The sequence below is a fragment of the Psychrobacillus sp. MER TA 171 genome (genome assembly GCF_023713305.1).
GTDB lineage: Bacteria > Bacillota > Bacilli > Bacillales_A > Planococcaceae > Psychrobacillus.
In genome coordinates this window covers 1-56,835 of sequence record NZ_JAMAWN010000008.1, presented here as the reverse complement: position 1 = coordinate 56,835, position 56,835 = coordinate 1, and the positions used below count along the sequence as shown (strand labels likewise).

The 56,835-nt window shown below is 37.5% G+C and carries 67 protein-coding genes and 3 riboswitches (1 of these 70 only partly in view); of the genes, 43 read left to right on the top strand and 24 right to left on the bottom strand.

Going from position 1 to position 56,835, the window contains the following annotated elements; translation table 11 throughout:
* On the bottom strand, positions 1–847 hold the beginning of the coding sequence (locus tag M3627_RS09480) for a M3 family oligoendopeptidase (protein ID WP_251555233.1). It extends 851 nt beyond the left edge of the window; the window shows 847 of its 1,698 coding nt (coding positions 1–847); the start codon lies at positions 845–847; its stop codon lies beyond the left edge, outside the window.
* 147 nt (positions 848–994) lie between these two features.
* On the opposite strand from M3627_RS09480, the gene M3627_RS09475 reads away from it, so the two are divergent.
* On the top strand, positions 995–1,750 hold the full coding sequence (locus M3627_RS09475; protein WP_251555231.1) for a DUF2087 domain-containing protein: 756 nt from the start codon (positions 995–997) through the stop codon (positions 1,748–1,750).
* Between the two features lie 123 nt (positions 1,751–1,873).
* Positions 1,874–2,275: a hypothetical protein gene (locus tag M3627_RS09470; protein WP_251555229.1), complete on the top strand. Its 402-nt coding sequence runs from the start codon at positions 1,874–1,876 to the stop codon at positions 2,273–2,275.
* A gap of 92 nt (positions 2,276–2,367) precedes the next feature.
* On the opposite strand, the gene M3627_RS09465 is transcribed toward M3627_RS09470, so the two are convergent.
* Positions 2,368–2,955 carry a YdcF family protein gene (locus tag M3627_RS09465; protein ID WP_251555227.1) on the bottom strand — a complete coding sequence of 196 codons (588 nt, stop codon included), beginning with the start codon at positions 2,953–2,955 and terminating at the stop codon, positions 2,368–2,370.
* A gap of 18 nt (positions 2,956–2,973) precedes the next feature.
* Complete coding sequence (locus M3627_RS09460) at positions 2,974–3,615, bottom strand: glycerol-3-phosphate acyltransferase (protein ID WP_169359242.1); 642 nt, start codon at positions 3,613–3,615, stop codon at positions 2,974–2,976.
* A 144-nt stretch (positions 3,616–3,759) separates the two neighbouring features.
* A riboswitch (SAM riboswitch) is annotated at positions 3,760–3,876 on the top strand.
* Positions 3,877–3,997: 121 nt separating this feature from the next.
* Here M3627_RS09460 and M3627_RS09455 point away from each other — a divergent pair.
* Positions 3,998–5,290, top strand: a complete 1,293-nt coding sequence (locus M3627_RS09455) for an O-acetylhomoserine aminocarboxypropyltransferase/cysteine synthase family protein (protein ID WP_251555225.1) — start codon at positions 3,998–4,000, stop codon at positions 5,288–5,290.
* 124 nt (positions 5,291–5,414) lie between these two features.
* The gene (locus tag M3627_RS09450; RefSeq protein ID WP_169359240.1) at positions 5,415–6,401 is read left to right on the top strand and encodes a homoserine dehydrogenase; all 987 of its coding nucleotides are present in this window, start codon (positions 5,415–5,417) and stop codon (positions 6,399–6,401) included.
* Positions 6,402–6,466: 65 nt separating this feature from the next.
* Here the strand turns inward: M3627_RS09450 and M3627_RS09445 are convergent, their stop codons facing one another.
* Positions 6,467–6,697 carry an excisionase family DNA-binding protein gene (locus tag M3627_RS09445; RefSeq protein ID WP_169359239.1) on the bottom strand — a complete coding sequence of 77 codons (231 nt, stop codon included), beginning with the start codon at positions 6,695–6,697 and terminating at the stop codon, positions 6,467–6,469.
* Between the two features lie 90 nt (positions 6,698–6,787).
* On the opposite strand from M3627_RS09445, the gene M3627_RS09440 reads away from it, so the two are divergent.
* The 3 genes from M3627_RS09440 (at position 6,788) to M3627_RS09430 (ending at position 8,604) form a co-directional block, all read left to right on the top strand.
* On the top strand, positions 6,788–7,675 hold the full coding sequence (locus tag M3627_RS09440) for a DMT family transporter (protein ID WP_251555216.1): 888 nt from the start codon (positions 6,788–6,790) through the stop codon (positions 7,673–7,675).
* Between the two features lie 20 nt (positions 7,676–7,695).
* Positions 7,696–8,262, top strand: a complete 567-nt coding sequence (locus tag M3627_RS09435) for a CPBP family intramembrane glutamic endopeptidase (RefSeq protein WP_251555208.1) — start codon at positions 7,696–7,698, stop codon at positions 8,260–8,262.
* Between the two features lie 114 nt (positions 8,263–8,376).
* Complete coding sequence (locus tag M3627_RS09430) at positions 8,377–8,604, top strand: DUF4652 domain-containing protein (RefSeq protein WP_251555206.1); 228 nt, start codon at positions 8,377–8,379, stop codon at positions 8,602–8,604.
* 14 nt (positions 8,605–8,618) lie between these two features.
* On the opposite strand, the gene M3627_RS09425 is transcribed toward M3627_RS09430, so the two are convergent.
* From M3627_RS09425 to M3627_RS09415, 3 genes are all read right to left on the bottom strand, one after another.
* Positions 8,619–8,789 (bottom strand): hypothetical protein, encoded by a 171-nt coding sequence (locus M3627_RS09425; protein ID WP_251555493.1) that lies wholly within the window; start codon positions 8,787–8,789, stop codon positions 8,619–8,621.
* A gap of 19 nt (positions 8,790–8,808) precedes the next feature.
* On the bottom strand, positions 8,809–9,165 hold the full coding sequence (locus M3627_RS09420) for a YybH family protein (RefSeq protein ID WP_251555204.1): 357 nt from the start codon (positions 9,163–9,165) through the stop codon (positions 8,809–8,811).
* Positions 9,166–9,309: 144 nt separating this feature from the next.
* A complete protein-coding gene (locus M3627_RS09415; RefSeq protein WP_251555201.1) occupies positions 9,310–9,966 on the bottom strand; it encodes a LytTR family DNA-binding domain-containing protein in 657 nt (218 codons plus the stop codon).
* A 198-nt stretch (positions 9,967–10,164) separates the two neighbouring features.
* On the opposite strand from M3627_RS09415, the gene aceA reads away from it, so the two are divergent.
* The 3 genes from aceA to M3627_RS09400 are packed head-to-tail and all read left to right on the top strand — an operon-like array spanning position 10,165 to position 13,206.
* Entirely contained in the window at positions 10,165–11,448 is a 1,284-nt protein-coding gene (gene aceA, locus M3627_RS09410; RefSeq protein ID WP_251555199.1) for an isocitrate lyase, read from the top strand.
* 27 nt (positions 11,449–11,475) lie between these two features.
* Complete coding sequence (gene aceB / locus M3627_RS09405; protein WP_251555190.1) at positions 11,476–13,071, top strand: malate synthase A; 1,596 nt, start codon at positions 11,476–11,478, stop codon at positions 13,069–13,071.
* 12 nt (positions 13,072–13,083) lie between these two features.
* Positions 13,084–13,206, top strand: coding sequence for a YhfH family protein (locus M3627_RS09400; RefSeq protein ID WP_205964027.1), 123 nt, complete (start codon positions 13,084–13,086; stop codon positions 13,204–13,206).
* A gap of 438 nt (positions 13,207–13,644) precedes the next feature.
* Here M3627_RS09400 and M3627_RS09395 read toward each other — a convergent pair whose 3' ends face one another.
* A complete protein-coding gene (locus M3627_RS09395) occupies positions 13,645–14,520 on the bottom strand; it encodes a BsuPI-related putative proteinase inhibitor (RefSeq protein WP_169359230.1) in 876 nt (291 codons plus the stop codon).
* A 562-nt stretch (positions 14,521–15,082) separates the two neighbouring features.
* Here M3627_RS09395 and M3627_RS09390 point away from each other — a divergent pair.
* The 6 genes from M3627_RS09390 (at position 15,083) to M3627_RS09365 (ending at position 20,057) form a co-directional block, all read left to right on the top strand.
* Positions 15,083–15,844, top strand: coding sequence for a S16 family serine protease (locus M3627_RS09390; RefSeq protein ID WP_251555182.1), 762 nt, complete (start codon positions 15,083–15,085; stop codon positions 15,842–15,844).
* Positions 15,845–15,990: 146 nt separating this feature from the next.
* Positions 15,991–16,212, top strand: coding sequence for a transcriptional regulator (locus M3627_RS09385; RefSeq protein ID WP_169359228.1), 222 nt, complete (start codon positions 15,991–15,993; stop codon positions 16,210–16,212).
* 83 nt (positions 16,213–16,295) lie between these two features.
* Complete coding sequence (locus tag M3627_RS09380; RefSeq protein WP_251555179.1) at positions 16,296–16,589, top strand: YolD-like family protein; 294 nt, start codon at positions 16,296–16,298, stop codon at positions 16,587–16,589.
* 13 nt (positions 16,590–16,602) lie between these two features.
* Entirely contained in the window at positions 16,603–16,782 is a 180-nt protein-coding gene (locus tag M3627_RS09375) for a hypothetical protein (RefSeq protein WP_169359226.1), read from the top strand.
* A 239-nt stretch (positions 16,783–17,021) separates the two neighbouring features.
* Positions 17,022–17,714: a response regulator transcription factor gene (locus tag M3627_RS09370; RefSeq protein WP_169359225.1), complete on the top strand. Its 693-nt coding sequence runs from the start codon at positions 17,022–17,024 to the stop codon at positions 17,712–17,714.
* 138 nt (positions 17,715–17,852) lie between these two features.
* Positions 17,853–20,057 carry an MFS domain-containing histidine kinase gene (locus tag M3627_RS09365; protein WP_251555177.1) on the top strand — a complete coding sequence of 735 codons (2,205 nt, stop codon included), beginning with the start codon at positions 17,853–17,855 and terminating at the stop codon, positions 20,055–20,057.
* A gap of 691 nt (positions 20,058–20,748) precedes the next feature.
* Here the strand turns inward: M3627_RS09365 and M3627_RS21055 are convergent.
* Positions 20,749–21,381, bottom strand: coding sequence for a nuclease-related domain-containing protein (locus tag M3627_RS21055; protein WP_353056460.1), 633 nt, complete (start codon positions 21,379–21,381; stop codon positions 20,749–20,751).
* Positions 21,382–21,583: 202 nt separating this feature from the next.
* Here M3627_RS21055 and M3627_RS09355 point away from each other — a divergent pair, with 202 nt between their 5' ends.
* Together M3627_RS09355 and M3627_RS09350 are read left to right on the top strand one after the other, a co-directional pair.
* Positions 21,584–22,069 carry a DinB family protein gene (locus tag M3627_RS09355; protein WP_353056459.1) on the top strand — a complete coding sequence of 162 codons (486 nt, stop codon included), beginning with the start codon at positions 21,584–21,586 and terminating at the stop codon, positions 22,067–22,069.
* 3 nt (positions 22,070–22,072) lie between these two features.
* Positions 22,073–22,570, top strand: coding sequence for an AAA family ATPase (locus M3627_RS09350; RefSeq protein ID WP_251555176.1), 498 nt, complete (start codon positions 22,073–22,075; stop codon positions 22,568–22,570).
* A gap of 44 nt (positions 22,571–22,614) precedes the next feature.
* Here M3627_RS09350 and M3627_RS09345 read toward each other — a convergent pair whose 3' ends face one another.
* The 6 genes from M3627_RS09345 to M3627_RS09320 all read right to left on the bottom strand — a co-directional run bounded on the left by M3627_RS09345 (position 22,615) and on the right by M3627_RS09320 (position 26,441).
* Positions 22,615–22,902 carry a hypothetical protein gene (locus M3627_RS09345; RefSeq protein ID WP_251555174.1) on the bottom strand — a complete coding sequence of 96 codons (288 nt, stop codon included), beginning with the start codon at positions 22,900–22,902 and terminating at the stop codon, positions 22,615–22,617.
* Positions 22,903–22,929: 27 nt separating this feature from the next.
* The gene (locus M3627_RS09340; RefSeq protein WP_251555171.1) at positions 22,930–23,571 is read right to left on the bottom strand and encodes a response regulator transcription factor; all 642 of its coding nucleotides are present in this window, start codon (positions 23,569–23,571) and stop codon (positions 22,930–22,932) included.
* 5 nt (positions 23,572–23,576) lie between these two features.
* A complete protein-coding gene (locus M3627_RS09335; protein WP_251555169.1) occupies positions 23,577–24,644 on the bottom strand; it encodes a sensor histidine kinase in 1,068 nt (355 codons plus the stop codon).
* On the bottom strand, positions 24,641–25,342 hold the full coding sequence (gene liaF, locus M3627_RS09330; RefSeq protein WP_251555167.1) for a cell wall-active antibiotics response protein LiaF: 702 nt from the start codon (positions 25,340–25,342) through the stop codon (positions 24,641–24,643). The genes M3627_RS09335 and liaF overlap by 4 nt, the downstream gene beginning before the upstream one ends.
* A gap of 99 nt (positions 25,343–25,441) precedes the next feature.
* Complete coding sequence (locus tag M3627_RS09325; protein WP_251555144.1) at positions 25,442–26,080, bottom strand: PspA/IM30 family protein; 639 nt, start codon at positions 26,078–26,080, stop codon at positions 25,442–25,444.
* Positions 26,081–26,093: 13 nt separating this feature from the next.
* Entirely contained in the window at positions 26,094–26,441 is a 348-nt protein-coding gene (locus tag M3627_RS09320; RefSeq protein WP_251555141.1) for a lmo0954 family membrane protein, read from the bottom strand.
* A 158-nt stretch (positions 26,442–26,599) separates the two neighbouring features.
* Here M3627_RS09320 and M3627_RS09315 point away from each other — a divergent pair, with 158 nt between their 5' ends.
* The 4 genes from M3627_RS09315 to nhaC all read left to right on the top strand — a co-directional run bounded on the left by M3627_RS09315 (position 26,600) and on the right by nhaC (position 30,951).
* Positions 26,600–27,682 (top strand): metallophosphoesterase, encoded by a 1,083-nt coding sequence (locus tag M3627_RS09315; RefSeq protein WP_251555139.1) that lies wholly within the window; start codon positions 26,600–26,602, stop codon positions 27,680–27,682.
* A 5-nt stretch (positions 27,683–27,687) separates the two neighbouring features.
* Positions 27,688–28,290: a DedA family protein gene (locus M3627_RS09310; RefSeq protein ID WP_169360883.1), complete on the top strand. Its 603-nt coding sequence runs from the start codon at positions 27,688–27,690 to the stop codon at positions 28,288–28,290.
* Between the two features lie 9 nt (positions 28,291–28,299).
* Positions 28,300–29,127, top strand: a complete 828-nt coding sequence (locus tag M3627_RS09305; RefSeq protein ID WP_169360884.1) for an undecaprenyl-diphosphate phosphatase — start codon at positions 28,300–28,302, stop codon at positions 29,125–29,127.
* A gap of 438 nt (positions 29,128–29,565) precedes the next feature.
* Positions 29,566–30,951 (top strand): Na+/H+ antiporter NhaC, encoded by a 1,386-nt coding sequence (gene nhaC / locus M3627_RS09300; RefSeq protein ID WP_251555137.1) that lies wholly within the window; start codon positions 29,566–29,568, stop codon positions 30,949–30,951.
* 52 nt (positions 30,952–31,003) lie between these two features.
* On the opposite strand, the gene M3627_RS09295 is transcribed toward nhaC, so the two are convergent.
* Both M3627_RS09295 and M3627_RS09290 read right to left on the bottom strand, forming a co-directional pair.
* Entirely contained in the window at positions 31,004–31,516 is a 513-nt protein-coding gene (locus M3627_RS09295; RefSeq protein ID WP_251555135.1) for a DUF2569 domain-containing protein, read from the bottom strand.
* 24 nt (positions 31,517–31,540) lie between these two features.
* Positions 31,541–32,065: a DUF2569 family protein gene (locus M3627_RS09290; protein WP_169360890.1), complete on the bottom strand. Its 525-nt coding sequence runs from the start codon at positions 32,063–32,065 to the stop codon at positions 31,541–31,543.
* A 202-nt stretch (positions 32,066–32,267) separates the two neighbouring features.
* A riboswitch (cobalamin riboswitch) is annotated at positions 32,268–32,446 on the top strand.
* A gap of 159 nt (positions 32,447–32,605) precedes the next feature.
* On the opposite strand from M3627_RS09290, the gene M3627_RS09285 reads away from it, so the two are divergent.
* The 7 genes from M3627_RS09285 to M3627_RS09255 all read left to right on the top strand — a co-directional run bounded on the left by M3627_RS09285 (position 32,606) and on the right by M3627_RS09255 (position 38,023).
* On the top strand, positions 32,606–34,831 hold the full coding sequence (locus M3627_RS09285; protein WP_285841683.1) for a ribonucleoside-diphosphate reductase subunit alpha: 2,226 nt from the start codon (positions 32,606–32,608) through the stop codon (positions 34,829–34,831).
* On the top strand, positions 34,831–35,304 hold the full coding sequence (locus M3627_RS09280) for a flavodoxin (protein WP_251555133.1): 474 nt from the start codon (positions 34,831–34,833) through the stop codon (positions 35,302–35,304). The genes M3627_RS09285 and M3627_RS09280 overlap by 1 nt, the downstream gene beginning before the upstream one ends.
* A complete protein-coding gene (locus tag M3627_RS09275) occupies positions 35,246–36,277 on the top strand; it encodes a ribonucleotide-diphosphate reductase subunit beta (protein WP_251555124.1) in 1,032 nt (343 codons plus the stop codon). Before M3627_RS09280 ends, M3627_RS09275 begins: the two co-directional genes overlap by 59 nt.
* Positions 36,278–36,474: 197 nt before the next feature.
* On the top strand, positions 36,475–37,008 hold the full coding sequence (locus tag M3627_RS09270; RefSeq protein WP_169360894.1) for a dihydrofolate reductase family protein: 534 nt from the start codon (positions 36,475–36,477) through the stop codon (positions 37,006–37,008).
* Positions 37,009–37,032: 24 nt separating this feature from the next.
* Positions 37,033–37,473 (top strand): hypothetical protein, encoded by a 441-nt coding sequence (locus M3627_RS09265; RefSeq protein ID WP_251555122.1) that lies wholly within the window; start codon positions 37,033–37,035, stop codon positions 37,471–37,473.
* Entirely contained in the window at positions 37,461–37,676 is a 216-nt protein-coding gene (locus tag M3627_RS09260) for a hypothetical protein (protein WP_251555119.1), read from the top strand. Before M3627_RS09265 ends, M3627_RS09260 begins: the two co-directional genes overlap by 13 nt.
* Entirely contained in the window at positions 37,673–38,023 is a 351-nt protein-coding gene (locus tag M3627_RS09255; RefSeq protein WP_169360897.1) for a DUF4260 domain-containing protein, read from the top strand. Before M3627_RS09260 ends, M3627_RS09255 begins: the two co-directional genes overlap by 4 nt.
* 71 nt (positions 38,024–38,094) lie before the next feature.
* Here the strand turns inward: M3627_RS09255 and M3627_RS09250 are convergent, their stop codons facing one another.
* Positions 38,095–38,928 (bottom strand): TetR/AcrR family transcriptional regulator, encoded by an 834-nt coding sequence (locus M3627_RS09250; RefSeq protein ID WP_169360898.1) that lies wholly within the window; start codon positions 38,926–38,928, stop codon positions 38,095–38,097.
* A 96-nt stretch (positions 38,929–39,024) separates the two neighbouring features.
* Between M3627_RS09250 and M3627_RS09245 the strand changes: the two genes are divergently transcribed.
* Positions 39,025–42,111, top strand: a complete 3,087-nt coding sequence (locus tag M3627_RS09245) for an efflux RND transporter permease subunit (protein ID WP_169360899.1) — start codon at positions 39,025–39,027, stop codon at positions 42,109–42,111.
* A 67-nt stretch (positions 42,112–42,178) separates the two neighbouring features.
* Here the strand turns inward: M3627_RS09245 and M3627_RS09240 are convergent, their stop codons facing one another.
* Entirely contained in the window at positions 42,179–42,547 is a 369-nt protein-coding gene (locus tag M3627_RS09240; RefSeq protein ID WP_251555114.1) for a VOC family protein, read from the bottom strand.
* Between the two features lie 105 nt (positions 42,548–42,652).
* On the bottom strand, positions 42,653–43,153 hold the full coding sequence (locus M3627_RS09235; RefSeq protein WP_251555112.1) for a DUF1697 domain-containing protein: 501 nt from the start codon (positions 43,151–43,153) through the stop codon (positions 42,653–42,655).
* A gap of 139 nt (positions 43,154–43,292) precedes the next feature.
* On the opposite strand from M3627_RS09235, the gene M3627_RS09230 reads away from it, so the two are divergent.
* Genes M3627_RS09230 through M3627_RS09220 form a run of 3 tightly spaced genes read left to right on the top strand, consistent with a single transcriptional unit; the run spans position 43,293 to position 45,130 of the window.
* Positions 43,293–43,514 (top strand): helix-turn-helix transcriptional regulator, encoded by a 222-nt coding sequence (locus M3627_RS09230; RefSeq protein ID WP_251555110.1) that lies wholly within the window; start codon positions 43,293–43,295, stop codon positions 43,512–43,514.
* A 2-nt stretch (positions 43,515–43,516) separates the two neighbouring features.
* Entirely contained in the window at positions 43,517–43,822 is a 306-nt protein-coding gene (locus tag M3627_RS09225) for a hypothetical protein (RefSeq protein ID WP_251555101.1), read from the top strand.
* Positions 43,823–43,831: 9 nt separating this feature from the next.
* Positions 43,832–45,130, top strand: coding sequence for a serine hydrolase (locus tag M3627_RS09220; protein WP_251555099.1), 1,299 nt, complete (start codon positions 43,832–43,834; stop codon positions 45,128–45,130).
* Positions 45,131–45,193: 63 nt separating this feature from the next.
* On the opposite strand, the gene M3627_RS09215 is transcribed toward M3627_RS09220, so the two are convergent.
* From M3627_RS09215 to M3627_RS09200, 4 genes are read right to left on the bottom strand one after another with little or no spacing between them, the layout of a single operon-like run.
* Positions 45,194–45,949, bottom strand: coding sequence for an energy-coupling factor transporter transmembrane component T family protein (locus M3627_RS09215; protein WP_251555097.1), 756 nt, complete (start codon positions 45,947–45,949; stop codon positions 45,194–45,196).
* Positions 45,939–47,309: an ABC transporter ATP-binding protein gene (locus M3627_RS09210; RefSeq protein ID WP_285841685.1), complete on the bottom strand. Its 1,371-nt coding sequence runs from the start codon at positions 47,307–47,309 to the stop codon at positions 45,939–45,941. Before M3627_RS09210 ends, M3627_RS09215 begins: the two co-directional genes overlap by 11 nt.
* A complete protein-coding gene (locus tag M3627_RS09205) occupies positions 47,296–47,877 on the bottom strand; it encodes an ECF transporter S component (RefSeq protein ID WP_251555092.1) in 582 nt (193 codons plus the stop codon). The genes M3627_RS09210 and M3627_RS09205 overlap by 14 nt, the downstream gene beginning before the upstream one ends.
* Positions 47,870–48,460, bottom strand: a complete 591-nt coding sequence (locus tag M3627_RS09200; protein ID WP_251555090.1) for a Ykof family thiamine-binding protein — start codon at positions 48,458–48,460, stop codon at positions 47,870–47,872. Before M3627_RS09200 ends, M3627_RS09205 begins: the two co-directional genes overlap by 8 nt.
* A 75-nt stretch (positions 48,461–48,535) precedes the next feature.
* Positions 48,536–48,644: riboswitch (TPP riboswitch) on the bottom strand.
* 154 nt (positions 48,645–48,798) lie between these two features.
* Here M3627_RS09200 and M3627_RS09195 point away from each other — a divergent pair.
* The 10 genes from M3627_RS09195 (at position 48,799) to M3627_RS09150 (ending at position 56,710) form a co-directional block, all read left to right on the top strand.
* A complete protein-coding gene (locus M3627_RS09195; protein ID WP_251555088.1) occupies positions 48,799–49,758 on the top strand; it encodes a 2-hydroxyacid dehydrogenase in 960 nt (319 codons plus the stop codon).
* 498 nt (positions 49,759–50,256) lie between these two features.
* Positions 50,257–51,252 (top strand): ABC transporter substrate-binding protein, encoded by a 996-nt coding sequence (locus tag M3627_RS09190; RefSeq protein WP_251555085.1) that lies wholly within the window; start codon positions 50,257–50,259, stop codon positions 51,250–51,252.
* 63 nt (positions 51,253–51,315) lie between these two features.
* Positions 51,316–52,176: an ABC transporter permease gene (locus tag M3627_RS09185; protein ID WP_169360910.1), complete on the top strand. Its 861-nt coding sequence runs from the start codon at positions 51,316–51,318 to the stop codon at positions 52,174–52,176.
* Positions 52,173–53,375: a quaternary amine ABC transporter ATP-binding protein gene (locus tag M3627_RS09180; protein ID WP_251555083.1), complete on the top strand. Its 1,203-nt coding sequence runs from the start codon at positions 52,173–52,175 to the stop codon at positions 53,373–53,375. Before M3627_RS09185 ends, M3627_RS09180 begins: the two co-directional genes overlap by 4 nt.
* 193 nt (positions 53,376–53,568) lie before the next feature.
* On the top strand, positions 53,569–53,766 hold the full coding sequence (locus M3627_RS09175; RefSeq protein ID WP_251555074.1) for a hypothetical protein: 198 nt from the start codon (positions 53,569–53,571) through the stop codon (positions 53,764–53,766).
* 69 nt (positions 53,767–53,835) lie between these two features.
* A complete protein-coding gene (locus M3627_RS09170; protein WP_251555065.1) occupies positions 53,836–54,315 on the top strand; it encodes a hypothetical protein in 480 nt (159 codons plus the stop codon).
* Positions 54,316–54,421: 106 nt separating this feature from the next.
* Complete coding sequence (locus M3627_RS09165; RefSeq protein WP_251555056.1) at positions 54,422–54,763, top strand: hypothetical protein; 342 nt, start codon at positions 54,422–54,424, stop codon at positions 54,761–54,763.
* Between the two features lie 23 nt (positions 54,764–54,786).
* A complete protein-coding gene (locus M3627_RS09160; protein WP_251555054.1) occupies positions 54,787–55,257 on the top strand; it encodes a GNAT family N-acetyltransferase in 471 nt (156 codons plus the stop codon).
* Positions 55,258–55,416: 159 nt separating this feature from the next.
* Positions 55,417–56,010, top strand: a complete 594-nt coding sequence (locus M3627_RS09155) for a TetR/AcrR family transcriptional regulator (RefSeq protein WP_251555052.1) — start codon at positions 55,417–55,419, stop codon at positions 56,008–56,010.
* Between the two features lies 1 nt (position 56,011).
* The gene (locus M3627_RS09150; RefSeq protein WP_251555048.1) at positions 56,012–56,710 is read left to right on the top strand and encodes an SGNH/GDSL hydrolase family protein; all 699 of its coding nucleotides are present in this window, start codon (positions 56,012–56,014) and stop codon (positions 56,708–56,710) included.
* The last annotated feature ends 125 nt before the right edge of the window (positions 56,711–56,835 follow it).

The following is a 56,835-nucleotide window of genomic DNA, read 5'->3' as shown; positions in this document are numbered from 1 at the left end:
CTTGTGGAGTTGCATTTCCAGTTAAAAAGTTAAGTGGTTCATCATAAAATTTAAGCTTCTCTACACCTATGCGTTTAGCCTGCCTTTCGTGTAGCTTATTGGCAAGAGGAACTATATAATCACGAACCTGGTCACGGAATTTTTTTACCATCTCCGCATTATAGTCGATTCTGTTCATCCGAATATAACCAAGCTCTACAAAGTTTTTGTAGCCAAGAGTAGTTGCCATCTCATGACGTAGCTTAACAAGTTGGTCATAGATGTCATCAAATTTGGCTTCATTTTCTTGGAAAAACCCAATAGAAGCTTCTCTAGCTTTCTTTCTTATTTCGCGTTCTGTAGATTCTGTAAACTTTCCAAGCTGTGCTAGTGTATATTTTTCTCCCTCGAACTCTACTTCTGCAGATGCAACAAGCTTAGAGTAGTCAGAGGTTAGTTTGTTTTCCTTTTGCATTAAGCCGATTAACTCTGAAGAGAATCCTTTAATCTGAAAGTCTGCCAAATCAAATAATTGGTTGCCCCACTTTTGTTCTAGCTCATTGCGGTATGGGGAAGCTACAAGAACCTTGTAGTATTCTGTGACAAGCTCATCTACCTCGGGACTGATTTCATCTAAAAAATCGCGTTCCTTTTGATAAAATTCATCGTTTGTATCGATAGAAGCTCGGATATAAACAAGGTTTGCTTGAGTAGAGAAGTTGTTGCGAATCGAGTTAACCTCTTCAATTATTGAATTTTGCTCCTCTACAGAAGAAGCTTCCTTCATTTTATCTAATAAACTATGAAAAGCTGTCTTCATTTCTTGTAAATCTGGTCTTTTGTATTCGTATTCTTTGAATGTTACCAATGTATTTCCCCCTATTTTCTTGTAATCCTTCCTTTTAATTGTTTATTATTTTCAGATAAATTGCAACAGTATTATTTAGTTTGATTTAAAATAGATATTATTATAAAATGTTTGTATATTTACAAACGAAAAGAGGTTATGTTTGTTATGGAAGTAAATGAAAATTTTTTAGACGCATCTATGGAAGAGATGAAAAAAGGGTATGTGGAGGAAAAGGAATGCTATCAATGTTTATTATGTGGGGAGAAAGTTGAAAAGGGCTTAATATATCCTGAAAATAATGTTTTGTATGAATCGGAGCGATTTATGAAGCTTCATATAGAGAAACAACATAACTCTGTATTTGATCATTTAATTGGCTTAAACAAAAAGCTAACTGGCTTAACGGACCATCAAAATAGCTTATTGCAACTGTTTTATGAAGGGAGAAGTGACTTAGAAATTCAAAAGGAGTTAGAGATAGGGAGTGCCTCGACTATTCGAAATCATCGATTTATCTTGAAGGAAAAGGAACGCCAAGCAAAGATATTTTTGACAATGATGGAGCTGTTGAAGGAAAAGGACAGACATGCCCCTAATTTCCTGCCAATTCATAAAAACGCTACGATGGTAGACGATCGTTATAATATAACAGCTGATGAACAAGCAGAAGTAGAGAAAAAATTCTTCCCAGAGGGAATAAGTGGTCGGATGATTAAGTTTCCGAAAAAGGAAAAACAAAAGCTTGCAACACTACGAGTAATTATTAAGCAATTTGACAAGGAAAAGCAGTATAGCGAGAAAGAAATAAATGAAATTCTAAAAAGCATATACGATGACCATGTAACTCTCAGACGTTATTTAGTGGAATACGGATTTTTAGATAGGAAAGATGATGGAAGTGCTTATTGGGTGAAGGGGTAAAGTTGATTCAACCCAATTAAATGGAAATTCACTTAGACAACTAAACAGCAATTGTAACAAATGAGAGTAGGTAAGGTAACTTATTCCACCCTTGTCCGTCTAACAATGTAAGGAGGGGATAACGTGAGACAACTTGCATTATTTTGGGGTTTGATCATTTTCGTTTTATTAACTGCTGTTGGATGTTCTAATTCATTGAACACAGAAAAAATAGAAGTTCATGAAACTAAAAATCCTGATGCGGAAGAGGTTTTAACATTAGACCCTGAAGCCGATATTTTTCAGCTCGATGGTGTGATTTATAAGACTAAAATTGACTGGGTTGAGGAACTAACTTTAACAAAAGGCGAGCAAGTAGGGGAAATAAAAATAAGAAATGATTCAGACACAGACTTTGAAGATGAAATGTCGAATAAGCTCCCTGTGGGTTCAAATATTTTTTCTACTATAGAAAAAGAAGGCCCTATTTTACTCGTTGAATTAGAAGGTGAACTTCTGAAATATTATGCACTGGTCGAGGGTTAATAACTTTCCTATAATTCGCAAATGAGCGAGAGCTGGGGGAGGGAGAAAGGAGGGGGTAGCATAGCTACTCTTCTTTTTTTATCCCTCCCTTGTTATTCTCCGGAAACAAAGGTTTTTAGCAAGGCCGCTCTTTCGCGCAAACGTAGTTTTGCCTCTGAAATTTGTGGTGTCCTAGCTGCTACCACGTCTGCGTCCCATCCTATTCCCTCAGCTATAATTTTTGCTCGCTGTAAATGGAAATCGCTCGTAATAATTGTGACAGAGGTAACGCTGTCAGGGAGAAGCTGTTGAGAGTATAAAAGGTTTTCATACGTAGAGGTAGATTGATCTTCTACTATGATTCGACTCTCCATAATTCCATTCTCTACGAGATAGTTCTTCATGACTATAGCTTCTTCTATATCCTCATCTTGTCCCTGTCCTCCAGTAACAACAAGTTTTACAGATGGGTATTTTTCAGCATAATCTAGTGCTGCTTCCAAACGATAAAGAAGTGCTAGAGAAGGGATGTGCCCTTTTTTGACCTTGGCCCCTAACACAATGGCATACTCATTGGAACCGTCGGCCTTAGGCTTTAACCCATCCTCGAGCCATTTACTTGTAAGCATCCACATACCTAATCCGCTCGATGCGATTATTATGAATGGAATGACCACAATCCACCTCTTTTTTTTGCTCATTTAACTCACTCTTTTCCTTTAAACCGAAGGCTTCTTTTTCTTTATAACAGAGGAAATTTTTGTTTCCTCGTTCCGTATTAATCGTTGGACATTCTCTATGTGTAAGAAGGAAGCCATTAAAAATAGGAAGCCTGCTATTAAGATTGGTCCTGTTCCATCTGCTGTCCAGACAGAGGCTCCTAAAAATATGAGGTAAAAAAACAAAACCCCAATCAACAAATAATCTGTTAAAAGTGTAACGCAGATTAATATAAGCAATCCAGCCAGTCCTACCGGCCAATGTAATGCAAGTAAAACCCCGATGATGGAGGCTGTGCCTTTCCCACCTTTAAATTTTGTGAAAACTGGAAAGTTGTGTCCTAAAATAACCGCGGCACCAGCTAGATAAAGAAGTAGATCCAGCTCTGATGAACTAAACAAGCTCCACTGCTCAGAAAGTACACGTACACCAATAATCATAATGGCACCCTTTAATATATCTATGACTCCCACTAAAACACCATACTTCCAGCCAAGTACGACAGTAGCATTGGATGCTCCGGAATTATTTAGGCCTTCTTTTTTTATATTAACTCCACTCATCCATTGAGCGAGTTTAGATCCATGTAGCGAACCAATAATGTAGCCTGTTAGGAGAATGCTAACAATCCAAACAACCATTCTATGACACCCCTTATAAAATTATTCTATCTATTATATTAAACGATTAAAAAAAGAAGAAGTTTCAGAATTTTTATAAAATGACTTGACATCTAAATATATGGAGACTTATACTGTGTAACAAGATGGAATACTAATCAAATACTCTTATCAAGAGTGACTGAGGGAATAGGCCCTAAGAAGTCCGGCAACCACCAAGTTCTATAACTTGGAAAGGTGCTAAATCCTACAAATTCTTTAATAGAATTTGGAAGATAAGAGGAGGAACATGTCATCAATTTGACCCCTCTTCTTAATTGAAGAGGGGTTTTTATAGTTGTCTGTTCTATAATCCTCTCTGGCCTCCAGCATCCATCTAATCTACTAAATCGGAGGAATTCAAATGACTAATCTTCAAAAAGAAACACTTCTATTACACGGTGGACAAACGCCTGATCCAGTGACAGGATCTAGAGCAGTACCTATTTACAAAACAACCTCATATGTATTTCAAAACACTGAGCATGCACAAAATCTATTTGCCTTGAAAGAGACTGGTAATATCTATTCCAGAATCACAAACCCAACAGTAGATGTTTTTGAACAAAGAATTGCATTACTGGAAGGAGGAACAGCAGCAGTAGCACTTTCCTCAGGAGCAGCAGCCATAGCATTTTCTATTTTGAACATTGCTGGAGCTGGAGATGAAATTATAGCTGCTGAAAATTTATACGGAGGAACTTTTAATCTATTTGCACATACACTCCCACGTTATGGGATTACAGTAAAATTCGTAGATTCCTCTGACCCAGAAAATTTCCGTAAAGCTGTTACAGAGAAAACGAAAGGCTTCTTTGCAGAAATCATTGGAAATCCAAGCTTAAATGTTCTAGACGTAGAAGCTGTTTCAAAAATTTCCAATGAAGTAGGAGTTCCATTATTAGTAGATAACACATTTGCTACACCTTTTGGTTCAAATCCTATAGAGTATGGAGCTAACATTGTTATACATTCTGCAACGAAGTGGATTGGAGGACATGGGACAACAATTGGTGGTGTAGTAGTAGATGGAGGGAATTTCAATTGGAACTCCGATAAATTTCCGGGATTTACAGAGCCTGATGTTACTTATCATGGGCTACGTTATGGAATCGACGTACCAAATGTGGCATTTGCAATTAAGCTAAGAGTTCAGTTGCTTCGGGATTTTGGTCCTACTCTTAGCCCAGAGGCAGCATTTTCCTTTCTTCAAGGACTAGAAACACTTCACTTAAGAGTGCCAAAACATAACGAAAATGCACAGAAGATTGCAGAGTACTTAAATGCAAATGAGGAAGTGTCATGGGTTAACTACTTAGGGCTTGAAAACCATCCAACGCACGAGCTGGCTAAAAAGTATTTAAAAAATGGCTTCGGTTCTATTCTGACATTTGGAGTGAAGGGAGGCAGAGAAGCAGGTAGACAAATTATTGATAATATTGAAATTTGGTCTCATGTTGCTAATGTAGGAGACGCAAAATCCTTAATTATCCACCCAGCTTCTACTACTCACCAACAGCTTACTCCCGAGGATTTAGTAAAATCAGGTGTTACAGAGGATCTAATCCGCTTGTCTGTTGGCTTGGAGGCAGTTGAAGACTTACAAAATGCACTCGAAAAAGTACTTTTGAGAAAAACAAATGTCCTCTCTAGATAGAATCCTATTGTATAATGAATAAAAATAGTCTACAATATGTAAAATAGTCAATAAATTTATTGAAATATTACACAAGTGCGATTATTTATATTCAATTGTACAGATTCATTTTGGAGGAGACAGCATGGCAAAAATAAAAGCAGCGATTTTAGGGTTTGGAACAGTCGGCCAAGGGATTTATCACATCGTAAATGAAAAAAGAGAAGACTTAAAAAAATCATTAGGGTTGGATATTGAGATTTGTGCAATCCTGATAAATAATTTAGCAAAAGAAAGACCTGAAACTCCAGGAGTTTTGGTAACAGACGACTTTGAGGATATTGAGAATATTCCTGGACTCCAGGTAGTTTTTGAGGCAATTGTCAACGAAGAGCCCGCATATAGCTATTTATGCAGAGCGATTGACAAAGGCTGTCACGTGATTACTGCAAATAAAGTCATGTTCTCTAAATATAGTATTCCCTTACAGGAGCGCGCAAAATCACGAGGTGTATTTGTAGGCTATGAGGCTACTACAGCTGGTGGGGTGCCAATTATCAAGACTCTAAAAAACCTGCTTCAAGTAAACTCTGTGAAGAAAATTCAAGGAATATTGAATGGAACATCCAACTATATTTTGACGCAAATGCGTATAGAGGATTCGCCATTTGAGAGTGCCTTAAAAGAAGCACAGCTGCTTGGATATGCAGAGGCTGATCCTTACAACGATATATCTGGTCAGGATGCATTTCGCAAGCTAATGATCTTAAGCGCATTGGCATTTGGAAAACAGCCAGATTGGGACGATGTACGTGTAGTAGGAATCGATGAAATTACATTAGAGGATGTACGTGAAGCTAAGGACAAAGGTCTTCGTTATCGTCATGTAGCAGAAATTGAACAGGATGAAAATGGAGAATTATATGCATCAGTAGGGCCTCAGCTGGTAGGAGCAGATCATCCGTTGTATGCAATAGAAGGAGTAAATAATGCTGTTTCTCTTGATACAAACTATATTGGGACACTTACACTAGTAGGTCCTGGAGCGGGGATGTATCCTACTGCTAGTGTGATGGTTGAGGACTACGCAGAGATTATCGGTAAGAGAGCAGGCTTTTTTATTACAATATAAAATCAAAAAGGACAATTTCCCTTCGGAAAAAGTCCTTTTTGTTTGATATGCATAAATTGGAATGGCTAGTCCTCGTCCTTTACATCAATGTCCTCTGGAATTGGAGTATTGCGCCACTCATCAATTTGACGTTTTAATTCTTCCACTTGCTCTAAATGGGTTTCGAACTGTGCACTATTGACAACATATTGCTCTCCGTCAAAGACAGCACGTATCTTTTTATCGGCGATATACCTTTTGACTTGTTCAAGTGGCATCGACAAGAAGTCAGCTGTTTCTTCTACTGTCATGTACATGGTACAAATCCCTCCTACGTATTTATTAGTATAATGGAGACAAGGAGGTAACTCAATGTCCTCACATAGAAAATAGTTGTAGTAGAAAGGATGAAAAGAGTGGCTGTTATACCATACATATTCGTATTACTGGGAGCAATGCTTTGGGGAACGACAGGAACGGCCCAAACATTTTTACCAGATAATGCCCATCCCTTTATTATTAGCGCTGGACGATCGGCAACCGGAGGCATTCCCCTATTAATCATTATGATTTTACTAAAAAAAATAAAGCTTCATACTTGGCCTTGGAAACAGACATTATATGCTGCTATTTGCATATCCTTGTTTCAGCTTTTGTTTTTTTCATCCGTTCGATTAACCGGTGTTGCCATTGCCAGTGTAGTTGCTATCGGAAGCGCGCCTGTTTTTTCTGGCGTGGTTGAATGGATTTTCTTAAAAATGAAACCTACAAAAGTGTGGGGGCTCTCTACTGGGCTAGCAATTGTTGGCTGTCTGTTTTTATTTTTGACGAAGGGTGAAGTAACAATCGATCCGGTAGGTATTTTATATTCACTAGTTGCCGGGCTTATATTTGCTTTTTATACGCTTACGAGCAAGTCCCTTTTACAAAAAGAAGAAGCCATCCCTGTAGTGGCAGTGACATTCTCACTAAGTGCGTTGCTGTTAACGCCATTTTTCTTTATCTATGACATAAGCTGGCTAGCTGATCCAGGTAACGTGGGAATCATCGTCTATTTAGGCTTGGCTACAACGAGTGTGGCATATGTTTTGTATGGGTGGGGTCTTCGGAAGATACCAGCATCCTCTGCATTGACACTATCGCTAGCAGAGCCAACTACAGCTGCACTGCTTGGTGTAGTGGTAGTAGGAGAAATTTTAGGGTTTACATCGTGGATAGGAATTGGTTTGTTGCTTGGGAGTATCGTCATTTTAACTTTGGGTAGTAAAGCAAGCAAACCAAACAAGCTCAAGTGAGGAAAGGACAAATAAATAAAATGAATTTAAAGAGTATGATTCCAGCTTATATCGGCTTAAATTTATTTTGTAGTGCTATTCTTTTATTTATGGTACTAGAAGGCTATTTGGCATATGGCGCTGTCTTAGCCTTTAATGAAGCTTCAAAAATAATATTGGTCATCATCTTGGCTTCGCTTAGTTTAACTCTATTCGGAGTCCTACTGACTTATCTAACCCCGGAAAAGTACATAGATGAAATGAATAAAAGTTATCAAGATAGTTCAGTTTTAGAAATTATCTCGTTTATGTTGCTAGCTGCTCTTTTTGAAGAATTACTTTTTCGAGGAATTATACAAAATGTTTTATTTTTAATCGTCGATCATCGATGGCTAGCCATTTTACTAACTTCTTTTTTATTTGTGGCATTTCACGTCCAGTACTATAAAAAACCGTTGATGCTCCTTAATATTACAGTTCCGAGTCTAGTTTTTGGCTGGTGTTATTTTTATACAGATAATTTATTGGTGCCTATTATTGTCCATTTTATAATGAATGTTAGTATAACCTTATTGTTTAAATTTAATAAGATTACGCTAAAGGCATAATTTAGAAGGTATAATTGTCCCTGTGTCACACACAATTTCCACACAATTCATATGGAGGGAGCAGCCATTTGAAATAAAGTCTCATTGATTACGACAATCGACTAGGGGTACGGGATGGTGACCGCTGGTGGAAAGTTGTACGTGTTAGACATAGGGAAGAATGAAGTGAAGTCAATTATTACAGATTTAACTAACAAAGAAGAAGTTATGTCTATAAAGGTGAACAACGATGATACTTTCACATATCAATTACATGTATATGATACAGATGCTATGGAAGGCTCAGAAAGCCATGTGGAAGAAAATACACTACCATTACCAAAGCCTGGAGAGAGGGAGTAATTACCCTCTCTTTTTTATTCTGCCTTGTTAGAATGGGGTAGGTTATCGAGCTTTCTAGAAATCTCTCTTAATAATTCATTACGCTCTTTATTCGAAAGAACTAATGTAATGATAAACCAAATAACAAAACACCAGAATGCAAAGAAAAGAATTAAAGGGATAATTGCAAGAAACGTGTTCATCAATCAAATTTCTCCTTTCTTTTTATAGTTTGTCACTTAAATGCTCATGAATGAGTTTCCAATCTCCTTCATTCTTTACGAATACATTTGTAGCTCTGCCTTCTCCATTAACATACTCACCATTCACGTACCCTTCATAAAAATAGGTATAGATACATGTCGCTGAGTCTTCACCTTGATGGAGCCAATGGACATTCCGAGCCTCATAGTTTTCATTTTTTACAACCGTCCAAGCATTTTCAAAGTAATTCTGTATCTCTTGATGAGTAGTACAGGTTTGATCGGAGAAAAAGTAAACGGCATTGTTGTGCAATACTTTACGGACCTGTTCAAAGTCATGCGTGTTCGTGGCTGCTATATACGTATTTAGAATTTCCATGATTATCCTCCGTCAGTTTACTTATTTTTATAATAAAGAAGTTGTTTGTAGAAAACAAATGGTATTTGGCAACCTAAAAAGAGCTTCCCTAAAATGGTAGCTCTTTTATTTATGTCTATTGATAGAGGCTTAAGACCTCTTCTTTTAAAATCCTAAAACAGCCCTCACCTCAGCCATATAAGATTGGCTAATCGGCAATTCTGTATCATCGGTCAATACAACTAATAAATTGGAGGAAAAGTCTCGAATGATTCGATCGATAAATGAGATATTAACGATATAAGAACGATGTATTCTTATGAAATCATCAGGCAATTTTCTTTGAAGATCCTTTAAAGGGATAGTCGTTTTATAAGCCTCACCCTCTGCATAAAACCAAATCTTTTTTTGCAAGCTTTCCAGGTATTCTATTTTTTCAATAGGTACAGGCTTCCATTCATCTTCTTTTTTTCCTGTAAGAAATCGAACCAGCGATTGCTTTGAAACAGCATGCTTGGGTGGGAGTATAACAACTAATACAGCATTTTCACCATTAATCTCGATAGGATAGCCTACTCCGTAGTAAGGAATTTGAAACAAATTGTCGTCTAATACAGCTTCTGTTCGACAGCCATTTTTAAAAACTAAATCAGCTATGCTTCCTGGCTGTACCTTCTGTCCTTCCTGCAATTCTAGGTCATGCTCGCCGGCATAATAATAGATGTACTGGTCTTTAACGGCAATGGCAATGGAAGCCTCTTTAGGAATCCATTCTTCTAAAAGATTGCTATATCTCTTTAATTGGTCTTTCGTTATTTCCATTCATACACCTCCAAGTTCTTTTTTACCATTCGTCTGCCTTATTTCTTTTTCGTCCTTGAAAAAAAGTATCTTATCCAAAAACCGATACAGAATAAACCATTCTGTTATATATTAGATTACAAGAAAAGGCGCTGTTATGATACAGTAAAAAAGACATATTTTTAATTATCAAAAAATTGTAGAGAGGTGTGTTCATTAATGACAAAAAGACAACAGCAAGTAGAAGAGCTTAGAAAGCAATGGGAAGAGGATAACCGTTGGAAGGGAATAGAACGTCCTTACACTCCAGAAGAGGTTATTAAGCTACGTGGATCACTACAAATCGAGCATACATTAGCGCGCAAGGGAGCAGAACGTCTATGGAATTCCCTTCATAAAGAAGATTTTATAAATGCTTTAGGAGCTTTAACTGGAAACCAGGCAGTACAGCAGGTAAAAGCAGGACTACAAGCGATTTACTTGAGTGGCTGGCAGGTAGCAGCTGATGCTAACCTTTCCGGTCAAATGTATCCAGACCAAAGTCTTTACCCGGCAAACAGCGTTCCAGCAGTAGTGAAGCGTATAAACCAAGCGCTTCAGCGAGCAGACCAAATTGACCAGGCTGAAGGTCGTGAGGATGAGTTTGACTGGTTCGCACCAATTATCGCAGATGCTGAAGCAGGTTTTGGTGGCCCACTGAACGTATTTGAGCTAATTAAAGGAATGATTGAAGCAGGAGCAGCTGGCGTTCACTTAGAAGACCAGCTGGCATCAGAAAAGAAGTGCGGACATCTTGGAGGTAAAGTACTTCTTCCAACACAAAATGCTATCCGTAACCTAGTGGCAGCTCGATTAGCAGCTGACGTATCTGGTGTTCCTACTGTTTTAATCGCACGTACAGATGCAGACGCTGCAGATATGGTGACAAGCGATATTGACCCTCGTGACCATGAATTTATCACAGGAGAAAGAACTCCAGAGGGCTTCTATCGTACGAAGGCTGGTATAGAACAAGCAATCGCTCGTGGATTGGCTTATGCTCCATATGCAGATCTAGTATGGTGCGAAACCTCCCACCCGAGCCTAGAGGAAGCAAAGCAATTTGCGGATGCAATTCATGCTCAATATCCAGATAAAATGCTTGCATACAACTGTTCTCCATCGTTTAACTGGAAGGCAAACTTAGATGAAGAGACGATTGCTAAGTACCAAGTAGAGCTAGGTAAGATGGGCTACAAGTTCCAATTCGTTACACTTGCTGGATTCCATTCATTGAACCACAGTATGTTTGAGCTTGCTCATGAGTACAAAACGAAAGGGATGGCTGCATACTCCAAATTGCAGCAGGCAGAGTTTGCAAACGAATCAAAGGGGTATACTGCTACCAAACATCAGCGTGAGGTTGGTACTGGATACTTTGATGAGGTTTCTCAAGTCGTTTCCGGTGGTACTTCCTCTACGACTGCCATGAAAGGTTCAACTGAAACAGCTCAGTTTGCTTGATCATTGAAGAAATGGGAGGGTAAAGGAATGGAACAAATAACTGAAAAAAAGATTGAAATTGTTGGTAAAGACGTGGAAGGAATGCATGAGATTCTAACACCGGAAGCTTTGGAATTCGTTGCTTCTCTTCATCAGACATTTGATGACCGACGAAAGGATTTACTCATTGCTCGGCGAGACCGCCAGGAAAGGCTAGACAATGGAGAAAAATTAGATTTTCTTACAGAAACAAAACATATTCGAGAAGGGGATTGGACAATAGCTCCGCTCCCTGAGGATCTACAGGATAGAAGAGTAGAGATTACTGGACCAGTCAATCGAAAGATGGTTATTAATGCCCTAAACTCTGGAGCAAAAGCATTCATGGCCTGCTTCGAGGATGCAACATCTCCTACATGGGAGAATATGATTGAAGGTCAGATCAATATGAGAGACGCAGTAAGAAAGACGATTTCTTATACGCAGCCTGAGACTGGTAAAAGCTATCACTTAAAGGATGAAACAGCAGTGTTATTAGTTCGTCCTCGTGGCCTCCATCTGATGGAGAAGAATATTCATATAGATGGTAAGCCGATTTCTGGTAGCTTCTTTGACTTTGGATTATATTTTTTCCATAACGCGAAAGAGGCGATCGAGCGCGGAACAGGCCCATATTTTTATCTGCCAAAGCTAGAAAGTCATCTAGAGGCAAGACTGTGGAATGATATCTTTATCTTTGCGCAAGAGAAGCTAGGGATTCCACAAGGAACGATCAAAGCCACGGTGCTTATAGAAACAATCATGGCTGCGTTTGAAATGGATGAGATTTTATACGAATTAAAAGATCATTCTGCAGGCTTAAATTGTGGACGCTGGGATTATATCTTTAGTTACATCAAACGTCTTCGCAACCAACCAGAGGTTATTTTACCTGACCGTCGCCAAGTAACTATGACATCACCATTTATGAGAGCATATACACAGCTTTGTATTCAAACCTGTCATAAACGCAATGCTTCAGCTATCGGGGGAATGGCAGCACAAATTCCTATTAAGAATGATGAGGAAGCAAACGAGGCAGCATTTGCAAAAGTTCGAGAAGACAAGAAAAGAGAAGCTTCGGATGGACACGATGGAACTTGGGTAGCACATCCTGGACTTGTACCAGTCGCTTGGGAGCAATTCGACGAATATATGCCAACCCCTAACCAAATCCACCGTAAACGAGAGGATGTTCAGGTAACTGCAGACAACCTACTCGAAGTACCAACTGGAACAATCACCGAAGAAGGACTCCGTCTAAACTGTAGCGTTGGAGTTCAATACATTGCTTCATGGCTACGAGGTAACGGGGCTGCACCTATTAACAACCTGATGGAGGATGCAGCGACTGCAGAAATTTCTCGTACACAAGTATGGCAATGGGTTCGACATCCAGAAGGAAAGCTTGAGGACGGGCGGAAAATTACAATGCCACTTGTAGAGCAGGTACTAACTGAGGAGCTTGGGAAGTTAAAAGCTGACTTCGGTAATGACATCTATTTGACCGGTAGATATATGGAAGCAGCAGAGCTATTTTTGACATTAGTGAAAGAGGATAACTTCATTGAATTTTTAACTATTCCAGGCTATGCAAAATTATAGGAGGTGATTGGAATGAATAAGCCAACGAGTGAAAAAAATCCAAAGATTTGTCGCGAATGTGGATGCGTCATCCAAGAGCAAGTCGAATCTCCATTATTTGAATGTGAACGTTGTCTGAATGATAGAAGTGAATAAACTAGAAAAAGAGCTTGGAGGTGATCCAAGCTCTTTTATTATTTGGCTATGTTAAAGGGTAGGGTTGATTTATGATGCATAGAAATCTTAAATCAGAGAGTAGAATTGATTTTTCGCCCCAGCCGGACGCTTTCCTCGGGGTGAGGGATAAGCCATCACAATCACTTACGCGCGTGGTTGTGATGGCTTATCTGTCTCACTCATCCCGTAGGAGTTGCCGTCTGGCGTTCCAATCAATAAATGGAACAGCTTTAGCATCGATAAAGCGCTAATCAATTTACACGCATAAACAAAGCTAAAAAACTGTCACCAAACCTAATTTTATCATCTATTTATGTTCTTAATAGCCATTTGAAAGTTCCTTTGTTTATGTTTACAGTCACTATAAAAAAAGAATGGTTAGTCATCAACCAATAACTTGAACAAAGCGTATTATTTTTAATTCGGTTTTGTATATTGCTCATCGCGTGTGAAGGTGGATACAGCTCCCATATGTGATAGTTCAACAGGTGTACCATCTTCTTTAACAAAATCAATTTCTTCTAATTTAGGGTAGTTTTCAAAGTAAGAATGGAGGACTTTGCCTAAAAATAGATATTCTCCAGCAGTCCCTTGAATATTTTCTGTTGCCTTATCCATTACTAGAACTAGTTTTTTCTCGTCATTCTCAAAACGATATTCTAGTAATCCTACATTTGTTGCGTCAATTTCTTCAAATATTTGCTTCACTTTATCTTCAGATGGATCAATTTCCACCTCGTAAGGCTCTACAAATTCTGCATTGGCATCTTCACGGTAAAGAGTAATTTTACTATTTCCTTCTGTAGGAGGTGCACTCTCTTCTGCTTGCTCAGTTCCAGCCCATTCATAATCAGATTCAACCTTTTGATCGCTCAATTCAGATGCCATAGACCAAACAACCAGTTTGTACTTTCCGGCAGGTACTTCTGCTAGTTCATTTTCCAAATCAAGCTTAACGGAAATCTCTTCATTAGGCTTTAGTTTCTTTTCCTGAATTGCTTGTGTAAAGTTTTTATTGGCAGAATACGTATACACGACATTTTTGTCTTGATCTAGTAGTTGATACTCTACCTCCTGTCCGCTTGGAAAGGTTAGTGTCATTTCATTATCCGCAGGGTTTTTAATAAGGAGCATTGCTTCTCCATTAGCATCAACATTTAATTGGGTAGAGACCTTTGCTTCTTTTTCTTGCTCTTCACTGCCTGTTGTTGGGTCATTATCATTATTAGTTCCGCAGCTAGCAAGGAATAAGATTGTAAAAATAGTTAACATACTCCAAAACATTTTTTTCATTTTGTTCACTCCTTTAGAATATTAGACCGTTTTTGTTCCAGAAAGTTTCAGATATACGAAAAAGTGATAGTTAAGTTGCTTTAATAGGATTATAATGGAATTTAAATGTGTTATAAATCCTTTATTTCTTACTGTATCCTGGACTTGTTGTTTAAAGTCTTTGAAAGTAAGTATTTACCTCTAATAATTAAATAAATGATTTCTACTCGGACGGATTTTCGTGGGTTGCCCAATATGATATTATCCGTCTTACAAATCAAATATAGATTCTAAATTTATCTGTGAAACGCTATTACGTAATTGAGCCCCTTATATAGCATTTGATGAAAAAGAATATCATTACTTACATAATCATATGCATAACTTAACAAAGGATCTTTCCCTTTACTAGTATAGACTTTTAAGAAGGAGCTGGACCGCTATATCGAAAAATTATACTCGATCACTAAATGTCATCCCCATCATTATAACAATCGTTTTTTATCTTCTAGTACTAGGTGTATTCCTTCGAGACGCTATAGATGGTATCTCGTATTTAGTTTTACTGCTCCTTAGTTTATTTATGCTAACTATCTCCATCTTCATATTTCGAAGAAAACAGAAGACCAAACAACAACTTACTATTTCTCTAGTTATCCTATTGCTTCTATTTTGTTATGAGCTTCCGCTTCTAGGGTTCGTTACAAAAACATACGTAGCAAAATTATATATAGAACCAAGACAGACAGTAGAAGGTTCAGGAATCTTTATAGTAGCTATTTCTTACAAAAATTTAGATAACATGGAAAGCAAACAGGAGGCTCAGGAGTATTTAAGGAAGTACCCTGATCAAGAGGTCATAACAATTACTAAAGTAAGGAACGAGATTCTTTACGAAAATAAGAACAGGACAATATTTGAATGGCTACAACTTAAAAAAACACCGAAGGAAGAGATGAGAGAGAACTTAAAACTGTACTTTGGTAAAGAAGAAGCAAGGCTTACAGAATATTTCAAGCATGATAAAGGGATAGGAGACAGTGCAGGGCTAAGCTTGCTGTTAACTGAACTCATTATAAAAGGTGAATTACAAAATGGGCTACGTTTGGCTATTACAGGTGCCATTGATGCAGAGGGAAATGTTTTAGCTGTTGGAGGTTTGAGAGAAAAACTACAAAATGTTAAAAAATATGATTTTCCTTTTATGATTATACCGAGCGAAAATGCAAAAGAAGCAGAGACCCTTCAAAGAGAGTTAAAGTTAAATATTGAAGTTATTGATGTCGAGCATGTTGAGGAAGCCATTGAAGTAATTAATGATTTGAACGAAAAATATAAAAAGTAGATGGATAACTAAACAGAGTGACTTGAAATATTTTCAACGCCCATAGTGGCGTTTTTTTTGTTTGCTAAAATTTCATTTTCCTGAAATTTCAAGTTGTAAAAACAAACAAATGTTCGTATACTAAAAAGTAATAGGAGGGAACAAATGTGCGCATAATAATTTTGAAGTCAATGAAAGCCAATCAGTTATCTGAAATGATTTACATGAAACACAATGGGGAAATCAGTAAGAGACGAGTTAAGGTGCTAAGTGTCTCTAAGGACTCCTTCCAGGCTTATTGCTTTTTAAGAGGTACGAAAAGGATCTTTAAAATAGAAAATGTGTTAGCATTTGTTCCCGTTCTCCAAAAGGAACGTGAGGTTATATGAATATTCATGATAAATTTTTTGAAGGGATTAAAAAATCTAAATATCCTTTAGATCCTCGTCGAAATATTAAATGGGGGACATCTATGATGCTTCCAGAACATGTCTCACTACTTCGTGAGTATTATGAAGAGGTAAAGAAAGAGCCTAAGCCAGTATTAACCGATTACGATTATGTCATAATCTCAGAGACGCTTGAGTTAGCCTATACGTCTAAAGGTGATACGAAGATCAAACGCTGGAAAAATGGTCACTATATTTATAACAGGGGTACTATTGAAGAAATAGATGTAAAGCATAGGACAATTCATCTTCACGATCCATTTTATTTAATACCTATTAAGCTAGAAGAAATTGTAGATATAACAATTATGGACTAAGGAGTTGCTAATCATGAGCAAAACGAAGGAACAATTAGAGCTAGATCAATTAGTAAATGAATTATTTGAAAAATATTCTGGTGAAGTAGTGAATTCTTATATAGAACGGATTAGCGATATAAGTTACCAGGACATTGACCTAGAGCTTTGCACTACTATAGAAGAAACATGTAATGAATCCACCAACCTGTAAAAAGGTAGGTGGATTTTTTGATTCATTAGAGGGAGTGAAAAGAAAATTTTCATTTTATTTTGAATGTACTTTATTATGCCGATAATTTAGTTAAGCTTACAAAAACCTTATAGTGCAACAATATATAAATAAACAAAATAATTTCTTAAGATTTTCTTCAGAATTATACTGCTGGAATGTTAAGAAATGAAGGTTACAATAAGAATCATAAGAAAGCAAACGTGAGGAGGTAGCAAGAGATGCCTGAGTTTACTGTACTAGTGACCGATGATGATCAAGACATTCGAGATGGAATAGAAATCTATTTAAAAAATGAAGGCTACCGTGTGTTGAAGGCAGGAAATGGGATAGAGGCACTGGAGTTGCTAGAGGAAAACGAGGTTCATGTCATTGTATTAGATATCATGATGCCTCAAATGGATGGAATTTCTGCTACTTTTAAAATTCGAGAGCAAAGAAATATACCAATTATTATGTTAAGTGCTAAAGCAGAGGATTCAGATAAAATTCACGGATTGTCTGTAGGTGCAGATGATTACGTAACGAAGCCATTTCATCCTATGGAACTTGTAGCCAGAGTTAAGTCACAGCTCAGAAGATACACAAAGCTAGGGACTTATCAGGGCAGGCAAGCGGTGATAGAAGTGGATGGTCTCATTTTAAATCAGGAGGCAAAGGAGCTTTCTGTAGAAGGAGAAGCGGTAAAGCTCACTCCAATCGAATATAAAATAACGGAACTATTAATGACCAATGCAGGTCGAGTTTTTTCTATTCATGATATTTATGAACGAGTATGGAATGAACCAGCCTACAACGCGGAGAATATAGTGGCTGTTCATATCCGTAAAATACGCGAAAAAATTGAGGCAGACCCTAAAAATCCGAGATACCTAAAGGTGGTGTGGGGAGTTGGCTATAAAATCGACAAGTAAATGGAGTTTTCTATTTTCAATAGGGGCTATTCTTTGCGGAGCAATATGTTTATTTTATTGTACATCACAGCTCATTCCAATCATGGAGATTAGCAGAACCTTTACAGACATTGTTGAATTAATGAAAGGAGGAGCGAGATGAAGCGCCCTCTAGGAAAAGTAATTTTATTGAGTGTGTTGGTAGTGATAGCCGTTGGTGCGTTCATTACTCTTACAAATTTAGGTAGAGAGTATATAGGGAAAAACTATTTCGATAGCTCTAGCTTTCAACAAGAATTAGACGAGTTCGAATCTGCACTTGTTCCGTTAGCGTTGGCTGTCCCAGATATAGAAGCAGTAAAGAAAAATATAGTAGTTACCTCTAGTGAAATTGAAGAGCATCGTAATCGTTATGGAAATTTGGAAGATCAAATCTATTCTATAGAGCGTAACTACGAGGATAGAATAAACTCTACAACTACAGAGGAGACATCTGCCGAGGGTGATGCGGCACAGGAGAAGGATGTAGAAAACACGGTTAGAGCTAGCCTCATAGCAGAACGGGATGCTAAGATAGCCGATATTAAGAAGAATTTTGAAAGCGACGAGTACGTAGAGGATAAAATCCGAAAAGAAAAAGAAGAAGAAGTGGATGCTTATTTCCAAAGTGTAGCTAAAGCAAAAAACCATTTATTAAATGAGAAAGATGATTTTAACTACGAATTAAAAAATGTAGAAACCGGAGAGGTATTTACAAACGGAACAATCGGAAAGAAAATGGCGTTTAAGAAGGTGTACTCTAGTGATAATGGCTATTTAAAGGAGCCTAACACGTATTCACCAGCAATTAATGAAGATTATTACGACGGCGCTTATAGGGATCTAAGTGACACTCTTGGAAGTCGATATACTCGCTTTGAAGGTACCATTGCCATATCAGAAGCAAGTATGCTTAGTGGAAATAGATCGTATGAGTACAATTACTTTAAAACACGACAGCTAATTTTTTATAGTGTCATTGTAGTAGGGATTCTTTCAGCAGTATTGTTTGTGTTTCAATGGAGAAAGAATCGTAAATCTTTCATTTTTGAAAAAGGAAGAGCAAAATATGAAAGCTTGCCAATTGATGTTCAGATAGTATTAATTTTTGTTAGTGGATTCCTAGCAATTTTATTTACTGAAGAAGCAATGCTCTCTGTTTTCCATTATGGAGGATATGATATACCAATCGGTGGATTTATTATTGCGGTTATCTTAACAGCAGCAACTCTCTATCAAATTCCATGGCTAAAAGAATCGTTAAGTACAGCAGACTGGAAAAACAGTCTCACAGTTCATGGGATTAAATCATTGGAAGGTTTTTTCCTAAGCCGATCGATTGGAGTACAAACGATTCTCATGCTAGTAGTAGTGTTTTTCTGGGGAATGGGTACGGTCTTAATGGCAAGTATTCCAGAACTAATCATATTATGGATTCCTTGTACTTTATTTATAGGTATCCCTGTTCTATTTATTTTATTATCTAGAATGGCTTATTTGAATCGTATTATTGGAAAAACCGAAGAGATGGTAAAGGGCAATGATGGATCTGAAATTAAGGTGAATGGAAGATCACCGATTGCAAAGCTTGCATCTAATGTGAATGACTTAAGGGGACGCGTACAAACTTCTCAAATAGAGCAAGTGAAAAGTGAGCGCCTTAAAACAGAGCTAATCACTAATGTAAGTCATGATTTAAGAACGCCACTAACCTCCATCATTACGTACACTGATCTTTTAAAAAATCCCGATATTACGGAGGAAGAGCGAGCTTCGTATATAGCGATTTTAGATAAGAAATCATTACGGTTAAAAACATTAATTGAAGATTTGTTTGAGGTATCTAAAATGGCCTCGGGAAATATTGAGTTAGACAAACGTAAAGTAGATTTAACTCAGCTGTTGCAGCAGGCAGTTGCAGAGCACCAGGAGGATATTGATAAATCAGGACTAGATTATCGAATGACTATAGGCTCCAAGCCAATCATGTCCTATGTAGATGGGCAAAAGTGGTGGAGAGTTCTAGATAATTTAATTATCAATACATTAAAGTATTCGCTTCCAAATACAAGAGTCTATGTAAATTTAGACCAATTAGATGACCATGCAGTATTTGTGTTTAAAAATATCGCGAAATATGAGCTGGGCGATGATGTGGCAGAGCTTACGGAGAGATTTAAGCGTGCAGACACATCCCGTCACACAGAAGGCTCTGGACTAGGCCTTGCCATTGCTCAATCTATTGTAGACTTACATGGGGGAAGCCTGGTAACCGAAGTAGACGGAGATCTGTTTAAAGTAACTGTCAAAATACCAGTAATCTAATAAAGAAAATCGAAACCCCCTTACCCCCCTTCCCTTGTGGAAGGGGGTTTTTGTTGTGTACGCATGGGATGGAAATAAATATTACTCGGGAGTAAGCTTGGAGCAGGGATTGTAGTAAAAAAGAGAGTGATTGTCGTAAAGTAGAGCTGGATTGTAGTAAACGAGCGGGTGATTGTTGTAATCCATAGTCGGGAATAGTGTTTGGCCATTGATTGTAGTAAAAAACTGGTTGATTGTCGTAAAGTAGAGCTGGATTGTCGTAAACGAGCAGGTGATTGTTGTAATCCATAGTCGGGAATAGTGTTTGATCATTGATTGTAGTAAAAAACTAGTTGATTGTCGTAAAGTAGAGCTGGATTGTAGTAAACGAGACGCGGATTGTCGTAATCCATCTCCAGGAGGAGACTCAGGCCGGGAATGGTTTGAAACTATGACTTGCTATGTCAAACCCTCTGAACAGCCTGCCTAATCTTCGCTCAAACTACTACCCGTTCGCGAATCTTTATTTCTTTTGGATGACGTAGTAGCGACTTTTCGTATTATTAATGGGATATAATCTAGAGTTCCTTAATAAATAGGAAGCAGCATGCTTGTCTTTTAGCTTTAAAAATTCCATGCACTCTTTGTTGGAGATTGTTTCCTTATATAAATAAAACCAGTCCTCTAATGCTTGCTGTTGCATTGTTTTTTTTTAGGTACCGCATGAGGAGCAGCTCCCTTCTACAAATTGAAAGCATTTTGCGCATAGCAGTCCTCTTTTTATCTCCTTCAAATTTAAAGGATAGATGTGAGATAGTGGTTTTGGTATAAACTCGGTGGCGTTCACTGTGAAATAATTTAGAAGATGTTTAAACTTGTTTACGGGTAGGACGTCCGGGAGAACGTTCAGTGAATTGATATGAGTTGCAATGTCGCAGCCCATGACTGCTCTTACTTGCTTGGGAGGTTGTGCAACAATAGTTTTAGTGGAAGCGAAGACGATAAAGTTTTTCACAGGAAGCTGAATTTTGAGGGAGTTTAATAGCAAAGTTAGCTTTTGAGCGTTGCGTATGATCTGCTGCTCAGGACATTTAAAGGCAGTGATTTCATCGTCGATTTCACGTATAAGTTGGTCCGGATTTCTTTGGAAAGAGATCTTTCCTCGAATATTTTTGATTTCGAGAATGGCAAGGTATTTCGGGGTAAGGATTATCGTATCTAATTGAAGATAACCAGAGTCGGAAATGGGAAGGTGAAGATCCTTTAAAATAGCGTAATGCTTAGAAAAGGCAATTTGCTTTAAAAAATTGTCGACAAAATTCTCACCAGCATAACCCGCTTCCAGATTGTATATGCGGTCTTCTAAATGAGGTATGAGCGGGTGTTGAGTAGGTAGTCGGTGAAGGAATCGTTTGTATACTTCAATCGGCTTGGGGATGACACGTGGATTGTCTATAGTAATCTCTCCTTTTTCTTAAAACATATCATCTACTAAAATAGAAAACAAGTATCAGGAGACAGAATTTTCCCATAAATGATATACTCAAATTAAAAAGGGGTGGAGAACAATAGAATCTTTATACCAACTTAACTTTGCTAGAATCTATACACTAGGTAGAATCAAACAGTGCCAAGAAGAAGCATGGGATGTAAAGCCTAAAGGATTCTCTAATACCGTTCGTTGGAATGTTGGGCACGTTTATGTACAAATGGAAATTTTGGTTCAAAAAGCTATTCCAACTTACAGTATTGTACATCCTGAATGGATACCTTTTTTTGCCCCAGGGACAGGCCCGGATGATTGGCAGGAGATACCCCCATCAAAAGAAGAACTAGTAGTTAGTTTAAAAGACCAGTTAGACCGTGTGTTAGCACTTTTAGCACCAAATCTTCAAGATTATTTAATAGATACGTTAGAAATAGGAAATCTACATAGCATGGAAACTGTAGAGGCAATTGTGCAATTTATTGTCTGGCATGAAGGGGTACATGCCGGGATTATTCACTCTATCAATCAAGCAAATATGGAGTAACAGATGAAAATTTATATTGTGGGATCTGTAGGAAGTGGGAAAACGACCCTTGCTCGTCAGCTAGCTAAACACTATAATATTCCTCATTTTGAAACGGATAACTTTGTTTGGACCAGACGCCCTGAGGGGGATATTAGAAATTCTGAAGAGAAACGAGACGATTTGCTAAAAGATGCAATTCGATTGGAACAGTGGATAATCGAAGGAGTCCATATTCAGTGGACGGATTCCGCATTAGAGGCAGCCGATCATATTTTATTTCTAGATGTACCAGTAGCTATAAGACATTGGCGAATTATAAAGAGGTTTACTCGTCAGGCACTTGGATTGGAAAAGGCTAACTACCAGCCAACCTTTTCTATATTTCTAAAAATGTTTCAATGGACGAGATACTTTGAAAAACAAATGAAACCTGAATTTCTTAAGAAGTTTAATACGTATGATAAGAAAGTAGCGCTACTATCAACGAGTGATTTCCGAAAAATAATAGCATTGTTTTAAGTATGCTAATACATCAAAAAGAGATGACCCTTAGATGGTTAGGATCATCTCCTTTTCTTTAATGCTTCTAGCTCTTTAATCACTTGGTCTAATTTTTTTTCTATTTGAGAGAGCTGCAGTTTCTGATTGTTCTTAGAGTTTTTTTCAGATTTCTTTTCTTCTAAGGATTCTTGGAGGGTGATACCTTCTCCAATAGTACCAATGAGGAAACCTAATGTGATGACGACAGAGCCCAAGAAGTCCACGGTAGCGCCAAGGTTAGGTTGCTCACTAGGTTTGTCGTTGTTATTGGGAGTCATATGTTGTCTATCATCCTTTGGCTGTCTTTTCATTAGCATATGATAGCCGAGGAGGTTTGGTTATTTTTTTGTAGAGACTATCTTATGTTCGTAGGCATAAATGACAGCTTGAGTACGATCATTTACCTCCAACTTGGACAAAATGTTGCTGACATGGGTTTTTGCTGTTTTGAGCGCAATAAATAAAGTATCGGCAATATCCTGATTTGTTTTGCCTTCGGCTATGAGAAGAAGTACCTCTAGTTCACGATCAGTCAAATCCTCATGTAAAGAATGTCCAGATCCTTGTCGCATGCGTAACATCATCTTGTTAGTGACCTCGGGCTCTAAAACGGCATTACCATTTAAAGTTTTACGAATTGAATCAGCAATATGTGAGGCTTTGGACGTTTTCAAGAGATAGCTGATCGCTCCTGCTTCCAAAGCAGGATACACCTTGTCGTCATCGATAAAGCTAGTGACTACCATCACTTTGGCTTCAGGCCATTTTTTAATAATTTCCCGAGTAGCCTCTGCCCCGTTCATAATAGGCATGACCATATCCATTAAAATAATGTCAGGTCGATGCTTGAGAGCCAAGTCGACCGCTTCTAGTCCATTTACTGCCTCTGCTACAACCTCCATATCTGGTTGAGCCTGTAAGTAAGCTGAAACGCCGATACGGACCATCTCATGGTCATCGGCTAGCAAAATGCGAATCATTCTATTCACTCCTCCGTGGCCTTTTTAATATCTATATTTACAGGCTGGACTACCGGTCTTTCAATAGGCAGCTTCACTTCTACAATTGTTCCTTGAGAGGGAACGGATACGACTTTGCATGTAGCACCAATCTCGACCGCTCGTTCTCGAACACTTTGAATTCCATAAGAGCCATTTTTACCTTCTCCTACTTCAAAACCAACACCATTATCCTGGACACGGAAAATAGCTAGATTGTCTCTTTCAACGAAGAGAATGTCTACTTCAGTTGCTTTAGCATGTCTTAGTGTATTTGATAAGGTTTCCTGTGCGATTCGGAATAAATGATCCTCGGCGCCCTTAGACAAGGAAACCTCCTCTAATCGGTAGTGTATGGTAAAAAACACTTTCTCTTGAAGCTCCTGAAGTAACTCCTCTAAGCCTTCCTTTAAGGTTTTATTGTGTAAAGCTGCTGGGCGTAGGTGGAGAAGTAGCGCGCGCATTTCTAATTGAGCCTGCTGTACGATTTTTTCTGTTTGCATCAAGGTTTTTGGGACTTCTCCATTTTTAGATTCTTCTATTTCTACCATGGTAGATAGAAGCATGGACGCTGCAAAAAGCTGCTGGGATACGGAATCATGGAGCTCTCTAGCCAATCTTTGTCTTTCTTGGACTAGTCTTTCCTGAATAATTCTGTCCTGTGTTTCAGCCTTTTCATTCGTTATACGCTGTAATGTTTTTCGTTGGGTCAGGATTAGCTGTTCTAGTTGAGTAACAGTTGCCTGCATTCTTTTGGTCTGTGTATATTTTTTCTTGCTCGTTTCAAACGTTTCTGCAAGTAATGGTCGTAAGCTCGTTTCTATTTTCTTTTCTTGACCGCGTACCTTTTGAAGTGTGTTCAATGAAAATCCGAAGCTTATAAAAGCTAGCACAATTATTATCCACACGCCTAGAGGTATTTGTGCATATGTCTGGTTTAACAATGACCACCAAGCTTCGTCATTTGGCCAGCCCCAGACAACATATAAAAGTAACACAATAATACTAACTAGATAGAAAAAGAGGGAGATTCCTTGCCCTAGAAGTATTTTCATTTTCGGATCACCTCAACATCACCAATCCACGTGGATACAGTTATGAGTAGCTCTGCTGGATGAGAAACCTCATCTAGGTAACCGTCCTTTACAAGGACAGTCTGGTTCCATAGACGCTGAACTCCGCGGGAAAGAATTCGTGCTTCACCAATTACGGTAGTGTAATGTATGCGGACTGGAATCTCGTATGGAACATGTATTGTAACCTTCCCTAAAGATTGTCGAATGGAAATAAGGGAAGTGCCTTTTGGTAGCACTGTCTCCGTGACATCAATTACATAGTCTCCGTAAAAGCTTTGCACGTGAACATCCTGCCACTCATAGGCTTGAAATGGCGTTGATTGTGATGAAAATAGCTTGTTTTGAATAATACTATTTGGTGTTTCTTCATATACCTTGCCAAACGGTTTAATCACTTGGCTAATAGGTTCGTTTTTCCAAAGCTTATAAAGGGAATAGACAAGGATAGCTACTAAAAACAATCGTAGGCTCCACATAGAAAAGATAGCTAAAATCAGAAATATAAAGCCTAGCCAGAACATATATTTCGATTGCTTCCGTAAGCTAAAGTACATCATTCCTATGCCAAGAAGGACTAATATAATATTGCCGTTCCCAAATATAGTAGCTTCTATAAAAATGAGAAAAACAAAACAAATAAGAAAAAAAGCTAGCTTGTTTGTTTGGTTTTCTTTCATGCTTGTATTCTCCCTTCTTCGCATAGTAATGCATGAGAAGGAGAAGGCGTTTGCCTTCCCCTCATTGGTCCTATAAAATGGACAACCTTTTACTATATATTACACAATTTCAGCCTTTGGTTGTTCATTTTTTTCTAATTGTTCTAAACGTTGCTCCATGGAAGTGATTTCATGCTCTTTTTCAATTTTTTGTCCAAGGCGTTCGATATATTGTTCCATGTCTTGAAAATTACCGAATCCTTTCTGCTTTTCTTCAGGCTTTAACAATTGATCCATTTGGTGGTGGGCACGTGTAACATTTTCTTTGCCCATGAGCTGCAGTTGGCGGACCTTCATATCCTTCACTTTGTGCTTCATCTCTTCATATTTGCGCTCTAACCCGAAAAGCTCCTCCATCGTTTGGTGAATGCTAGTCTGTAAAGTTGTTGCACGTTCGTTGTAGGCATCAACCTCTGCCTGTGCAAAGGAAATTAAATCTTCTTCGCCTGAAGCAGTAGCTAGTTCTACTTGGTTTTTGCGTTTTTCAGCCATCTGTAATGTCTCAGCCAATTCTTTTTCCAGCTCTTGCTTTAATTTCCCTTGGCGCTCTAACCATTTACCGGTTTGCTCTGTTTGCTTCTCGGCTTCTCGAATGTATTGATTGAGCATAGCGATTGGATTCTTTTCTTCTTTTTTATCAAATAGTTGATGTAGATCAGCCTTAACTGAATACTTTAGTCGTTGTAGTAATGATGTCATGTTTGTTTCCTCCTTATTTATTAAGTTCGTTCCACTGTGTTTCAAAATTAACGAATGGATCATCTTTTTTTTGTATTGATAGTGAAAGCTCTTCCTTATTCCAAGTTTTCCAGATGAAGTATAAAGCTACGATTGATAAGATACCAACGAATCCTGGTATATTAGAAATCGCTGTCAATAAACCGATAATACCGACTGTTGCCCAAAAGATTTTTAGTAGGCTTGAATCGCTTTTTAAGTAGAAATGTACACCTGCAATGACGAACAATGCGGATATTCCTAATCCTAATAACGGACCAAGATTCACCAATGCTACAATTCCTGCAATTATCCCAAGTGTAACTAAACCAAATTTTTTCATATATTTGTTCCTCCTCTCGTCTGTATCTATAGCTTACCAACTCCTTATGTTTTGCTAAACGGGCTTAAACATGATTTTCTCCTCGGTCTTAAGGCTGAGAAGGAGTAAATTACGCAAATCTGCTATACTAATGGGAAAAGACAAAATGGAGAACTCAAATGAAAAAAATTGGCTTTATAACGTTAGCGATCCTTATTTATTCCGCAATTGTTTTTTATTTTGGTTGGAGTGTGTGGACATGGTTAGAAGCTTTCTTCTCAATTAATCTTGGGATTTTCATGGGGATTTGGTTTTTAGTTGCTTATGCAATTATTATTGCAAGACTTGACCACAGACTAAGAACTTTTAGTATAATAGGTTCTTATTGGCTTATAATCATGCAGTATGGAATTCTTTTATTCCCGATTGCAAGTATACTCGTGTGGATTTTCCCAGAGTATTTAAAGCTGATTGGTGGAATCGTTTTGCTAATCTTTGTTTTGATCATGTTGCTCGGAACATATAATGCCTTCTCGCCAGTAGTCCGAAAACTTACTATTACCATACCTAAAAAAGGAGCGGCAGTGGACAAGTTGAAAGTGGTGGTTGCATCTGACTTTCACCTTGGTCTGTTATCCAATAAAGTGCATTTACAAAGATTTGTAAAAAAATCAAATGAACAAAATCCAGATTTGGTATTACTAGTTGGAGATTTAGTGGACGATGACCCAATATGGTTTGTAAAAAAGGGCATGTCCGAGGTGATGAAGCAGCTTCAATCTACGTATGGTAATTATGGGGTGCTAGGAAACCATGAATACTATGGAAAGAAAATTCCATTACTTGTGGAGGAAATGGAAGCTTCCAATGTAAAGATGCTATTAGATGAAACAATCATGGTGGCAGACACGTTCTATTTGACAGGACGTGAGGACTTAACGAATAGAAACAGAAAAGAACTATCCGAATTGGCACCAAAACAAAACAATTTGCCATGGTTTGTAATGGATCATACACCGTCTAATTTACTCATCCCTGAGAGGGCGAAGGTAGACTTTCACGTGTCGGGTCATACCCATCGTGGTCAAATGTGGCCAAATCATTTGTTTACCCAAAGAATTTTTGAGCTAGATTACGGGTATAGGAAAAAAGGAAATATGCATGCGATTGTATCTTCCGGATTTGGATTTTGGGGACCACCGATTCGACTAGGTAGTCAATCAGAGTTATGGTCGGTAGAGATTAAGTTAGAGGATGTGTAAGTATAATGGAAGCATGGGTTACAGACTGGATGAATCAGTTTGGATATTTTGGCGTATTTTTATTAATATTGTTAGAGAACGTATTCCCGCCGATACCTTCAGAGGTTATTTTAACGCTTGGAGGATTTATGACAACTACAACTTCGATGACCAAGGTAGGTGTTATTCTAGCAGCTACTGCGGGGTCGGTAATTGGCGCGGCAATTCTTTATGGGATTGGTCTATTACTAGATGTAGAGCGCTTAGAAAAGATTGTGAACAAGTACGGTAAATTCTTGAGACTTACTATAAAAGATATTCATAAGGCGGATGCCTGGTTTGACAAATATGGCGTTTGGGCTGTATTTTTTGGTCGACTAATTCCATTGGTGAGAAGCCTTATTTCTATTCCAGCAGGGATGTCAAATATGAAATTTTGGCTGTTCCTTCTATTTACTACACTAGGTACACTTATTTGGAACACGGTTTTAGTTTCAGTAGGTTCTGCAGTAGGTGAAAACTGGGAGGATATCGTAGGGTATATGGATATCTACTCGAACATAGTGTATGTTCTTATAGCAATAGTAGGGATTGCATTTTTAGTATGGTATTTTAAAAAACGTGACTAAGGAGATCTTATGGAAATTCTAGAATTATTTAAAGCATTAATATTAGGTTTTGTAGAAGGTATGACGGAGTTTGCTCCGGTTTCATCAACTGGTCATATGATTATCGTGGATGATATGTGGCTGCAAACAAAAGACTTTTTAGGAGAATACTCAGCTAATACATTCAAAATTGTTATTCAGCTTGGGTCAATCCTCGCTGTAGTCGTTGTCTTTTGGAAAAGATTATTGAGTTTAATAGGCTTATATAAAATAAAGGATGCGCCTAAAGGCGGACAGTTAAAGCTAACTCATGTAATTGTTGGGCTTATACCTGCTGGTGTGCTAGGTGTATTGTTTGAGGATTACATCGATGAGCATTTATTTACAACAGAGACTGTATTAATAGGATTAGTGCTAGGTGCGATCCTTATGATTGTTGCTGATAAACTTGGACCTAAACATCCAAAAACGAACACACTAGACAAGATTACATATAAGCAAGCGATTCTTGTAGGTCTTATACAATGTCTATCATTGTGGCCAGGATTTTCTCGTTCTGGTTCAACGATTTCCGGTGGCGTAATATTAGGGATGAATCATAAAACTGCAGCAGATTTTACGTTTATCATGGCTGTGCCGATTATGGCAGGGGCAAGCTTTCTATCCCTTTTGAAAAACTGGGAGTACGTGGAGATGAATCATTTTGGCTTTTATGCAGTAGGCTTTGTCAGCGCATTTGTATTTGCTTTAATATCAATTCGCTTCTTCTTGAAACTAATTGATAAAGTTAAACTAACACCGTTCGCTATTTATCGAATAGTTTTAGCAGCGGTACTAGCGGTTATTATATTTTTGTAAGTTAAAGGATGACTTCTTTCACAGGGGTCATCCTTTTGTTTTGGGCTACGTTAAAATTAATGGTTTTCTGTCTTTTTCATTAAAGATACCCGTTAATAATGCATTTAAAATAATACATCTTGACAGTACGGGTAAACATGTTAAAATTCTAGTAACTTTAGCGATTGAAAGCGTTGAATCGCGAAAGTAAAATTTATACGAGTGATTGTCCTAGTAATCTGCATGTACCCAGCAAAAAGAGACTGAACGGTTGGTGAAAGTTCAGGTAAACATGATAGATGAATTACAACAATCAAGTAAACTCGGTTTTAATGAAGTGGTTGAACATACACAATGTTCGACAAATAGGGTGGTACCGCGGAGATTTCCTTCGTCCCTAGCTATAGGGATTGGAAGGTTTTTTTTCATTCCTAAAAACTATTATTAGGAGGATTAACAATGTTTCGTATTCGTTCCACGATCTCCCCCTCATTTTCGGAGGCAGCACTACTTAGTACTATGATTATCGCTATAATGGCGCTTTGTATCATAAAATTTAATGCAGTTCCTCATATGCCTATCTTACTGGCAATTCTATTACTCATAACTTATGGTCTTATGAAGAAAGTACCTTACAAAAAACTAGAAGAAGGACTAACAGATGGTGCCAAAGCAGGTCTTGGCGCAATTTTCATCTTTTTCTTTATTGGTATATTAGTTAGTAGCTTAATGATGAGCGGGACGATTCCAACACTTATTCACTTAGGCTTTCAATTTATTACGCCACACTTTTTTTATGCTATTGTATTTCTAGTTACTTGTATCGTTGGTTTATCTATAGGAAGTTCCCTAACAACGATAGCTACAATTGGTGTTGCATTTATTGGAATGGCTAGCGCTATGGATATTTCTTTGGCTATTACAGCTGGTGCAATTGTTTCAGGAGCTTTTTTCGGAGATAAAATGTCTCCACTGTCAGATACTACAAATCTCGCATCTGCTATCGTTCAGGTAGATTTATTTGAACATATTCGAAATATGGGATGGACAACGATACCAGCATTCATTATTTCGCTAATTGGATATGGGATTTTATCGCCAAACAAAGAATTTCAACAGCTCGAGCAAGTAAATGAATTTCAAGCTGGACTACTCCAAACAGGGATGATTCATTGGTATACACTGATTCCTCTTGTTTTACTCGTTATACTTTCCATTAAGAAAGTGCCTGCTATATTATCTCTGGCTTTCACATCATTTGTTGCTATACTTATTTCCTATTTCCATCAATCTTTTAGTTTTGGGGAAGTATTGAATATACTATTTTACGGTTTTACATCTAGCACGGGTATGGAAGCAATCGACTCCTTACTTTCTAGGGGCGGCATTAATAGCATGATGTTTACGATTGGGCTTGTTCTTCTTGCCTTAAGTATGGGTGGACTTTTGTTTACGCTCGGGATCGTGCAAAGCTTACTCATGAAAGTGGAAAGCTCGCTAAGGAAGGTGAGTTCTGTTATTGCAGCCACTGCTTTTACCGCAATAGGGGTTAATACACTTATCGGAGAGCAGTACTTATCGATTTTATTGACTGGAGAAGCATTCCAAGCACAATTTAAAAAGGTTGGTTTGGCCAATAAAAACTTAGCACGCGTAATGGAAGATGCTGGTACGGTTGTAAACCCCCTTGTACCATGGAGTGTATGTGGGATTTTCATAACGAATGTATTAGCCGTGACAACACTCGAGTACCTACCATTTGCATTTTTCTGCTTGCTTAGCCCGATCTTAACTATATTATTTGGATTTACTGGGAGAACATTAACTTATATCGAGGAAAAATAGTTTTACTCTAAATCCTCATTACTAATTTTATTTCGTAATGAGGGCTTGTTTGTTAATGAATAAATGTATTATGAACTCTTTGAGATTCATTGAAATAATTCGCCCATATAAATGTCAAAATAAATGACATCATAGACACTGCAGCGAATTCAAACCGTTCCTCATGATTCACTCCATATAATAGATTTGATATGTAAACAAATGCAAAGCCGAAAACAAATTTACACGCAGCAGTGGCAATATAATAAAGGATCATATGCTTTGGTAATGACCTTTTTTTCTTGAAAAAGTGAAAAATAAGGATTGTTGAGATGACTATTGTTAAAAGTAAAATAAGGGAGTAGACTACTATGGTTACACTTATGAAGATTTGCTGTCCTTTAGATACATCTAATTCAATCATCGTCACCCAAATGTTATTCGTAAGGTAGGTTATTAAGTGGCTGAAAAATCTAAGCAAATAGTGAAACGGTGCAAATAGCAGACCAATCAAGGGAAGAATGAGCCAACCATTGATTCCTGAGGGTCCATTATGTGGTTGGACAGATACATTAGTAACAGTCATTGAGAACTACCTCCTATCGTATGTTTACTTTACAAATGTATTCTTTACTCTCTTGGATTTACTAAAATAAGTAATCCAAATCGAGGTACTTATCATAGCCCGTATTACATTAAACATATAGTATTGGGATGTTAAAGGATCAGATCCAAACACATTCTCTATGATTTGCAAATTTATATAGCCAATGAGAATATCTATTATTAGCATGATGGTAAGGCAGGTAATCATTACCTTAGGGAAAAACGTTTTCTTTTTAAAGAAAAGTATGAGTAATACTATTACTGTAGATATTTGAGCAATACAAATGATGAGGTCTGTTATTACAAATGGTCCAAATAAAGGATGATAATATTCTCCACTCTTACTAGCTATACTCTCCCAACCTTCAGCCGTCAAAAAAGGGAAAACATCTATCATGAGATAGGCAATAATAACAAACGGTGAGGTAATTAGCCCGATAAGTGGAAGTATTAGCCAGCCCCCTATACCAACAGGTCCGTGTGGTAATAAGTCCTTAGATGTCAACCTAGTGGAATTGCTTGTAATCATATTTATAACCTCCTAAATTTAAGATATTTTACCATTTTTATAGGTCGCTACAATTATAATATACAGAAAATATTGGATTCGCAATTTTGTAACTGAGTTATTCTGAAAATAAGATGTAAGACCTAACTCATAGTCTTTTTACCTATGTACAAGTTTTAACACAATATGTTAGGGTATACAAGTAAACAAAACACAATATATAGTATTTATACGATAAAAAGGTACCATTATGGTTTAAAAGGGAATTCGGTGAGAAACCGAAGCTGTCCCCGCAACTGTAAGTGCGGACAACTGTTGATTATGCCACTGCGAAGTTTCGTGGGAAGGCCAATGGGAGGAAGATGCACGAGCCAGTAGACCTGCCTTTTTGTCGATGAAGCAACACTTTCTTCGGGGGTTGAGAGGTGGGGGCGAGAGACTCTATCTTAAAACGAACGATATGTCTTGTTGTTTCCTACTTTAAAATCATGAGCGATGACTCAGCCGAAGAGGCTAGAGGCATCGCTTTTTTGTATATAAGAGAATAGGGAGGAATTTAAATTGGCAATTATTACGAATACAGAAAAACAGCAGGTATTACAGCAGTTAATAGTAGAATTTGGGGGAGAAAAGATAGCTCCTTTAGTTAAGTCGAATCACAAGTGGTTACAAAAACACCCAGAAGGTACGATTGCGGCATGGTCTAAGGCTATGTCTCTAGAGGCACTTAGCTTTTTAGATGAACAGGAGCCATTTTGGATATTTGTGGCTGCACGTATTTATTTAGCAGAAGTATATTCGCAACAAGCAGAACGGAGAGGTACCACTGCTGATGCCGTCTATACAAAATTTGCAGAGAACGTACGGATCCTTTCTAAAAAGGGAATATATAATCCCTCTATTATGGAAAGCTATTCGAATGAGGAGTTAGTGCAGCTAGGAAATCTCCTTGTCGCCAAAAGAGATTCCCTATTTACCTACATAGCCTTAAAAACTCTTTTAGATCGCTATGTAGCGAAGGATTTTAATAAGGATATTGTAGAGCTGCCACAAGAGCGCTGGCTTGTTATAGCTATGACACTTATGAAGGACGAAAAAGAAAACCGTCTTGAAAAAATAAAAGAAGCTTATTGGGCAATGAGCAATTTATATATGACGGTTGCAACTCCAACTTTATCTAATGCTGGAAAGCCACATGGACAGCTCTCTAGCTGCTTTATTGACACGGTAGATGATAGTCTGCAAGGTATTTACGACAGTAATACAGACGTAGCCACTCTATCTAAATTTGGAGGGGGTATCGGTGTATACATGGGGAAGGTGCGTAGCCGTGGCTCTTCTATACGAGGATTCGTGGGAGCATCTAGTGGAGTTCTCCCTTGGATTAAACAGTTGAATAATACGGCAGTCAGCGTCGATCAGCTTGGACAACGACAAGGGGCCGTAGCTGTTTATTTGGATGCTTGGCATAAGGACATTTTTACGTTTTTAGATCTACGCCTAAACAATGGAGATGATCGCCTTCGAGCGCATGATATTTTCACAGGTATATGCTTGCCGGATTTATTTATGGAGAAGGTAGATGCAAGGGAGGAATGGCATTTATTTGATCCGCATGAGGTCCGTCAGGTAATGGGTTATTCTTTGGAGGATTTCTATGATGAAAAAAGAGGAGAAGGATCCTTCCGGGAAAAATACGAGGAATGTGTGAATGACCAACGCCTATCGCGAGAAACTGTACAAGCAATCGACTTGATGAAAAGAATTATGCGTTCTCAGTTAGAGACAGGGGTACCATATATGTTTTACCGAGATGAAGTAAATCGTAGCAACCCAAATAAGCATGAGGGAATGGTCTATAGTAGTAACCTCTGTACAGAAATTTTTCAAAATCAGAGCGCAACAACGTTTGAATCGATCCAGTTAGAGGATGATGTTATTGTCACTCGTAGAAAACCTGGGGACTTTGTTGTTTGTAACTTATCCTCTATTAACTTGGGGAAGGCAGTACCAGCAAATGTATTAGAAAGACTGATAAATATTCAAGTACGCATGCTAGATAATGTCATCGATTTAAATATGATACCTGTACCACAGGCAGAGCGCACAAATGCAAGGTATCGAGGTATTGGCCTTGGAACATTCGGATGGCATCATTTACTCGCACTTAAGCAGATTCGTTGGGAGTCAGAGGAAGCGGTTAAACTTGCGGATAAACTATATGAAAAAATTGCCTTTTTAACTATTCAGGCATCCGCAAGTCTTGCTAAGGAAAAGGGTGCTTATCCTTTATTCGAAGGTTCGGAATGGCAAACGGGTGCTTATTTTGAAAAGCGTCAGTATGAAGGAGACGAATGGAATAAGCTTCGCAGGAAGGTCGCAGAAGTAGGCCTTCGAAATGGCTATTTAATGGCAGTTGCTCCTAATTCATCTACGTCAATTTTGGCGGGAAGTACCGCTAGTATTGACCCAATTTTTCAAAAGACTTACGCAGAGGAGAAGAAGGATTATAAAATTCCTGTTACAGTGCCAGATTTAAATTCAGAGACTACGTGGTTTTATAAGTCTGCTTATTTCATTGATCAGCATTGGACGGTGAAGCAAAACGCTGCACGCCAGCGACATATTGACCAGGGGGTCTCCTTAAATTTATATGTACAAAACACGATAAAGGCAAAGGAATTACTTTCGTTACATTTAGAAGCTTGGAAAAGTGGGCTAAAAACGACTTATTACGTACGTTCCACCTCGATAGAACTTATCGAATGTGAGTCCTGTTCGAGCTGATGAAGGCAATTATATGTTATTTGAGCTATAGCGGAAATACGGAAGAAATAGCAGAGCTTTTACAAAATCAGCTGGAGAATTCCGAGTATCAGGTAGAGATATATTGTATTGGTATCGGAGTCCTACCAGATTTACAACTATATGACCTAGTATTTCTAGGGACTTTTACTTGGGATCAGGGAAGTATTCCAGATGAAATGAAGGAATTTTTAAGAGAAATAGGATATCGACCAGAAAACAGTTATATATTCGGATCTGGGGATACCCAATTTGGAGGAGACGAGCTATTTTGCGGGGCGGTGGACAAATTAGTTTGCTATTGTAACAGTCCATTCCAAGGCTTAAAAATTGAACAGTCACCAAGAGGAAGTCAAGAGAAAATTGTCACTAAATGGCTAGAGGGAGTTTTAAATCATGCAAAAGGCAAAAACATTAGAACCAAGAAATCCAAACAAATCAACAGGAATATTTAATGGGCAATCAAGCGGTATACTAAATTGGAATGATATTGCGTATCCACATTGGCATAAGATGTACAAGCGTCTACTCGGGAATTACTGGCAAGCGGATGAAGTTAATATGTCTAATGACATAAAGCAATTTGGTAGCTTGAGTGATTCGGAGCAGGATGCGTACTTAAAAATCATTGGCCTGCTAGCGACATTAGATGCACCTCAAACGCGTACAGCTTTATTGCTTTCCCTATATGCAACAGACCCATCGGTACAATCCATTATGGCGGTCATTGCACAGCAAGAAGCCGTACATAATGAAAGCTATTCCTATGTTTTATCATCCATTGTATCGCTGGATAAGCAAAACAAGGCATTTGATTTTGGCAGAACGGATGAAGTGCTAATTAAGCGCAATCAAAACATTGCCAAGTACTACAATGAATTTGTAGAGAACCCAACGACGGAAAACATATTAAAGACGCTTACTTATACAACATTATTGGAAGGGCTATTTTTCTATTCTGGCTTTGCCTTCTTTTATAATCTTGCTCGTCATAACAAAATGGTAGGTACTTCTACGATGATTAGCTACATCAACCGAGATGAGCTAGAGCATGGCCGTTTTATATCAGAGTTATTCAGAGCAACGCTAGCTGAAAATCCAGAGCTAAATAACGATGAATTTATAGGGTGGGTCTATGAGCAATTTAAAGAATCTGTCCAACTAGAAATAGAATGGTCCAATTATGTACTACATGATATCGATGGAATCGATATAGAAGATATGCAAGGGTATATTAAATACCGCGCCAATAAAATGCTACGACTAATTGGGCTAAACGAGATTTATCCTGAGTATGTAGAAAATCCAATGAAATGGATTCGAGCATACGCAGACAACATAGACGGCACTAAAACAGATTTCTTCGAACAAAAGTCTCGCCAGTATGTAAAGGTGAATGCAATCGACAACGGTTTTGATGATCTATAATATAGAAGAAATACAAACCTGTTAGAGTAATGTATAGCTTAAAATCTTAGGTAAATACCATGGACCAAGTGTTCATGGTATTTTATTATATAAATTAAAATAGGAAGGATCCAATGCACCTAAGTCAGTTGAATATTAAAGGATTAATATTGTTATGATAGAAAGTAATGAAGTCAATTAATTTTAGGGGGGATAAGATGAACAATAAACGAGATTTAGTATTATATATTGCGGCTAGCTTAGACGGATATATAGCTACGGAAGATGATTCATTAGATTGGCTATTTAATGTAGAGGGCGAGGGTGATAATGGAATATCAGAGTTTTATGAGACGGTAGATACCGTTTTAATGGGTAAAAAAACATATGACTGGATAGTAAAACATGAATCAGGAGAATTCCCATATAAAAATAAAGAATGTTACGTATTTACAAGATCCACTATGGAAGATACCGAAGATGTTAAATTTACTAATAAAAACGTCGTGGGTTTAACCAACGAACTGAAGAGTCAAGAAGGAAGTAACATATGGCTTGTAGGCGGAGGCAAATTACTACAATCATTTTTAAAAGAAAAGCTAGTAGATGAAATTATTTTAACAGTAGCCCCAACTATCATCGGAAAAGGAATTCCATTATTCAATAAAGGAGATTATCAGTTAGACCTTATATTGAAAGGAACTAGAACCTTCAACCAGTTTGTAGAACTACATTATGAAGTTAAAAAGTAAATGCATGTATAAGGTGTGAATGAAATGCGACTCCCCATGAATATTACAGGCTTAGCAAATAGTATGATTGAAATGAATGAGATGGATGGAAACCTATTTAAAAAGTTAGGATACGAAATTGCTAGAAAGATTAATGGTAAAATAATTGGTTTTTTTTCACCTAGCTACCCATTGAATTATTTTCGTATGGACATTGAGGTAGATAAAAAAGTGGTGTCGATTCTACTGCATCAGTATTTTCCATATGCAGCCATTGTATTATATGAAAATGAACTCCAGCTACAATTTATAGAGTATGATAATTTGTTCACTGAGCTGAGTCCATATTATACAGTTTTAGAAGCAGGTTTTTTAAATGAGCAGTTTAATCCTAACGCCCATGATTTATCAGAGGTTGAATTAAAAAATGTAAAGCACTGGCGTCCGAATACTAATGGAGAGGTTATTTTTAATTGTTGGGATTAGTTATATTCTTGAGAAATGGAAGGAAACATGCTGAATATATTTTTGGAATATCAGAGGCAGCTAAAATTGAAAAACCAAGATTATCACCAGCTTCCTTCAATAAAGAACATTCTAATAAAAAGTATGTTTTGACCTCATTTAAAATAGCTGATCAGGAAAGAAAGATAAGAAGAATTCTAAGGATAGAAAGGGTGTTGAAGTGAAGGTCAATCATATAATTCGCCTCGAAAACGGATTAGCTTTCGGGATTTCCTTTTTTATTTATATGCAGCTGGACTTTCCAATCTGGTTGTTTTTTTTACTATTATTCGTTCCTGATATTACGATGATCGGTTATACAATTAATAATAAAATTGGTGCAACCATTTATAATGTTGGTCACAGTTTTATTTTTCCTATACTTTTAACATTAGGTTACTTCTACTTTTTAAAAGATTATTTGCTTATAATTTCTATTATTTGGGTAGCCCATATTTTTATGGATAGACTTTTTGGCTTTGGATTAAAGTACCAAGAATCTTTTAAAGAAACTCATATGCAAAGGCTTTAAAATTAAAGTGAGATTTTTTATAGTCATATAAAAAGCGTCTAATCAGTTACACAACTGGTCAGACGCTTTTTTTAAAGCTTATACTGTTCTCTAATCAAGTAGGAAACCCACTTGCATTGAGGGTGGTTTTTAATATTCTCTAAAAGACCTTTTATAAGTGCGAGACTCGGAGTTTCGGTTAGGAGGTGATTTTTTAAAATTTGAAGCGTTTCCTTTTCGATTGGCTCTTCTATTTCTAGTAGAATCTGATTGATTAACTCAAGTATTTGCATATCTTTATCGGTGTTTTCCTTTATAACCTTTTGCATAATTTGAGCACTATCTGTTGAGATTAAAGGAATCGTTGAATGTTTTGCTAATACTTTCGTCTTTTCTACAAGTGACTTAGTTAGCGTGTCTATATCAATTGGTAATTCAAAGAATAGATAGAGGTCGATATATATTTTCATAAAGCCTTTTATGCAAATAAGTAAGTCATATTTTGTTTCTTCATAAGTTAAATCTAACTTGTCTACCATATAAAGAATAATTTCATTTAATAGATTGTCATAATAAGTTAGTTTTTTTAATAAATCATCATTTACCGTATGTGTCTGTTCCTTGAAGAAGATTTTAGCAAAAGTAGAGTTTTCTTGAAATGCCTTGTTGGCAGTGTAGAAAAAGGTATATAGCATATCGTCAGAATGTGAACATTCTTTGACCGAGTAGTCAATTTCTGAAATAATCTGCTTCATAAAGCAATCTACCAAAGAAGTGATGAGCTCATCTTTGGATTTATAGGAAAGGTAGAAAGCACCTTTAGAAATGCCGCAATGGTCAGTGATTTGTTGGACTGATGTAGCCTCAAAACCTTGCTTTGCAAAAAGTTCTAATGCTTTATCCATTATTAATTGTTTCTTTACCATATCTTATCGCTCCCAATGGTTATTGTTGACAAATGACCAATTAGTCATTATTATAAATAAATGAGTTTGATAAGTCAAATGAGGGTAGGTGCAAGTGTGAAAGGTTTAGTGAATTTTGTACTAAAAAATAAGTTAGCGGTATGGTTATTGACTATTATCATTACTGTTTCCGGTATTTATTCAGGTACAAGAATGAAGATGGAGACCATTCCAGATATTTCGATCCCATTCTTAATGGTGATGGATGTTTATCCAGGTGCGACTCCTGAAAAAGTTATGGAAGATATCTCGATGCCTTTTGAGAAAGCGTTAGAAGGACTAGAGGATGTTAAATCGGTATATTCCAATTCCTATTCGAATATGTCTAATATTCAAGTAGAGTACGAATATGGCACAGACATGGATGAAGCAAAACGCGCATTGGAGTCTGCATTGGATACGATCTCCTTACCTGAAGGAGCAATGGAGCCAACTATTACGGCAATAAGCATGAATATGATGCCGGTAGCAGCCCTAAGCGTAAGTAGCACAGAAGAAGATATCGTAGAGCTAACATCGACAGTAGAAGAAATTTTACTACCGAAAATTGAAAAAATAGATGGTGTTGGGTCTGCTACTATAACAGGCCAGCATATTGAAGAAGTAGAGCTTACATATGACGAAGCAAAAATGGCCGAACTAGATGTAACTCAAGATACAGTAAAACAAATGATCCAAGCAAGTGATATGGCAGTATCCTTAGGATTATTTGAGTTTGAAGAAGGCGAGCAGGCAGTAGCGGTTGACGGTAAGTTCATGACAGCCGACGAACTGAAAGAAATGCTTATCCCTGTTACACCTTCTGCTACAAACCCATCTCCTTTTGTAAAACTTGGAGACATTGCTTCTATTGAAGTGGTTGGTAAAGTAGAATCGGTTTCCCGTACAAATGGGAAAGATGCAATTGCAATCCAAATTGTAAAAAATCCAGATGCTAACACTGTAACAGTAGTAAATGCAGTGAAAGATTTAATCGCAGAAGAAGAAAAGAACATTGATGGTTTAGTGATTGACGTTTCCTTAGACCAAGGTGCTCCTATTGAAGATTCAGTATTTACAATGGTTGAAAAAGCATTGTTTGGTGGATTAATCGCCGTGCTGATTATTCTATTGTTCTTACGTGATTTTAAATCTACAATTATTTCTATTGTGTCTATACCAGTTTCTATTTTTATGGCATTACTGCTATTAAATTGGTTAGATATTACGTTAAATATTATGACACTTGGAGCCGTTACCGTAGCAATTGGACGTGTAATCGATGACTCGATTGTTGTTGTAGAGAACATTTATAGACGCCTTCACTTAAAAGGCGAACCATTAACAGGCCGTGCCCTTGTTCGTGAAGCAACGATTGAGATGTTCAAACCAATCCTTTCTTCTACATTGGTAACGGTAGCGGTATTTGCTCCATTAATCTTTGTAGGTGGTATGGTTGGAGAATTGTTCATGCCATTCGCATTAACAATGACATTTGCTCTTGGTGCATCACTGTTAGTAGCAATTACAATTGTACCTGCAATGTCACACTTCTTATTTAAGAAGAAATTGTACGCTGAAAAAACAGAAAGTAATCATAAAGAGCAAGGTAAGTTAGCTGGTAGCTATAAAAAAGTTCTAGAGTGGACATTAAACCACAAAATTATTACTTCGCTTGTATCGGTTGCATTACTAGTAGGTAGCTTGATGCTTACGCCGTTAATCGGTTTCAGTTTCTTGGGTAGTGAAGAAGAAAAAGTAATGTATTTGACTTACACTCCAAAAGCTGGTGAGCTAAAAGAAGACACATTGGCAAACGTCACTAAAGTTGAAGAAGAGATGCTTAAACGTAAGGATATTGATATCACTCAAGTATCTATCAACGGTGACGGCGCAAATGACATGACTGCAATGATGGGCGGAGGTTCAGGCGGCGCATTAATGTACTTGATCTTTGATGAGGATATGGAAGACTTCCCAGGTGCTCGTGAGGAAATCGAGGAATATGTGTTCAACATTGGTCAAACTGGCGAATGGAAGAGCCAAAACTTCTCAAGTATGTCCATGTCGACAAATGAAATTAGCTATACATTCTATAGTGAAGATTTAGATAAGTTGAACGAAGCTGTTGCAATGGTTGAAGAAGTAATGGGAGAAACAAAAGGATTAGAAGATGTTTCTTCGAGTGCTGAAGACAGCTACGTAGAGTATACATTCCAAGTAGCTCAAGATGAATTATTGCAGTACGGTTTAACAACTGGTCAAATCGTTGGGATGTTGAGTCCTTCCACTACGGAGGAAGTATTAACGACAGTTGAAAAAGAAGGAAATGATTTAGAGGTTATCGTACAGCAAGAACAAACAGCAACACCTAAATCGATTGATGATATTTTAGCTAGAGAAGTACCGACAGCAATGGGAACTACAATGCCATTGTCTGAATTAGTAACAGTAGAAGAGGGTTACGCTCTAAATACGCTTGCTCGTAGTAAAGGTGAATACTATGCTTCTGTATCCGCTACAATTCAAGATGATGATATTTCAAAAGCATCTGCAGATGTAGATAAAGCGATTGAAAAATTAGACTTACCTAAAGGTGTAACGGTTGGGGTTGCCGGTGTAACTGCAGATATGAATGAAACATTCACTCAGCTTGGAGTAGCAATGCTTGCAGCAATTGCGATTGTTTACTTTATATTAGTAGTAACATTTGGTGAAGGTATTGCACCATTAGCTATCCTATTCTCATTACCATTCGCAGTAATTGGTTCATTTGCAGGTCTATGGATTGCAAACGAAACAATATCCGTATCTGTTATGATGGGTCTTCTCATGTTGATTGGTATCGTTGTCACGAATGCCATTGTATTAGTTGACCGAATCATTCATATGGAACGCGAAGGTATGAATATGCGTGAAGCGATCCTTGAAGCTGGTGCAACTCGCTTACGTCCAATTTTGATGACAGCTATTGCAACCATTGGGGCACTTGCACCATTAGCAGTAGGATCAGGCGGCGGTGGTTTAATCTCGAAAGGATTAGGTATCACGGTTATTGGTGGTCTAGCAAGTTCTACGCTACTAACATTAATCATCGTTCCAATCGTTTACGAGGTTCTATCGAAGCTATTTAAGAAAAAACGTAACGAAGTACAAGATAATTAAATAACAGAAACGCCTGTGGGATTAAATTCTCACAGGCGTTTTTTTTAAAACTTAGTTTATCCTTTTCTTACATCCATTCTAATATCTCGATACGATTACCAAATGGATCGTTAATATATATGCGATTAGCCCCTGGTAGTTCTGTATCTACTTTAAAGCTTACCTGTTGATCGGTTAAATGCATTTTTAACGCTTCAAGGTCTTCAACTTCAAAAGCCGGATGTGCCTTCTTTGCTGGAGAGAAAGGCTCTTCAACTCCGATATGAATTTGATAGCTTCCCAGCTCGAACCATACGCCCCCCTTCTTTTTTAGAAGTGGTGGTTTTTCTATTTCTTTTAATCCTAATATTCCCGTGAAGAAGCTGCGTGCCTCTTCCTCACAGCCCTTTGGAGCAGCTAATTGAATGTGATCAATTCGTTTAAATGTAAATGACATGGTCCATACCCCCTTATGAATTAACTTAATTATAATGTGAATTTTTTGATAATAAAAATTTATATAAATCATGATAAGGGATAAGTAATTCTTATGTTAAAAAGGTTACATTCGCTCCAATATTTTATTTACCGTATTTTTATTTCTAGCTGTAGATACCATTTGAAGCTTCTTTTCAAAAAAGTTGTTTGTATATTTAGTTTGATGATAATTTTTAGTATGGTGGATGATCAAGTTTCGATTATGTAGGACAGTAAAATCATCCTCTACAATTCCCTTTAAAATAGAAAACTCATCGTTTGTAATTTCTTTTCGCAGAAACATGACGAAGGTTTGGTCATTTAAGAAGAGTGGATTTTTACTTATTTCCTCCAGTTCTGCTTTGGGCCTCACTACAACAGGTATTTCGAAACCATAGGTATTCCTTAATGCTTCTTCCAGTTTTTCCTCGCTACAACCTCCACCATCAAAAATAACATTTCCCGTTTGAATATACGTACGCACATTTTGAAAGCCTAACTCTTCAAAAAGAAGCTTTAGCGATTTCATATCTACTTTGTTGAGCTTTCCTAAGTTGATCCCTCTTAATAGAGCTACTGACGACATGTTATGACCTCCACTATTTTTACATTAATCATACATTTCTTTTCTGAATAGTGGAATATGTAATATAATTCTAACAAAATGTAAAAAATAGTTTACTTTAAGTAAAAAATATATTACAATTTGTGTGAGGTGACAGAACATGGAAGGTAAGAGACATATAACCAATAGGATTTTAGTGTTAAGAGCAGAAAAGGGTCTTTCCCAAAAAGAAGTGGCGGATTTATTGGGAGTAAGTCGGCAAACAATCATTTCGCTTGAGAAGAACAAGTACAATCCATCGTTAAAGCTAGCCTTTGACATTGCATTGCTATTTGAAGTGGATTTAACGGATGTATTTCAATATAAGAAAGAGGGGGAGTAGAAGTGACGGAGGTTGTATTTGCTATATTAAGGCTTGTTTATGTAATTATCTTTTTTATTGCTTGCTATATAAGCTTCAAATTTGAATGGAGTAGTGAAGGAAAGGATGAAAGGGGCAACACAATCGCTCACAAATCCTACAGCATCATATTTCCGTTTGCCCCCTTTGGATGGTTCGTGATTGAGCTATATGACTCATATATAAGTGAAATAGGCTACGAATCATACAAGCTAGCAATATGGTTTCTATTGACGGGATTAATGATTTGGCACGCTATTAACATAATCGTTTTAAAAAGAAAGTATTAGGAGGATACGATGAGCATTTATACGTGGATTGGTATTGGGATATTTGCTTTTTTTACACTTCTTCCCTTGAAGAGCGCGAAAAATCTTAGTAAATGGGACATTATTGGAATTGTTATAACGATGGTCACCTTAGTGGTAATTATAATCGCACATATATTTTATAGCTTTAATCTTTGGATTGGAATTGCCGTGCTTTTTATACTTGCAATATTATTAGATAAAAAAACATATACGAAAAAAATGATCGTTATTTATGCTTGTATGTTTATTGTCATAGGCGGAGTGGTTTATTGGCTATTAGGAGATCTCTTTGGAAAGACGGATTCTGACATAGTCTTAGAGCATCTTATAGAAAATCCAGAAACAACATCCCTCTATTTTGCTAAGGAGGGTGAAGTACACATTAGTCACAACGATGAAGAAGTTAGGCCACTTGCAAGTGTTGTGAAAATAATGGTTGCTTTAGAATATGCCTTTCAGGTAGAAGAAGGAAAAGTAGATCCTGCTACTATTATTGATTTAGATGACCTAAATGTTTATTATATTCCCCAAACCGATGGGGGAGCCCATGAGGCTTGGATAGAGAGCTTGGAAACAGAACAACCAACGCTACAGGAAGTAGCAAAAGGAATGATCAAGTTTAGCTCAAACGCTAACACCGAATACCTTATGGATTTGCTGGGTCTAGATGCAATCAATAATAGGATGGAAGAGTTAAACATAGAAAACCATGAAGAGGTTTACCCTATTGTTGGAGGACTAGCTATCTCGAGCTACCTAAAGGAGCAGGAGAATTTAAGCAATAAAGATTTAATAAATAGACTTAACGAAATGTCTATGGAAGAATATCGTTCTTTAGCAATCGAAGTAAGTCAACAATTGAAATTCAAACAATTTGCAGTTACAGATGCATCTAAGATTTCCATGGATATTCAACGGATCTGGTCTGACCGACTAATCGGAGCTTCTGCAGCCACCTATGGGAATATCCTTTCAAGTGTGTCAAACAATGAATTTTCCCCAAGTGTCACTAATACTTTAAGGGATATATTGGAATGGCCACTTGTTCATGAAAGTAATCAACAAAAATTCCACCACATAGGTAAAAAAGGTGGTTCAACAGCTTTCATACTTAACCAGACGATTTATGTGGAAACAAAGAATGGAGAGAGAATGGAGATGGTCATTATGTTAGATGACTTATCGATGTTACAAAGCCTCACGTTGCAAAAAAATATAGACTTCTTTCTATTTAAATTGATAGAGGATGAGGAGTATTTAGAGACAGTGAATCAAAAATTATCTTAGAGAGTATGGATGGGGTTACGTCCATTCAAAAAGAAGTGTCATCCATATCGGATGACACCTCTTTTAAGGTAGCCACAAACTACTAATACAACTAATTAGTAAAACACAAATAAACAAGAACGCTAGTATAAAATCCTTCTTTTCAATAGGTACTTCATGATAAAAGACTTTTCTAGGTTCTCCCGTAAAGCCTCTTGCTTCCATTGCGAACGCCACTCTTTCAGCCTTACGAACAGCCCCAGAAAGCATAGGAATCAATACGCGACGTAAACCAATCAGTCTTTTAAAAACATTGGAGTCGTCGCTTAGTCCTCTCAGTTTCTGTACTTGTTGAACTTGTATAAACTCGTCCTTTAAAAGCGGTAAAAATTGATAACCAACCATAATACCATAAGCAATTTTAGGAGACAGCTTCAACTGCTGCATTAGACTCCGTATAAATATAATTGGGTCGGTTGTTAGAGCAAATAATAGGCTTAGACTAGAAAAGGCCAACACCCGAAAGCTTAAGGATAAGGCATGGTTCAATTGGCTTTCCGTTATATCGACAGAACCGATGGACCAAAGAACAGTTCCAGTCCCGCTCTCTGCAAATAGAAGAGTGGTCCAAAGGTAACCAAAAGCTGCGATTACGAAAGGAAGCATCAGCAAGGACCAGTTTTTCCAGGATATATTGCTTAAGAATATTTGCATCACCATAATGCTGAACCAAAAAACTAGTGGTGTCCATGGATCGAAAAAGAATGCTAGTGAAAGCATGCAAATCATTACGATCACAAACTTAACGGACGGATTCATCCTATGAAGGCTAGCACGCATAGACAGGACCTCGCTTAGGAGGAAGTAATTGATGTTCTAGCATTAAATCTTTCTTATCCCAGAAGCTGGTCGCACTATATTTCCCTGTCACTCCTCCGTTCCTCATCAATAAGATGGAATCAGCTACCTTATACGCAAATTCCATATCGTGGGTAACGATTAGAAAAGTAGTACCTGCCCTAGAACGCTCATCTACGACTTTTAAAAGTTCTGTCAGATTAGCAGAGTCCTGACCAGAAGTTGGTTCATCCATCAAAATCACTTCCCGGTTCTGGCAAAGCATAACGGCTATAGCTAGGCGACGTTTTTGTCCATGGCTGATAGAAAATGGATGGGCCTCAGAGATGCTAGATAAATCAAGTCGTTCCAGCAATTCTTCTGTGTTTGATCCTCCGCCAAAAGAGACCTCCTCTTTTACTCTTCCTGTAACAAACAAAAATTCTGGTGACTGTGGTACATAGCCTAACAAGCTTGGCAGGACGTTGCCTTCAGCTGGCAGAACTCCTGAAAGAGCCTTTAATAATGTGGATTTTCCACTGCCGTTTGGTCCCGCTAGTACTGCGACCTCTCCTTTGTGTAAAGAAAACGAGCTTGGTTGAAGAAAACCATGGGTGCTAACTCCTTTTACTTGTAGGGATAGTTCCTGTTGGACCCTGTTATCCCGTTTAACATCGTCTATAAGCGAATTTCTGTCTTCTTTTAATCTAATTCGACGATGAAAGAAATCTTCCCAAAGGTCTAGCTTGTGTTCAATTGCTAATATCGTTAATCCAGAGCTTTGCTGCAGTGTATCCAACCATTCAATATATTGTTTTGCAGTATAAGGATCTAAGTGCGTAATCGGCTCATCTAACAATAAAACCTCTGGCTTCATAATGAGCGCACAAGCCGTGGCGACTCTTTGTTTCATTCCTCCAGAAAGTGACTGAATGATGGAATGTCGATAAGCGGTTAACCTGGTTGCCTCCAATACTTCTGAAATTCTTGAATCCATGTCCTCTCGCGCTACTAGTAAATTCTCTAAAGTAAAGGCAAGCTCCTCCTCAACGGTTGGCATACAAAACTGCGCATCTGGATCCTGAAAGACGGTAGCGATACGATGATTGACCTCGCCTGGTCGATAAGAATCGCTGTCCTTCCCAAAAAGCTCTATTTTCCCGGAAACTATTCCATCGCAATTGTCAGGGTAGAGGCGGTTACACAAATATAGCAATGTACTTTTCCCACAGCCACTTGGACCGGTAATCACAACACGCTCACCTTGTTCAATAGACATCGAAAAATTTGATAATACAGGAACCTCTTCATCAGGAAATGAAAAAGAAATATTTTCGAGATGTATAACATTAGACACGTGCATCACCTTTTTTAGAGCGTGAGATAGAGTATCCTCTTAACGAGCCTGTTGCAAGTAATCCGTCGGCTATGGCTTTACCGCCTACACCAGCAATTAACGTCCCACTAAATATACGAACAGCGAGCATGAAAAGGACATATCCAGTAGTATAAACAGTAAATCCTCCTAAAAAATATCCATATACAAAACTAAACACTGCCGATCCTGCACCAGCAAGCATTAATACCCATAGGTCAAATCTTTTATAGCGAGTAGCTGCGAATACGGCCTCTGCACCCAAGCCTTGAATAACACCAGAGAGAATGAGACGTGGTCCAACAGCATTACCTAAAAGCACTTCTATCGCAGCTGCAATAGTTTCAGAGATTACAGCAGCACCTGGTTTGCGAATGATATACATACAGATAATAGAAACGATAAACCATACTCCAAAAATCCATTCATACGCGATTGGTCCAATAAATCCTGACCAAATATTCCCGACATGTAGGAATAGTAAATAAACAATTCCAAACACTACTGCAAAAATCGACATTAATATGATTTCTTTCAACTTCCATGATTTAAGCATGAAGATGATCTCCATGAGAAGGACTGTTAATACTCATGGATACAGTCATTACTAAATGCTTGTGCTCCTCTGATCTAGCTCTACTAAAGGTTGCTTCATAGAAGGCGAATACATCATGAATATCCCCATGGATGCCACTTGCATAATGCATGGACTCATTGAATACACCAGCGTCTTTCGCTTGCTGAATCTCTCTGTAGATAACATCCATGTAGTTTGGATTATTCATTGGATATAAGGCGAATTGGGAGGATACATATTGTTTAGTCCCATCATTATTTGCAACTTCATCTCCTCTTTCTAAATAAACGTCAGCTGAGGTGTCACCAGGACAGCCTGCTGAAAATGTTCCAGAGAGAGCCACATGTACCCCTGTTTTTGCTGCATTTAAAGTTATTGCTTTAGCCACATCGAAGACATGAACTTGTTTTCCTCTAATAACAGTTGAAACGTCATCTGTATGCATCCATACATTAGATGTGTCTGTATCCTGTACTGCCCCCTTAATAATACTTATAAACTCGTTGCTCATTGGATGTAGGGAAAAGCGAAACCCTACAATTGGACTTAAACCACATTCCATTCTAAAAACCTCCCTAAAATTTTTCATAAAAAAAAGCTACATCCGTGAAGATGCAGCCACTAACCTTATGAAAAAAGGAAAGTCACCGCACTTCCTCACGCAGGTATTATCCTGATCGAGTAATAAGGGATCGGAGCTTAAAAAGCTCTCATCACAGCCAAAGTGGGCACCCCTAGTGCAGAAACGGTATGTAGTTTTCCAATTATGTAAGATTTACACAATATGTTTTTTTATGTGACCACAGTATAGCTTATAAAAATATTATTGTAAATACAGTTGAATTCTTTTCTCAAATCAGCGATGCTTAAATTATCAGAAAATCATCAGGGGGATGCTAAATGAATAAAATTTTTATTACTCGAAAGTTACCGGAAGAGATCGTACAACCACTAAGAGAAAAATTTGAAGTCATTATGTGGCATAGCGAAGAAATTCCAATGAAGTACGAGGATATCAAAAAAGAGGCAAAGGATTGTAATGCTTTGTGGACCGTTCTCTCGGATAAAGTGGACCGGGAACTGATAGAAAGCCTACCAAATCTAAGAATTATATCTAATCTTGCGGTCGGCTATAATAATATTGATATCGAGGCTGCAAAAGAAAAAGAGATTATTGTAACCAATACGCCTGGCGTGTTAACGGAAACTACAGCAGATTTAACATTCGCCTTATTACTAGCAACTGCCCGTCGTATTACAGAAGCGGAGCAGGATATTCGAGCAGGGAAATGGAAGTCTTGGACGCCTATGCAACTGACCGGCATGGACGTTTTTGGATCAACCTTAGGAATTATAGGTATGGGGCGTATCGGTGAAGCAGTCGCACGCCGTGCAAAAGGGTTTGATATGAAGGTCTTATACCATAATCGAACAAGAAAATTAGAATCTGAGCAACAGTATAACTTTACATATGTGGAGCTTGAGACACTACTTAAGGAGTCGGATTTTGTTGTTATATTGACTCCACTCACTCCAGAAACTAGAGGATTAATTGGTAAAAAAGAATTGGAAATGATGAAGGAAACCTCAGCTCTTATTAATGTGGCACGAGGAGGAATAGTTGATGAGCAGGCGCTTTATGATGCCCTCGTCAACAAAAGCATTTGGGCTGCAGGTCTAGACGTTTTTGAAACGGAGCCAGTCCCATTAGATAACCCACTTTTAACCTTACCTAACGTGACGGTCCTACCCCATATCGGTAGTGCCAGTATTTATACAAGACTTGCTATGATGCAAATAAATGCTAAGGCCATTGAAGATGCATTAGAGGAACGGGTACCAGAAAACAGAGTGGTTTAAAGTGCAAGAGATGCCATGAACATAGCGTTCATGGCTTTTTTATGTTTTGTGGGGTGAGAAAAATATAAAAATAAACCCTACCGGTGATAAACCTCCCCCGAGCGGTGATAAATTCAAAATCTCCTCTAAATATCTTCTTACTTTTTCCTAGACAAAGTCCCCCCTCGTACAATAAAAGAATTATCACAAATAATTAATAATTACGTCGTTATTTATATGAATAGATTGTCTAGGGTTTACTAATTACTTAATGATAAATAACTAGAAAAATGATACATAATATTCAGATAAAGATAGAATAATAACAATCATTTATTAATTAAATTTGCAATATACAAATTTTTTTAGTAGTATTAGTAGTTATAAATTAGACGCCCTTTAATTTCCAAATTCAGGGAAGTTTAATTGTATAGGATTTTAGCAATTATTTATAGATTTTGAAGGAGGAACGATCGAGCGTCTAATTTAAAAACTGAATGAAAAGAGGTAGTCAAACTAATGAAAAAGATTATGTTATTTTTTTCACTTTGCACGCTTTTAGTACTTGCAGCCTGTGGCAGTGAGACAAGCAAGGACAATATTGAGGTGATTAAGTTTGCTGATGCGGGGTGGGATAGTATTCGCCTACACAATAGCATAGCTCAAACAATCGTCGAAGAAGGTTATGGTTATGAAACCGAAGTAACAAGTGGAACAACGGCGGCAACCATGCAGTCACTTGAAAAGGGCGACATAAATGTCTATATGGAAGTATGGACCGATAACATTAAAGATGTCTACGAAAAAGCAATTGAAAGTGGAGATATCATAAAGGTAGCTACTAATTTCGCTGATAACGCGCAAGGATTATATGTTCCAACTTACGTGATAGAAGGAGATGCAGAACGAGGTATTGAACCAATCGCACCGGATTTAAAAACGGTTCAAGACTTAGAGAAGTATCCAGAAATTTTCCAAGATCCCGAAGATAGCAGTAAAGGCCGAGTGGTCGGTGCTCCATCCAGTTGGGTAGTAAGTGAGTATTTGGGGACGAAACTTGAAACATATGGCCTTGACGAACAATATAACTATCTAGCACCCGGCTCTGATTCTGCCATTGTTGCAGATCTAGCGGGCGCATATAAAAAAGGCGAGCCGTGGGTAGGTTATTATTGGTCACCAACGTGGGTAACAGCAAGCTACGATTTAACTCTATTAGAAGACGCACCATACGATGAAGCAACATGGAATGATTCGAAGGGAACTGAATTTCCTCCGAATGATGTAGTGGTTGCTGTTCATAAAGATTTACCAACACAAGCTAAGGAAGTAGTAGACTTTTTAAGTAACTATGAAACTAGCAATGATTTAACTGAAAGTGCTTTAGATTACATGCAAGAAAATGATGTGGAAGCAGATGAAGCCGCTATTTGGTGGATGAAAGAGTATGAAGATATTTGGACAGCTTGGGTGTCAGAAGAAGTGGCAGAAAAAGTTAAAGCTTCTTTAAAATAATTCATAACTCAATCTAACTAAAAGAGAGGTGACCTGCGACTGTATGTTTTGCAGTCCTACTATATGACAGAATTTCCAGATGTACGTTTTCCAATCGGGGATGTAGTAGAAAAATTCGTAGATTTTTTAGCCGCAAACTTTGATGCATTCTTTGATTTTATCTTTATTATTTCTTCCTCTATGATTAAAGGCTTAGAGGCAGGTCTATTAGCAATACCATGGTGGTTATTTATTGTTATCATCTTTTTAATAGGGTGGTATTTTAATAATATTTATGGAGGATTGCTTTATGGGGCATTTATCTTTTTAATAGGCTCCTTTGATTTGTGGCCGGAAACGATGACCACGATTTCCATCGTTCTAATCTCCGTAATTTTGTCTCTTGTAATAGGCATTCCGCTAGGCGTTGGAATGGCTTTTAGTAAGTCCATGTCCAGAATCATGCGCCCAATATTAGACGCAATGCAGACAATGCCAAGCTTTGTCTATTTAATACCAGTAATTTTCTTCTTTCCACTAGGAAATGTACCAGCAGTTATTGCGACAATCATTTATGCGTTACCACCAGTAATCCGTTTAACAGAATTAGGGATCCGAAGTGTAGATAAAGAAATTGTAGAGTCTGCACAATCATTTGGTTCCTCTTCCTCTCAAATGCTCATGAAAGTTCAACTACCACAAGCCTTACCTACAATTATGGCTGGTATCAATCAAACAACGATGATGGCTCTTGCAATGGCTGTTGTTGGTTCTATGGTTGGGGCACAGGGACTTGGAGAGCGAGTACTCTTTGCGATTAACCGAATTGACATATCCCTTGGTTTTGAAGCCGGAATTAGTATCGTCTTTCTAGCGATCATCATCGACCGAGTTACCGGAGGAATTGCAAATCGCCTTCAGAAACATAGGAGGGATGTAGCATGACAGTAAAATTAAGACTAGAAAATGTATCCAAAATATTTGGACCACGCCCTAAAAAAATTATCCCAATGGTAGAGAAGAGTGTACCAAAGGAAGAGATATTAGCTAAGACAGGGCATACAGTTGGAGTGTACAATGCTTCTATGGAAATCATGGAAGGAGAGACCTTCGTCATCATGGGGCTTTCTGGAAGTGGGAAATCTACCCTAATCCGTTGCTTGAATTTATTGAATAGACCTTCCTCAGGTGCTATTTATGTCGATGGGGAAAATGTGGTCGATTACAATAAGACACAGTTAAAATTCTATCGTCAAAAGAAAATAGCAATGGTATTCCAACACTTTGGACTGTTTAGTCATCGTACAGTATTAGAAAATATAGAGTATGGATTAGAAATTAGAGGTATGTCCAAGAAGGAGCGTCAGGAAATTGCTCAGAAGCATTTAGAGACGGTCGGTCTTAAAGGATATGAAAACCAATATCCAGATGAGCTTTCTGGCGGTATGCGTCAGCGAGTAGGCATCGCAAGAGCCCTTGCGAACGATCCAGACATCCTATTAATGGACGAGCCCTTCAGTGCACTTGACCCACTAATCCGTAGAGAAATGCAGCTAGAGCTTTTAGATATCCAAAATCGTCTGCAAAAAACAATTATTTTTATTACACATGACGTCAACGAAGCATTTAAAATTGGTGACCGTGTGGCTGTTATGAAAAACGGGAAAGTAGAGCAAATTGGTACGCCAGAAGAAATTCTAGAAAATCCGGCTAGCAGCTATATTTCCGAATTCATACGCGATATCGATCGTACTAAAATTCTTCAAGCTGAGCATATCATGTCTAAGCCAAATGGATTAGTATCCTTAAAGGATGGACTAAATGTTGCAATCCAGGTAATGAGAGAGAATGGTAACTCGAGTGCGTTTGTAGTTGACAGAAAGCGACAGCTACAAGGTATTATTACCATCGACCAGGCTATTGAAGGGATGAAACAAAAGAAAACCTTGCAAGAAGCAATGTCGAAGGAAGTAAAAACTGTACATCCAGAAGAATATGTACAAGATTTAATACAACAGGTACTTGATTCCAAGTATCCTCTCGTTGTTACAGACGAGGAAGGTACGATGAAAGGAATTATTTTACGAGTGCATGTATTGGCAAGTTTAATAAGTGATCCGATAGAGGAATCAGAAGAAATATAAATAACTAGGAAAGCTCAAAGGCGATTATGTCGTCTTTTGGGCTTTTACTTTTGATTATGTAAGATGAGAGATGTAAATAACAGTTTAATAATAGAATAGTATTTGGTTAATTATGTTAAAATTTAATTCATAAACTGCTTTTCAGCATGCAAACCAAGTGGTGAAGATGAATTGGACTTAAGGAGAGTTATCTATGAATAATAGCCTAATAAGAATAGTAAAGAACAACATCAGAGCAATATTTGCTTTTGTTGCATTCTACATTGGCATATTTACTTGGCTAGTATTTAGTAGTGAAAATGTAATTTCAATAGAGATTATTTTGTTATCGTTCTTCTTAAACGGGCTGTTTAGTGTTTGCTTATGGAGTATGGGATCGAATTCGAGATAATTAAAAAATTGTCTATCATATATTGGGGATGCACAATAGAATTCTTACTTATATTAAAGGAGAGATTAGGTGAAAAAGAAATTACTTATTTGGATTCCAGTTCTTTTATTAATAATAGTTTTAATAACAGTGAATTGGAATTATATTTCCCAATATACCGAATGGAAGTTGAATTGGGAGATAGGAATCCCAAGGCCAATCAAGATAGAAACAGTCTTTCATACAAGAAATGGATTTCCTAGCGAGGGAGAAGTATTTCATGTACTTCATTATAAATCTATTGAAAAGAAATTAGAGGACAAAGATGGTTGGATTTCAATTAATGAAGATTCCTTTGACACTGTATCTGGACACCTTAAAAAGTTTCAAAAAGATGTGGCTAATATTAATAAGGATACACAGCAGTTTAATATGTTATTTCAAGAGAATCCTGTGACTTTTGAAGAAGAGGATAAATATTTTTATAAATTGGAAGAGGATAATAGTTATATACTGGCTATTTCAAATGCGAAAGAACAAAAATTGTTTGTGATGGAATGGATCCAATAGTGGTACTAGAAACAGGGCACATTTCATGTTTAAGGTCTGAATTTGGGTGTTTATGGGACACTATAACTTATTTAGAAGTCATTTTAAGTCTTTAGGAGATGAAAAAATGAAGAGAATGTCACTCTATTGCCTATGTATCTTGTTCTTATGCTCCTGTAGTCAATTCAATGAACCATTATTAAATGGTGAGATGGTTAAACTTACAATTGAATGTAAAGAAGGTGAAATAATAGAAATTGAAAACGAAAAAACCATTAATAAAGTGGTTAGGGAAATCAACGAATCAAAAAGAGAAGGTACACAAGAGATGGAATTTGATCTGGAGCATCTCTCTACACTCGAAAATAATGAAGGTGAGACAAAATCTTTCAATTTATTTAGTAACGGAAAAGTCACCATGGCTGGATACTACATCCACTCAAATATAGATAATTTTTGTGAAGAATAGTTCTATGTTTAAGGAGGTATTATATGCTACACCATAAGCTCAAAACTATTCCGTATAACCCTAAGTACGCCGTACAAACAGTGGATATGTGGCGGAAAAGTAAGGAACAGGCTATTGGCCAAAAAGAAATTCACGACTTCGAAAGACACGTGTATTTTTTAAATCATATTTTAACGGAACAATTTCAAATAGAGTTAGCTTTAATGGATGAAGAAGTAGTTGGGATAATCGCCTATAATGACAGGGAAATAAGCCAACTATATATTCACATAGAGTATCAAGGAATCGGTATAGGTCGAGCATTACTAGATAAAGCAAAAGTGAAATCTAGTGGGAAATTAACATTGTACACATTTGAGGTAAATAAAAATGCACAGCAGTTTTATGAAAAACATGGCTTTGAAGTGATAAGTAGAGGACATGAAAACGAAGAAAATTTACCTGACATTCAATACGAATGGGTATCCAAAATAAATGGAGACATACAAACTTGAATTATTATTTCTATTAGAAGGGTAACTCTACATTGTTGCTCTTTTTTATTTTGTAAAATAAAGCTAAAAATTCAGAAAATAAACTTTTATTTTGGAGGAATTAATCATACAATAAAATTAGAACGGTCGTTCAAATTGACGAAAGGAGATTATTTTGTAGTGAGTAGGCGTTATGACAGCGAAGAGGCAAAACGTATCATTAAGGAAAAGGCTTTTGAATTGTTTTCATTACATGGCTACAATCAGACCTCAATCGCAGATGTTTCTAAAGCTTCTGGATTTAGTAAAGGTCACATTTACTATCATTTTGAAAACAAAGAGAAGTTGTTTGTCCTATTAGCACAGAATTCCATGCATGATTGGTATTCAAAATGGACGGATGTTGAACAAAATTATTCATCAGCCACTGAAAAATGGTACGGAATGGCCAAGCATGTTTTGTACAATTATCAAACTCCATTGCTTAAAGCTGGAGAGGAGTTAGCAGCTAATCCTAAATCATCATTGGAATCGGTCCAAAAGTTATATGAACTTGCGGTAGTGCCGATGAGCTCTTATCGTTCAATCTTTATAGAAGGAATTGAATGTGATGAGTTCGAAAACGGCAATGTTGATGAATGGACTGCTCTGTTAGGAACTTGGCTCGGGGGATTATGTCAATTGACCAATACACAGCCATTACAGTCACTTGAGCCTTTATTTGAACAAGCAATCACTATATTTTTAAGTTCAATAAAGAAAAGGGGAAACTGATATGAAAGTTGCATTAATTGGTGACAGCTTAACTGAGGGACGACCTGGCGTTTCGTTTGTAAATATTTTAAAAGAGAAGTTTCCGAGCGATTCGTTTGTGAATCTTGGAAAACCAGGGGAGACTGTAAAAAGTCTATATAGTCGTCTGATAAAAACTGGTTTAGATGCTGATTTTGATGTGTCATTTCTTTGGATTGGTACGAATGACGTGTATTCAAAGCTTTTGAAGGTTCAAGCACAGCCAGTAGCTGAAAATCATGATGAATTTATAAAGCTTTACCAACAAGTTTTAAAAATAGTGATGCCTTCTACCAAGAAGGTGGTGACGGTTTCACCCTCTATAGTAGGTGAACATATTGAAAATCAGACTAACAAGGAAATTAAAGAATTATCTGATCTTATCCAGTCTTTAAGTGAAAAAGAGCTAATAGATTATATGAATCTCCAAACGATTTTTGAGAAAGAATTGGCTAACAGGAACAGCTCCACTTATATTGCAACTAATCCACTTCGAGTTATGTTCGATGTATTTTTCTACAAAAGTGAAGCAAGGATTGATCGATTATCAAACGAGCGCGGTTTAAAACTTACCTTAGACGGAATACATCTAAACAGCACCGGAGCAAGAATTGTTGCAGATGAATATGCCACTGTGATCAGAAGTACACTTGTTGATAGTTCAATTATGGAAGTTTCTTAAGCCCAGTGGTAATATGTCAAGCGAAAAAAAGAAATGAATTGGAAATTACTTAAGTGATACTTTCCAAATGAACACTTTTTGCGCATACCAAATAAACCTCTCATTTTTCTGCTTTTAAAAAAGAA

Coding starts and splice junctions, on each gene's coding strand:
- M3627_RS09400 (WP_205964027.1), top strand. CDS start 13,084: ATGAATAAGCCAACGAGTGAAAAAAATCCAAAGATTTGTCGCGAATGT.
- M3627_RS09350 (WP_251555176.1), top strand. CDS start 22,073: ATGAAAATTTATATTGTGGGATCTGTAGGAAGTGGGAAAACGACCCTT.
- M3627_RS09210 (WP_285841685.1), bottom strand. CDS start 47,309: ATGCACGTGTCTAATGTTATACATCTCGAAAATATTTCTTTTTCATTT.
- M3627_RS09275 (WP_251555124.1), top strand. CDS start 35,246: ATGCAAAAGGCAAAAACATTAGAACCAAGAAATCCAAACAAATCAACA.
- M3627_RS09380 (WP_251555179.1), top strand. CDS start 16,296: ATGATGCTTCCAGAACATGTCTCACTACTTCGTGAGTATTATGAAGAG.
- M3627_RS09250 (WP_169360898.1), bottom strand. CDS start 38,928: ATGGTAAAGAAACAATTAATAATGGATAAAGCATTAGAACTTTTTGCA.
- M3627_RS09290 (WP_169360890.1), bottom strand. CDS start 32,065: ATGATTACAAGCAATTCCACTAGGTTGACATCTAAGGACTTATTACCA.
- M3627_RS09175 (WP_251555074.1), top strand. CDS start 53,569: ATGAATAATAGCCTAATAAGAATAGTAAAGAACAACATCAGAGCAATA.
- M3627_RS09200 (WP_251555090.1), bottom strand. CDS start 48,460: ATGGAATGTGGTTTAAGTCCAATTGTAGGGTTTCGCTTTTCCCTACAT.
- M3627_RS09310 (WP_169360883.1), top strand. CDS start 27,688: ATGGAAGCATGGGTTACAGACTGGATGAATCAGTTTGGATATTTTGGC.
- M3627_RS09270 (WP_169360894.1), top strand. CDS start 36,475: ATGAACAATAAACGAGATTTAGTATTATATATTGCGGCTAGCTTAGAC.
- M3627_RS09435 (WP_251555208.1), top strand. CDS start 7,696: ATGAATTTAAAGAGTATGATTCCAGCTTATATCGGCTTAAATTTATTT.
- M3627_RS09460 (WP_169359242.1), bottom strand. CDS start 3,615: ATGGTTGTTTGGATTGTTAGCATTCTCCTAACAGGCTACATTATTGGT.
- M3627_RS09335 (WP_251555169.1), bottom strand. CDS start 24,644: ATGAAAATACTTCTAGGGCAAGGAATCTCCCTCTTTTTCTATCTAGTT.
- M3627_RS09370 (WP_169359225.1), top strand. CDS start 17,022: ATGCCTGAGTTTACTGTACTAGTGACCGATGATGATCAAGACATTCGA.
- aceA (WP_251555199.1), top strand. CDS start 10,165: ATGACAAAAAGACAACAGCAAGTAGAAGAGCTTAGAAAGCAATGGGAA.
- M3627_RS09375 (WP_169359226.1), top strand. CDS start 16,603: ATGAGCAAAACGAAGGAACAATTAGAGCTAGATCAATTAGTAAATGAA.
- M3627_RS09265 (WP_251555122.1), top strand. CDS start 37,033: ATGCGACTCCCCATGAATATTACAGGCTTAGCAAATAGTATGATTGAA.
- M3627_RS09295 (WP_251555135.1), bottom strand. CDS start 31,516: ATGACTGTTACTAATGTATCTGTCCAACCACATAATGGACCCTCAGGA.
- M3627_RS09215 (WP_251555097.1), bottom strand. CDS start 45,949: ATGCGTGCTAGCCTTCATAGGATGAATCCGTCCGTTAAGTTTGTGATC.
- M3627_RS09440 (WP_251555216.1), top strand. CDS start 6,788: ATGAAAAGAGTGGCTGTTATACCATACATATTCGTATTACTGGGAGCA.
- M3627_RS09365 (WP_251555177.1), top strand. CDS start 17,853: ATGAAGCGCCCTCTAGGAAAAGTAATTTTATTGAGTGTGTTGGTAGTG.
- M3627_RS09320 (WP_251555141.1), bottom strand. CDS start 26,441: ATGAAAAAATTTGGTTTAGTTACACTTGGGATAATTGCAGGAATTGTA.
- M3627_RS09205 (WP_251555092.1), bottom strand. CDS start 47,877: ATGCTTAAATCATGGAAGTTGAAAGAAATCATATTAATGTCGATTTTT.
- M3627_RS09455 (WP_251555225.1), top strand. CDS start 3,998: ATGACTAATCTTCAAAAAGAAACACTTCTATTACACGGTGGACAAACG.
- M3627_RS09465 (WP_251555227.1), bottom strand. CDS start 2,955: ATGAGCAAAAAAAAGAGGTGGATTGTGGTCATTCCATTCATAATAATC.
- M3627_RS09165 (WP_251555056.1), top strand. CDS start 54,422: ATGAAGAGAATGTCACTCTATTGCCTATGTATCTTGTTCTTATGCTCC.
- M3627_RS09395 (WP_169359230.1), bottom strand. CDS start 14,520: ATGAAAAAAATGTTTTGGAGTATGTTAACTATTTTTACAATCTTATTC.
- M3627_RS09345 (WP_251555174.1), bottom strand. CDS start 22,902: ATGAAAAGACAGCCAAAGGATGATAGACAACATATGACTCCCAATAAC.
- M3627_RS09475 (WP_251555231.1), top strand. CDS start 995: ATGGAAGTAAATGAAAATTTTTTAGACGCATCTATGGAAGAGATGAAA.
- aceB (WP_251555190.1), top strand. CDS start 11,476: ATGGAACAAATAACTGAAAAAAAGATTGAAATTGTTGGTAAAGACGTG.
- M3627_RS09150 (WP_251555048.1), top strand. CDS start 56,012: ATGAAAGTTGCATTAATTGGTGACAGCTTAACTGAGGGACGACCTGGC.
- M3627_RS09220 (WP_251555099.1), top strand. CDS start 43,832: ATGAGCATTTATACGTGGATTGGTATTGGGATATTTGCTTTTTTTACA.
- M3627_RS09160 (WP_251555054.1), top strand. CDS start 54,787: ATGCTACACCATAAGCTCAAAACTATTCCGTATAACCCTAAGTACGCC.
- M3627_RS09445 (WP_169359239.1), bottom strand. CDS start 6,697: ATGTACATGACAGTAGAAGAAACAGCTGACTTCTTGTCGATGCCACTT.
- M3627_RS09450 (WP_169359240.1), top strand. CDS start 5,415: ATGGCAAAAATAAAAGCAGCGATTTTAGGGTTTGGAACAGTCGGCCAA.
- liaF (WP_251555167.1), bottom strand. CDS start 25,342: ATGAAAGAAAACCAAACAAACAAGCTAGCTTTTTTTCTTATTTGTTTT.
- M3627_RS09325 (WP_251555144.1), bottom strand. CDS start 26,080: ATGACATCATTACTACAACGACTAAAGTATTCAGTTAAGGCTGATCTA.
- M3627_RS09420 (WP_251555204.1), bottom strand. CDS start 9,165: ATGGAAATTCTAAATACGTATATAGCAGCCACGAACACGCATGACTTT.
- M3627_RS09305 (WP_169360884.1), top strand. CDS start 28,300: ATGGAAATTCTAGAATTATTTAAAGCATTAATATTAGGTTTTGTAGAA.
- M3627_RS09235 (WP_251555112.1), bottom strand. CDS start 43,153: ATGTCGTCAGTAGCTCTATTAAGAGGGATCAACTTAGGAAAGCTCAAC.
- nhaC (WP_251555137.1), top strand. CDS start 29,566: ATGTTTCGTATTCGTTCCACGATCTCCCCCTCATTTTCGGAGGCAGCA.
- M3627_RS09240 (WP_251555114.1), bottom strand. CDS start 42,547: ATGTCATTTACATTTAAACGAATTGATCACATTCAATTAGCTGCTCCA.
- M3627_RS09185 (WP_169360910.1), top strand. CDS start 51,316: ATGACAGAATTTCCAGATGTACGTTTTCCAATCGGGGATGTAGTAGAA.
- M3627_RS09230 (WP_251555110.1), top strand. CDS start 43,293: ATGGAAGGTAAGAGACATATAACCAATAGGATTTTAGTGTTAAGAGCA.
- M3627_RS09415 (WP_251555201.1), bottom strand. CDS start 9,966: ATGGAAATAACGAAAGACCAATTAAAGAGATATAGCAATCTTTTAGAA.
- M3627_RS09390 (WP_251555182.1), top strand. CDS start 15,083: ATGCTAACTATCTCCATCTTCATATTTCGAAGAAAACAGAAGACCAAA.
- M3627_RS09340 (WP_251555171.1), bottom strand. CDS start 23,571: ATGATTCGCATTTTGCTAGCCGATGACCATGAGATGGTCCGTATCGGC.
- M3627_RS09430 (WP_251555206.1), top strand. CDS start 8,377: ATGGTGACCGCTGGTGGAAAGTTGTACGTGTTAGACATAGGGAAGAAT.
- M3627_RS09280 (WP_251555133.1), top strand. CDS start 34,831: ATGAAGGCAATTATATGTTATTTGAGCTATAGCGGAAATACGGAAGAA.
- M3627_RS09190 (WP_251555085.1), top strand. CDS start 50,257: ATGAAAAAGATTATGTTATTTTTTTCACTTTGCACGCTTTTAGTACTT.
- M3627_RS09315 (WP_251555139.1), top strand. CDS start 26,600: ATGAAAAAAATTGGCTTTATAACGTTAGCGATCCTTATTTATTCCGCA.
- M3627_RS09195 (WP_251555088.1), top strand. CDS start 48,799: ATGAATAAAATTTTTATTACTCGAAAGTTACCGGAAGAGATCGTACAA.
- M3627_RS09180 (WP_251555083.1), top strand. CDS start 52,173: ATGACAGTAAAATTAAGACTAGAAAATGTATCCAAAATATTTGGACCA.